Source organism: Microcoleus sp. AT8-A3, from assembly GCF_036705675.1.
Lineage (GTDB): Bacteria > Cyanobacteriota > Cyanobacteriia > Cyanobacteriales > Microcoleaceae > Microcoleus.
On sequence record NZ_JAUBVD010000029.1, the window covers coordinates 1 to 57671 of the forward strand.

General features: G+C 45.1%; 49 protein-coding genes (1 of these 49 running past the window's edge). 21 read left to right on the forward strand and 28 right to left on the reverse strand.

What is annotated here, in order from left to right:
* Positions 1 to 91: 91 nt before the first annotated feature.
* A complete protein-coding gene (locus QUB51_RS17500; protein WP_333058449.1) occupies positions 92 to 1666 on the forward strand; it encodes an outer membrane protein assembly factor BamB family protein in 1575 nt (524 codons plus the stop codon).
* A 363-nt stretch (positions 1667 to 2029) separates the two neighbouring features.
* Here the strand turns inward: QUB51_RS17500 and QUB51_RS17505 are convergent, their stop codons facing one another.
* Positions 2030 to 2293 (reverse strand): DUF255 domain-containing protein, encoded by a 264-nt coding sequence (locus QUB51_RS17505; RefSeq protein ID WP_333058451.1) that lies wholly within the window; start codon positions 2291 to 2293, stop codon positions 2030 to 2032.
* Between the two features lie 1040 nt (positions 2294 to 3333).
* Between QUB51_RS17505 and QUB51_RS17510 the strand changes: the two genes are divergently transcribed.
* From QUB51_RS17510 to QUB51_RS17520, 3 genes are all read left to right on the forward strand, one after another.
* The gene (locus QUB51_RS17510) at positions 3334 to 4059 is read left to right on the forward strand and encodes a PEP-CTERM sorting domain-containing protein (protein ID WP_333058452.1); all 726 of its coding nucleotides are present in this window, start codon (positions 3334 to 3336) and stop codon (positions 4057 to 4059) included.
* 803 nt (positions 4060 to 4862) lie between these two features.
* Complete coding sequence (gene crtA / locus QUB51_RS17515) at positions 4863 to 5699, forward strand: cyanoexosortase A (RefSeq protein WP_333058453.1); 837 nt, start codon at positions 4863 to 4865, stop codon at positions 5697 to 5699.
* Between the two features lie 169 nt (positions 5700 to 5868).
* Positions 5869 to 6366, forward strand: a complete 498-nt coding sequence (locus QUB51_RS17520; RefSeq protein WP_333058454.1) for a 2TM domain-containing protein — start codon at positions 5869 to 5871, stop codon at positions 6364 to 6366.
* A 236-nt stretch (positions 6367 to 6602) separates the two neighbouring features.
* Here QUB51_RS17520 and QUB51_RS17525 read toward each other — a convergent pair whose 3' ends face one another.
* From QUB51_RS17525 to QUB51_RS17565, 9 genes are all read right to left on the reverse strand, one after another.
* Positions 6603 to 7622, reverse strand: coding sequence for a CHAD domain-containing protein (locus QUB51_RS17525; RefSeq protein ID WP_333262551.1), 1020 nt, complete (start codon positions 7620 to 7622; stop codon positions 6603 to 6605).
* Positions 7623 to 8174: 552 nt separating this feature from the next.
* Entirely contained in the window at positions 8175 to 8513 is a 339-nt protein-coding gene (gene petJ, locus QUB51_RS17530) for a cytochrome c6 PetJ (RefSeq protein WP_333058457.1), read from the reverse strand.
* Positions 8514 to 8638: 125 nt separating this feature from the next.
* On the reverse strand, positions 8639 to 9139 hold the full coding sequence (psbV2, locus tag QUB51_RS17535) for a photosystem II cytochrome PsbV2 (RefSeq protein WP_333058458.1): 501 nt from the start codon (positions 9137 to 9139) through the stop codon (positions 8639 to 8641).
* Positions 9140 to 9293: 154 nt separating this feature from the next.
* Entirely contained in the window at positions 9294 to 9782 is a 489-nt protein-coding gene (psbV, locus tag QUB51_RS17540; protein ID WP_333211509.1) for a photosystem II cytochrome c-550, read from the reverse strand.
* 145 nt (positions 9783 to 9927) lie between these two features.
* Positions 9928 to 10119, reverse strand: coding sequence for a translation initiation factor IF-2 (locus QUB51_RS17545; protein ID WP_333058460.1), 192 nt, complete (start codon positions 10117 to 10119; stop codon positions 9928 to 9930).
* A 384-nt stretch (positions 10120 to 10503) separates the two neighbouring features.
* Positions 10504 to 11454, reverse strand: a complete 951-nt coding sequence (gene accD, locus QUB51_RS17550) for an acetyl-CoA carboxylase, carboxyltransferase subunit beta (RefSeq protein ID WP_333058463.1) — start codon at positions 11452 to 11454, stop codon at positions 10504 to 10506.
* A gap of 129 nt (positions 11455 to 11583) precedes the next feature.
* The gene (locus QUB51_RS17555) at positions 11584 to 11805 is read right to left on the reverse strand and encodes a hypothetical protein (RefSeq protein WP_333058464.1); all 222 of its coding nucleotides are present in this window, start codon (positions 11803 to 11805) and stop codon (positions 11584 to 11586) included.
* 61 nt (positions 11806 to 11866) lie between these two features.
* A complete protein-coding gene (locus QUB51_RS17560; protein ID WP_333058465.1) occupies positions 11867 to 12697 on the reverse strand; it encodes a prepilin peptidase in 831 nt (276 codons plus the stop codon).
* Between the two features lie 286 nt (positions 12698 to 12983).
* Entirely contained in the window at positions 12984 to 13244 is a 261-nt protein-coding gene (locus QUB51_RS17565) for a hypothetical protein (RefSeq protein WP_333058467.1), read from the reverse strand.
* A gap of 89 nt (positions 13245 to 13333) precedes the next feature.
* On the opposite strand from QUB51_RS17565, the gene QUB51_RS17570 reads away from it, so the two are divergent.
* The gene (locus QUB51_RS17570) at positions 13334 to 14911 is read left to right on the forward strand and encodes an adenylate/guanylate cyclase domain-containing protein (protein ID WP_333211510.1); all 1578 of its coding nucleotides are present in this window, start codon (positions 13334 to 13336) and stop codon (positions 14909 to 14911) included.
* Positions 14912 to 15154: 243 nt separating this feature from the next.
* Here the strand turns inward: QUB51_RS17570 and QUB51_RS17575 are convergent, their stop codons facing one another.
* The 6 genes from QUB51_RS17575 to QUB51_RS17600 form a co-directional block, all read right to left on the reverse strand.
* Positions 15155 to 15664: an N-acetyltransferase gene (locus QUB51_RS17575; protein WP_333056914.1), complete on the reverse strand. Its 510-nt coding sequence runs from the start codon at positions 15662 to 15664 to the stop codon at positions 15155 to 15157.
* Between the two features lie 423 nt (positions 15665 to 16087).
* Entirely contained in the window at positions 16088 to 16330 is a 243-nt protein-coding gene (locus tag QUB51_RS17580; protein ID WP_333056915.1) for a YgiT-type zinc finger protein, read from the reverse strand.
* A 4-nt stretch (positions 16331 to 16334) separates the two neighbouring features.
* Positions 16335 to 16631 carry a DUF4258 domain-containing protein gene (locus QUB51_RS17585; RefSeq protein ID WP_333056916.1) on the reverse strand — a complete coding sequence of 99 codons (297 nt, stop codon included), beginning with the start codon at positions 16629 to 16631 and terminating at the stop codon, positions 16335 to 16337.
* A gap of 115 nt (positions 16632 to 16746) precedes the next feature.
* Positions 16747 to 17811, reverse strand: coding sequence for a tetratricopeptide repeat protein (locus QUB51_RS17590; RefSeq protein ID WP_333056917.1), 1065 nt, complete (start codon positions 17809 to 17811; stop codon positions 16747 to 16749).
* Between the two features lie 191 nt (positions 17812 to 18002).
* Complete coding sequence (locus QUB51_RS17595) at positions 18003 to 18269, reverse strand: hypothetical protein (protein ID WP_333056918.1); 267 nt, start codon at positions 18267 to 18269, stop codon at positions 18003 to 18005.
* Between the two features lie 119 nt (positions 18270 to 18388).
* Positions 18389 to 18682, reverse strand: coding sequence for a hypothetical protein (locus QUB51_RS17600; protein WP_333056919.1), 294 nt, complete (start codon positions 18680 to 18682; stop codon positions 18389 to 18391).
* Positions 18683 to 18882: 200 nt separating this feature from the next.
* Between QUB51_RS17600 and QUB51_RS17605 the strand changes: the two genes are divergently transcribed.
* A complete protein-coding gene (locus QUB51_RS17605) occupies positions 18883 to 19854 on the forward strand; it encodes a LysR family transcriptional regulator (RefSeq protein WP_333262546.1) in 972 nt (323 codons plus the stop codon).
* Between the two features lie 142 nt (positions 19855 to 19996).
* Here QUB51_RS17605 and QUB51_RS17610 read toward each other — a convergent pair whose 3' ends face one another.
* Together QUB51_RS17610 and QUB51_RS17615 are read right to left on the reverse strand one after the other, a co-directional pair.
* Positions 19997 to 20329: a hypothetical protein gene (locus QUB51_RS17610; RefSeq protein WP_333262543.1), complete on the reverse strand. Its 333-nt coding sequence runs from the start codon at positions 20327 to 20329 to the stop codon at positions 19997 to 19999.
* 50 nt (positions 20330 to 20379) lie between these two features.
* Entirely contained in the window at positions 20380 to 21315 is a 936-nt protein-coding gene (locus QUB51_RS17615) for an AraC family transcriptional regulator (RefSeq protein ID WP_333056922.1), read from the reverse strand.
* Between the two features lie 176 nt (positions 21316 to 21491).
* Between QUB51_RS17615 and QUB51_RS17620 the strand changes: the two genes are divergently transcribed.
* Genes QUB51_RS17620 through QUB51_RS17630 form a run of 3 tightly spaced genes read left to right on the forward strand, consistent with a single transcriptional unit; the run spans position 21492 to position 22986 of the window.
* Positions 21492 to 21734, forward strand: a complete 243-nt coding sequence (locus QUB51_RS17620) for an SDR family NAD(P)-dependent oxidoreductase (protein WP_333056924.1) — start codon at positions 21492 to 21494, stop codon at positions 21732 to 21734.
* Between the two features lie 13 nt (positions 21735 to 21747).
* Complete coding sequence (locus QUB51_RS17625) at positions 21748 to 22239, forward strand: carboxymuconolactone decarboxylase family protein (protein ID WP_333056926.1); 492 nt, start codon at positions 21748 to 21750, stop codon at positions 22237 to 22239.
* A gap of 9 nt (positions 22240 to 22248) precedes the next feature.
* On the forward strand, positions 22249 to 22986 hold the full coding sequence (locus tag QUB51_RS17630) for an SDR family oxidoreductase (protein WP_333056927.1): 738 nt from the start codon (positions 22249 to 22251) through the stop codon (positions 22984 to 22986).
* A gap of 155 nt (positions 22987 to 23141) precedes the next feature.
* Here the strand turns inward: QUB51_RS17630 and ispD are convergent, their stop codons facing one another.
* Positions 23142 to 23828 carry a 2-C-methyl-D-erythritol 4-phosphate cytidylyltransferase gene (gene ispD / locus QUB51_RS17635; protein ID WP_333211517.1) on the reverse strand — a complete coding sequence of 229 codons (687 nt, stop codon included), beginning with the start codon at positions 23826 to 23828 and terminating at the stop codon, positions 23142 to 23144.
* 172 nt (positions 23829 to 24000) lie between these two features.
* Between ispD and QUB51_RS17640 the strand changes: the two genes are divergently transcribed.
* On the forward strand, positions 24001 to 24963 hold the full coding sequence (locus QUB51_RS17640; protein ID WP_333056982.1) for a glycosyltransferase family 9 protein: 963 nt from the start codon (positions 24001 to 24003) through the stop codon (positions 24961 to 24963).
* Between the two features lie 106 nt (positions 24964 to 25069).
* Here the strand turns inward: QUB51_RS17640 and QUB51_RS17645 are convergent, their stop codons facing one another.
* On the reverse strand, positions 25070 to 25363 hold the full coding sequence (locus QUB51_RS17645) for a TRADD-N-associated membrane domain-containing protein (RefSeq protein ID WP_333142214.1): 294 nt from the start codon (positions 25361 to 25363) through the stop codon (positions 25070 to 25072).
* 581 nt (positions 25364 to 25944) lie between these two features.
* On the opposite strand from QUB51_RS17645, the gene QUB51_RS17650 reads away from it, so the two are divergent.
* From QUB51_RS17650 to QUB51_RS17665, 4 genes are all read left to right on the forward strand, one after another.
* Positions 25945 to 27324 carry an AAA family ATPase gene (locus QUB51_RS17650; protein WP_333262538.1) on the forward strand — a complete coding sequence of 460 codons (1380 nt, stop codon included), beginning with the start codon at positions 25945 to 25947 and terminating at the stop codon, positions 27322 to 27324.
* Position 27325: 1 nt separating this feature from the next.
* On the forward strand, positions 27326 to 29590 hold the full coding sequence (locus QUB51_RS17655; protein WP_333262536.1) for a WD40 repeat domain-containing protein: 2265 nt from the start codon (positions 27326 to 27328) through the stop codon (positions 29588 to 29590).
* The gene (locus tag QUB51_RS17660; RefSeq protein WP_333233400.1) at positions 29587 to 30711 is read left to right on the forward strand and encodes an ATP-binding protein; all 1125 of its coding nucleotides are present in this window, start codon (positions 29587 to 29589) and stop codon (positions 30709 to 30711) included. Before QUB51_RS17655 ends, QUB51_RS17660 begins: the two co-directional genes overlap by 4 nt.
* A gap of 270 nt (positions 30712 to 30981) precedes the next feature.
* Positions 30982 to 31563, forward strand: a complete 582-nt coding sequence (locus QUB51_RS17665; protein ID WP_333056940.1) for an HAD family hydrolase — start codon at positions 30982 to 30984, stop codon at positions 31561 to 31563.
* 15 nt (positions 31564 to 31578) lie between these two features.
* Here QUB51_RS17665 and QUB51_RS17670 read toward each other — a convergent pair whose 3' ends face one another.
* The 5 genes from QUB51_RS17670 to ftsH2 form a co-directional block, all read right to left on the reverse strand.
* Positions 31579 to 32802 (reverse strand): ATP-binding protein, encoded by a 1224-nt coding sequence (locus tag QUB51_RS17670; protein ID WP_333056942.1) that lies wholly within the window; start codon positions 32800 to 32802, stop codon positions 31579 to 31581.
* 6 nt (positions 32803 to 32808) lie between these two features.
* Positions 32809 to 35736 (reverse strand): PAS domain S-box protein, encoded by a 2928-nt coding sequence (locus QUB51_RS17675; RefSeq protein WP_333211527.1) that lies wholly within the window; start codon positions 35734 to 35736, stop codon positions 32809 to 32811.
* A gap of 259 nt (positions 35737 to 35995) precedes the next feature.
* Positions 35996 to 37285, reverse strand: coding sequence for an aminopeptidase P N-terminal domain-containing protein (locus tag QUB51_RS17680; RefSeq protein ID WP_333211529.1), 1290 nt, complete (start codon positions 37283 to 37285; stop codon positions 35996 to 35998).
* 117 nt (positions 37286 to 37402) lie between these two features.
* Entirely contained in the window at positions 37403 to 37798 is a 396-nt protein-coding gene (locus tag QUB51_RS17685) for a hypothetical protein (protein WP_333211531.1), read from the reverse strand.
* A gap of 133 nt (positions 37799 to 37931) precedes the next feature.
* Positions 37932 to 39818 (reverse strand): ATP-dependent zinc metalloprotease FtsH2, encoded by a 1887-nt coding sequence (ftsH2, locus tag QUB51_RS17690; RefSeq protein ID WP_333056949.1) that lies wholly within the window; start codon positions 39816 to 39818, stop codon positions 37932 to 37934.
* A gap of 404 nt (positions 39819 to 40222) precedes the next feature.
* Between ftsH2 and QUB51_RS17695 the strand changes: the two genes are divergently transcribed.
* Positions 40223 to 41305 carry a ParM/StbA family protein gene (locus QUB51_RS17695; protein ID WP_333041971.1) on the forward strand — a complete coding sequence of 361 codons (1083 nt, stop codon included), beginning with the start codon at positions 40223 to 40225 and terminating at the stop codon, positions 41303 to 41305.
* A gap of 20 nt (positions 41306 to 41325) precedes the next feature.
* A complete protein-coding gene (locus tag QUB51_RS17700) occupies positions 41326 to 41844 on the forward strand; it encodes a hypothetical protein (protein WP_333056950.1) in 519 nt (172 codons plus the stop codon).
* Positions 41845 to 42025: 181 nt separating this feature from the next.
* Here the strand turns inward: QUB51_RS17700 and QUB51_RS17705 are convergent, their stop codons facing one another.
* The 3 genes from QUB51_RS17705 to QUB51_RS17715 form a co-directional block, all read right to left on the reverse strand.
* Entirely contained in the window at positions 42026 to 42949 is a 924-nt protein-coding gene (locus QUB51_RS17705; RefSeq protein ID WP_333262532.1) for a hypothetical protein, read from the reverse strand.
* A 246-nt stretch (positions 42950 to 43195) separates the two neighbouring features.
* The gene (gene mgtE / locus QUB51_RS17710) at positions 43196 to 44593 is read right to left on the reverse strand and encodes a magnesium transporter (RefSeq protein WP_333211535.1); all 1398 of its coding nucleotides are present in this window, start codon (positions 44591 to 44593) and stop codon (positions 43196 to 43198) included.
* Positions 44594 to 44855: 262 nt separating this feature from the next.
* A complete protein-coding gene (locus tag QUB51_RS17715; protein WP_333262529.1) occupies positions 44856 to 45221 on the reverse strand; it encodes a hypothetical protein in 366 nt (121 codons plus the stop codon).
* A gap of 674 nt (positions 45222 to 45895) precedes the next feature.
* On the opposite strand from QUB51_RS17715, the gene QUB51_RS17720 reads away from it, so the two are divergent.
* The 5 genes from QUB51_RS17720 to QUB51_RS17740 form a co-directional block, all read left to right on the forward strand.
* Positions 45896 to 51385: a PAS domain S-box protein gene (locus QUB51_RS17720; protein WP_333211539.1), complete on the forward strand. Its 5490-nt coding sequence runs from the start codon at positions 45896 to 45898 to the stop codon at positions 51383 to 51385.
* Between the two features lie 252 nt (positions 51386 to 51637).
* A complete protein-coding gene (locus tag QUB51_RS17725; RefSeq protein ID WP_333262525.1) occupies positions 51638 to 54733 on the forward strand; it encodes a response regulator in 3096 nt (1031 codons plus the stop codon).
* Positions 54734 to 54743: 10 nt separating this feature from the next.
* Positions 54744 to 55718 carry a diguanylate cyclase gene (locus QUB51_RS17730; protein WP_333262522.1) on the forward strand — a complete coding sequence of 325 codons (975 nt, stop codon included), beginning with the start codon at positions 54744 to 54746 and terminating at the stop codon, positions 55716 to 55718.
* Positions 55719 to 56067: 349 nt separating this feature from the next.
* Complete coding sequence (locus QUB51_RS17735) at positions 56068 to 56697, forward strand: macro domain-containing protein (protein ID WP_333056959.1); 630 nt, start codon at positions 56068 to 56070, stop codon at positions 56695 to 56697.
* Positions 56698 to 57210: 513 nt separating this feature from the next.
* Positions 57211 to 57671 carry the 5' portion of a hypothetical protein gene (locus QUB51_RS17740; protein WP_333056960.1) on the forward strand. The gene runs 127 nt beyond the window's last position, so the window shows 461 of its 588 coding nt (coding positions 1-461); the start codon lies at positions 57211 to 57213; the stop codon falls past the right edge of the window.

Consider the following 57671-nt stretch of genomic DNA (forward strand, 5'->3'; position numbering starts at 1 on the left):
AGCCGTGTGCGGTGAAAGTCGCAAGCACGGTTTTGTAGGAGAGATGGTAGGGGACACTCTGCCATCGACTCTCTAACTATCTCGATATAATATGAGCTTATCATCTCGGAGAACATTCAATCAACAGCTAGGACAATTTTTGCTGAGTGCTGCTGTTCCTCCTGCTGTTATCAAACTGTACCAAACTGAAGATTCGGAGCCAGCTTTATTAGAAACTAATCTTAACAATTTCCTGGCGAAAGCAGACCCAGAAATAGAATTATTAGTCCCGACCTTTTTAGGTAACGACAAGCGTCGGTTCTACGGCAGAGGTGTTCCGAAAAGTTTGAAGTTAATCGACAAATTCCAACTAGGCGGCGGCCGGACTTTTCTGGGAAGGCGGTCTGTAGTTTGGAGCGGTGCCGGTTGGACAGGACAGCCGACAATTACCAGAGACGGGGGAAAAACTTATTTAATTATAGGTGCTTATGACCACAATTTGCGAAAAATAGATATTGCTACCAATAAAGAAGTTTGGCGCTATAAATTTGATGATGTAATCAAAGGTTCATCAACGATTTATATCGATCAAAAAGCTAGCGCCGAAAACAGAATTGTAATTTTGCAGGGAAGCCGCAGTGGCGGTGGTGGCAAAAAAGTAGTGCCGAGTTTTAGGGCAATATCTTTTAGAACTGGCAAGGAACTTTGGAAATTAGACATCAGGAAAACGCCCAGCTACAGCCGGGATAATGACAGCAGCGCTTTGTACATCGGCGGTGGCGTTTTGTTCAATGCGGGGGAAAATGCGATCGGCTATTTTCTCGATAGTTCCACAAGCAGTGCAAAAATCAAAGAAGGCATCAAGCAGCCAAATATCTTGTCGGAGGTACAGCTTTATGCAGCAGGAGATATCAGAAAGCACGGCGGCAACTTGGTAGCGGAATCATCGCCATCAAGGCTCAAAGATAGAATATTTATAGCTGCTGGTTCCGGTCACATTTACGGTATTAGCATTGCAACTAAAAAGATTGTTTGGGATTTTTATACTGGTTCAGATTTGGATGGAAGTGCTGTAATTTCTAAATCAGGGAAACTATTTTGTGCCATTGAAAAACAATACATTCAGGGCAACGGCGGAGTGCTGAAGCTGAATCCAAATAAAGAACCGAATGCCAGCGTCGAATGGTTTTTGCCGACGGGGAATCGCCGAGTTTCTAGCTGGGAAGGCGGGATAATTGGCTCGGTGGCTTTGAATGATGAGTACAATCCAGGGGAGTTTCCGGCGCTGTTTGCCACAAATGCGCTCGACGGCAATTTGTACATCGGTTCCCAAGATATGATTACAGGTAAAAAAACTTTTGTGCCTTGGCGAAACCAGTCTTACGATACTCCGGTAATAGTATTTAAAAAAGCGATTGGTTCTTCAATTTCAACTCCGATTTTTACCGATGGCAATAAACTGATCAGTGCGGGATACAACGGTGTTTATTTGTTCAATTTGAATTGGGAACGAGCGAAGTCGGGGGATCAGAATGCTTTGAGAAATGCTAAAGGGGAGTTTTACCGTTTGAAAGTAATAGAATCGGGGAGATTTAAGCCGGGTTTGTCTTTTGAGGCGACGCCTGTAGTTTGGGACGGAATTGTGAGGATTTGCGCGAGGGATGGCTGGATGTATACTTTGGGTTAGTTATGGGTGTTTTGTACCTCTATCGGGAACAGGCTTTCTGGCCTGTTCTTAAAAGGGTGTTGAAATCCGCCAATGCCACTACCTGCCGTTTAACTTCGCTTATATCTTTCATATAAAGGATGTCAGGAATTATCCGAAACCTGTTATAGCAATCCTCGCATCATTTGTGAATTTCTTACTCCCTCCCCTTACTAAGGGGAGGGTTGGGGTGGGGTAAAAAATTTACGACTTATTTAGGATTAATCTAGCAGCAGTACACGGGCTTGATTGGTCGCTGTTGATTTTACTAAGGTGGGGCTTGGGATTGTCGCTGAATGCTGGGAATGTCGATCGAACTGAAGGGAAAGAGTACGAAAAAACGTTTCAACTGTGGCGGTAGAAGAAACAGGCGGGACAGTGAAAAGCGCTTTTTATCGGTATCAAGTGCGAATTCAGGTATTGGACGATCGCCCGATCGCAAAATCCTTCACATTCCATCACCCTAAACCAGTGGCAGCTAGAGTAGCGAATTGACAGAAGAAATCGGTTGATTTTCCCTCCGGGCCCTTTCTCAGGCTTCGTCGCACCAGGCCGAAAAGTCGATCGAATTTTCGGCGTGTTTTCGCTTTTGCTGGCTAAGCTTGTCATATTATGTCCGATCGATAACCCCTAATATGGTAGGGGATCCCCTCACCAACAATACCGGCCAATAATTGACAATCCCAAAAACCCGCCCCTTGTATCTTAAAAGAGTCAGACGGTAGACGCAGGGCAGTTTCATTCTCTTGTAGGGGCAATCCCCCCGTGGTTGCCCCAATCCCGTGGTTGCCCCAATCCCGTGGTTGCCCCAATCCCACCAAAGGCCTAACAAATCCTGGATGGGTAGGCATTCTTGGCACGAACCCTACAAAAAGCTGGTTTTCCCTAGGGGCAATCCGACCCCTACTCCCCGTGGTTGCCCCGAAACAGCCCCGACGGTAAAGGTGTTCCCAAAACTATGTCCCAGAAAGTCCAGTCGTCCCTTTAGTCGGCCAAAGTTCCAGCCTCACAGATAATAACGAGCACCGAAACCATTGGTCTCTAAATTGAGATGTTGCACGATGATCGATAAGCCTGTTTTGGGCGGCCTCTCCTGCCCACCCCCTACTCCCCACAAGAAAACTCATTCTTTGTGGAACGGGCCCCAAAGCCGGTTCTTGGTAATGGTGCAATATCTAAGTCTAAATGGCGCTGGTTGCTGAATCCGAAAGCGAGAATCCACGCACCGAATACGATCCAAGATTTTGTCCTGAGTTATAGCCCACATTCCGCAGATTCCACTGTCATCATCGGTTTTTACCTGTTTTTACCCACCAATCAACCTATCACTTAAACTTTTCTACCGTACATTCACGGATAAAAAACTTTTTAAGGGCATACTTTAGAGATTAAAAACTTTTTTATCAGTAATTATGCTGTGTAACACCGCTGTTTAGGAAGGTGAGTTATAGCTTTTTAAAAGAGAGAGAAGTCAGGACTAAAATCCGGATGGCAGCACCCCTATTTTTTGAGGCACGCCATAGGAAATAGCTAGCTAGAAGCCATCAATTTAGGCATTTTGCCTAAATCCAATCAGCTTATTCCCAATCTTCATCGAATCTTTATCAAACCTACTTGCATTAACTTGTGCTTTGCTTTAGATTGAATATGTGAAGGAAAAAAACCTGCTTCCAGTCAACATAAAAATAAAGGTGTCAGCCATGAAAATCCAATTAAACTTAGTCAAATCTATTTTAGCTGTTGCCGGTGTCGCTACTCTTAGTGCAGTATCCGCAGCACCTGCCTCTGCCTTCAGCTTTAGTAATATTGCTAGCGATAATACATCGGGAGATGCCTATGTAAATAGCTTTAGGTTTGATGTCCTAGATAATGGCTCCAATAACGTTTTATTCAACATTTTCAATGACAATAAAGACGAATCCGCCGCCGATATCTTTATTGCTGCTGTTCACTTGGACACAGGTTCTAATACCAATTTATTGAGCAACTTTGGCATTATAAATGGTCGTGGTGTTAACTTTACAGAGGGAGCTACTCCTCTGCCACAAACTAATAACCTTGCTACTCCTTGGTCTACGGATTTTGCAGCTGGGATAACTGGTACGCGGAACGGTGTCCAAACTGGTGAGGTTTTGGGATTGAGCTTTACTGGAAATTATAATAACGTAGTTTCCGCGTTGAATAATGGTACTTTGAGACTAGGGATGCACGTCCGGGGTATTGGTAGCAAGGGCGATAGCGATGTTTTTGTCAGCACCGGCACTAGCAACACTGAAGCTACTCCTGAACCTTTAACAATGCTTGCTGCTGGAGCCGCTGTTGGGTTTGGTGCTATGTTCAAAAAGCAACGTGCTCAGGCTCAAAAAGCTGAATAGGCGATCGTTTGAACTCGTTTTCGATTCTGGCTTGATGCCAAACTGATTACTTTATGTTCGAGCTAAAAACCTGGTTTCTTGGTGAAACCAGGTTTCTTAGTATCTGATAGCGCGGCACTCTGAAAACCCCGGACTTTTAAGGCGATATGAAACGCAGTTGTAGCGTTACCGCTGTTATTAAGAGTTACAGCATATTCCATGTAGATGTGGTACACACAATCTTCTAGCCCGTGTAAGGTGCGGATACACCCGTCAATCTGTAAGTTTTATCGACCAATATTTCGCAGATCCGCACCCGGAGGATTAACACCAAACAATATAGCTTTATAGTGTACTTCATGAACATGGAAGAGGCTGTATTTTTAATTTTGATTGATTTACTCGCTTTTTAGTCTTTGCTTACAGGGGCCCAGTAAACAAGTGCTAGGCATCCAAGCAATCATTTCGAGTAACAGTCTTTTCACTAGGTGTCCTAATGCTGAGCTATGCGTTGCATCTGAGTTTCACCATTCATCAAATTCCAGAGTGTCTACTAACCTCATCTCAAAGATTAACGGCGATTAAAATCCTCCACGTCCTTTCCGTAGAAGGGGTTCAAGCTACTGAGTTGTCCACATCCCCTACTATTTTTATGATATCATCTAAGAATAGTCTGGACTGTTTTTTAGTTCGGAGTCTAAAACCATCGATTTTCCGTTGGTACTTCGATTGCCGAATCGGCTGGAAACCCTTATTCTAGGGTTGGCAATCAAAAACAGTCCGCAGTATGGCTCTCATCGATCAACTAATAACTAATATCTAAAATGTTCAAGAGAAAAATTTTTTGGCTCATCATTATCGCCACAGCCTTAGTAACTCTGAATATGACACTCCTGTGGAAGCTGGACGATGTTGCTCATTTTTGGATGAGTATAGTTTTTTGGTTCGCTGTGGGTTCCCTGCTTTGGGACAACCAGGATATTCTCAAACAGCGTGAGATAAAAAGTGACCTATTATCGACAATAGCAGGGACGCTATTAATAGCTTTTATTTTATTTCAAAGTGCTGTGGTTTCCAGTAAATCCGAGCCTTTTTTAAGACTGGCACCTTTTTTGTCTGGTTTAGGTGTGAGCCTACTTGCGGTAGGTTTTCAGAACTTAAAACTATATTGGCGTGAATTGGTAATACTATTTTTTCATGGCACCCCCAGTGTCATTACGTTACCTTTAGTGGATTTTGTTACCTCGCTTACTGCTAAATTTGCTTATTATTCTTTGTGGTATGTCGGTTTTGATGTAACACGCGATGGTAATTATGTTGCTTTGCCGACAGGAAGGGTGTTGGTAAATGGGGGTTGTTCGGGTATAGAGGCAATGAATTACTTATTAGGTTTAGCTGTAATTTGTTTGGTGATGTTTCCTACTAAACAAAATAAGGCTTTGGTAATATGTGTCGCTGTCATTTTGGGTTTTATTATTAATGTTTTGCGAGTGGCGGGAATGGCATTGTTAGTTGCATCTTATCGCCTAGATTTGTTTAAATATTGGCATGAGGGTGAAGGTTCTTTAGTGGTGGGAATGATTGCGGTGATTTTGTTTGGGATATTTTATCAATTTATGTTGAAACGAGATAGCCAACTTAGTCACAGTTCGGGAAATTAATTAGTTGCCATTTGGGGAAATATATCGGTTCTTCGATTTCCCCTCCCATAGTCAGGAGTCTTGCTCACTCAAATGTCCGGGTGTTGAAATCCGCCAATGTCACTACCTATCGTTTAACTGCGTCTATATCTATGATAGAAATGATGTCAGGAATTATCGGAAACCTGTTATGGCAACCAATGAAAGTCAAATAAGTCAAGTTTACGGTTCAGAGGATGCTCAGGGTATTTTACAGCTTGCGATCGCGCGGCGACAGGATGAAGGGGAATTATCCAGAGTGCAGCTTTTCGAGATTGCAGCGGAATTGGGCATTTCCGAACAGGATATTGTAGCGGCGGAACAGCAATGGTTAGCAACTAGAGGAGAAGTTCAAGAAAAGCTGGTTTTTAACTCTTACCGTCGTCGCAAATTGCAGAAAAATGTGACCAAGTACGGCATTATCAATACTTTTTTAGTTTTGTTTAATCTAGCAGGTTCGCACGAGCTTTCTTGGTCACTTTTCATTTTACTAACGTGGGGATTGGGGTTGTCACTAAATGCTTGGAATGTTTATCAAACTGAAGGGGAAGATTACGAACAAGCATTTCAGCGGTGGCGGTTGAAGAAACAGGTGGGAGAGTCGATTGGTACTGCGACGAATAAGTTTATGAAGTGGTTGCAGTCCTGATTTTCTATGGTAAAAAACGCGATCGCCCTTTCTTTTACTTCACACTCGTGAAGTAATTCGGGTTTTAACTCGTTACTGGAAAGAATAATTGTTAAGGTTTTTTCTTGAACCTCTCCCCAAGAGCGATCGCCCTTGATTGAGTTATACAATGAAGGACTCTGCAATGCCGTGTCCCTACAAATATCCTTCTTTTAGTCCCTCCCGGCAGTCGATCGCATTCTCAGGGCCCAAAAACCCTAACTTTCCTGGGGCAACTTTCCATTAGCAGCATCTTTAACCACAGGATGAATTAAAGCAGATCGAAAACCTTGCCGCATTTCCGAACTCAAATACCTGCGTTGCAAAACCTGCCATTTTTGCCAAGCTGCATAGCGATTTTCGACCAACAAACCAGCCAATTTCGGCAACTCTTTTTCCAGATCGCGATCGACAAAATCTGTCAGAAACTCGCCTAAAACTTCACTGTCTTGAATATCGCCCAAACATTCCTGAATAGCTTTCACATCTTCGACATAAACTTCGTAAGTCTCGCTGTAAAAATCGCCAAACAGATTCATCAAATAGCGAACCCGCTTAGCTTGCTTCCGCAAATCGTGCAGAATAGTTCCCTCGGCTGCTAACTTCTCTTCGACAGCCTCAGCATTTAAATCCTTAGCAATTTTAACTTTGCCATCTTCATATTCTGTACCCAACAGCCAAGCCGGATGGAGAAAAAACTCGCTGACTTGAGGTAACAGTAAATCTGGCAAAACCTCAGCAATTGGCAAATGTTCGATCGCCTGAAACTGCGGTTTTTCCAGCCAATCCTCGATCGACTGCTTCAGCGATTCGTAGGTTTTGTGCTCTAAAATCGCCCTCACCCCTTTCAAAGCCCGGTGGCGCTGTTTGAGCAAATTCGACAAAGCCTTATCCAAAACTTCCTGTTCCTCAGTCGGCAAATTCGGGTAATAGCGATTTTGGAGACTTTCGAGCATCACATCCAAATCCCTGAGAGTTCCCAGAATCCGCCCCACCTTACCAATTTTACGTTCAGAAGCCTCTTTTGGCCAATCTAAAACCGGAGCAAAACCAGTCACAGCCGATCGCAAACGTCTCAATCCCACGCGCATTTGATGAAGTTCTTCCGCGTCTTTGTCTTTGATAACTTCAGCCTCGTGCGCTACACTTTTGCGGAAATATTTCTCAATCGCCCCAGATGCAGCGTCTCCGAGAGTTTTAACTGGAGTTTTAACTTTTGCTGATGTTTTTACGTTCATGGCAGGTGTAGATTCCAGATCCCCGATCGACTTTAATTTGGATTTCAAGGCTTTGCTAGTAAAGGGTTTACATCCTAGCACACCACCCCAATTTATGACGGGCTTCAATACATGAATCTTAATACAGCGGATTCCAGGTTTATAAAGTACACCCCAGAAACCGGGTTTCTTCTGGATTTCTCGCCAGAAACCGGTTTTATTCAAGAAACCCGGTTTCTCTGTACTTCACTTACCTGGAAAGTGCTGTATAAGGTGCTTGACAGTTTATACAAAGTCAGCATTTAGCAATCTCAAATCTTTAAATCTTCAAATCTTCAATTCTTCAATTCTTCAATTCTTCAATCCAAAATCTAAAATCTAAAATCTAAAATAAAATGTCCCTCCCTCGCCATTGAGCTAATAAAAATTGGATTTCTGGCGCGCTTTCCCAAATAGGTTAAGATCGCTGCAAACCGATGTTTATTCGCCAAAGGGTGAGAGAGGGTGCGATCGGGAGGACAAGTTTTAAATTAAATCAAACCCGCCCAGGTTGCCCGACTTCCAAGAGGCAGTTTAGCCTTTCCAGTCTTTCTCAGATTGCTCGAGCACGTAGGTTGCTACATCGTCGATTTGTTCTGGCTTCAAGCGGCCGGCGAAAGCAGGCATAGCATTTTTGCCCTTAGTTACCTGAGTGGTAATAGCTTCCAGAGAATTCATGCCGTACTTCTCAAGAGCTTCCTTTTTCAAGGTTTTCTGGGCCATAACCACGTTGCCGCCACCGATGTGACAAGCAGCACAGTTGGAGCTAAAGATTTTAGCTCCTTTAACAGCATCACCTGCCAAAGCAGGGCGACCAAAGCCGACGGTAAAAATTGCGAACGCTAATAGGGCGATCGATAAGAGTCTTTTCAACGCAGTTCTCCTCTAATGGACACGCAAAGGGTGATTCTTTAGATATTTTACCTGTTTTAACAGGCGCGATCGCGCAGTCGTATCGCCTTCTTCCGAGTAATTTACCACTTTTTGGCAGTAGCAATTCAACTCTCAAAATTCTCCACGCCCCAGCCCGGAGCTTTCTGAGCCGCCCGGATCACAAAAGCCGCTAAATTTTCAATCTCAGCCTGTGGCATCCAGCTTTCCGGCACTTGGCGGCACCAAAAAGTCTCCTCAGTACCGTCATAAGTCATCGGTTCTCTCAGATACGCCACCAGACTATTGATGTTGTTGCGGGGAGGCGTTGCCCCCTTGAGGTCAGCCAAAGACAGAGATATCGTCGGATCGGGCAAATTAGCTCCTCCGACGTGACAATTCAGGCAATTTTGCTCGAACAATACCTTGCCCGCAGACAAATCAAACGCCGAAAACAAGCGAGTATGTCCCTCAGAGTCCAACTCCAGAGCCACAGGTTCGCTGGCTTGTAAATACCTATTCACGTAAGAATCGGCAGCAGCCAAAACAGGTTGAGGAGCCAACAGCACGAGTGGCAAAATAATTAACATCCCCAACAGAAAGCAGACAAAAGCACCACGACGCAGCATGAGGGACTACAACCTTTTGCGATAATCAATGAGCAGGAGGTAAATTTTAGATTTCAGATTTTAGAGCGAAAAACGACCAGCCAGCAATCCTTGCCGAACTTCAGCCATCTCCCAATCCAAAATCCAAAATCCAAAATCTAAAATCTAAAATCGATTAGCGAGCGCCTTTGCCACCAGCCCACTGCTTGGAGACAATTTTCGGCTGCAACAGAATGTGACCGGCAATCGCGTACAAATCTTCATCCGAGAGATTTCTCATCTCAGCGAAAATATCCGCACTCTTCATACTCGGATGCAGTTCCGAAATTTCCTCAAACCCGTCGTAAGTGGTGGGATTTTTCATAAAGTCCACCAGCGACTCAATATTATTCCGGGGCGGGTTGGCCAAAGCCAGAGTTTCCGGGCTCAAATTCACGTTCGGGTCAGTTTTGGTCATGCCCGCAGCGTGACATTGAGCGCAAGCCGAATTGAACAGGCGTTTGCCTTGCTCAACTTGTTTGAGGCTCAGCACCACTGGAGTACCCTTGTCATTCAAAGGCAGAGTGCGAAGTTCAGGACTCAGTTCGATAGCCATCGCACTGCTGACAAATAACTGAAAGCTCAAGAATACAGCGGTCAGAGCAATGAAATATCTTTTAAGCATGGTTCTCCTTAAAAAAATCCGGCAAATTATTGAACGCTAAGAGAGTATAGCTGGCAAACAGATTTGTGTTCAAAATTCCCTCTTTCTGCAACAACTGGCGAAAGTTTGTGCAGCTATACCTTTAAAGGTAGAGGAATTTTGCGATCTAATCTGCAAGAAGTTTTGAGTCGCGCCTTTTTTCGAGAGTGGACATAATTGCCTTAACATCCTCCAAAGCCAAACGGGTTTGAGGGTGCTTGTAGGCAATTTCCAACTCATCGCACAAGCGGATCACCTCTTCAACAGGGACGTTGAAGTCCTCTGCTATTTCTGCGATGGACAGGTCTGCAAAACCCATAATTTTTAGGTCGCTGACAGGTAAAAATTGAGTTGACGGCTATTAACTGAAAGCCGGACAATTTTAGAAAGCGCTGTGAGCTTGTTCTGTTAGTTTGTTCTGAGATTTTGTTCGATCTATCGCAAGCTAACTCACCGCTAACTGCGACTAGGCATTTTTGCCCAGCCTAACTTCAGGGCCAATCAACTTCCGATCAATATCATCCCACTGCTGGGTCGTTATTACCAATAGGAGTTGGGCGGGCGGGGATCAAAACCCGGTGTCTGCGTGAACGTCTCGTTAACAAACTCAATATTTTTGGTAGAAGCCCGGTTTTGAGGAATTCCTCAGAAATTTCCCTCGGTGCCCCGGACTCACCAACAGACAATCCTCCGGCGCGACAGCTTAGGGAGAAAGTTTGAAAGCGTGAGTCTGCGGGGGCAAAGCGTGGCTATCGCTGCCATTGAGGGCGGGAAATTCCGAGTCTGCCAAGAAAGGCTGGGGCTGGTGGAGGCTGATGAGCTGAGCAAGAGTTTTCTTTAATTGAGTCCGGGGTACAATCAAGTCTACAAAACCGTGGGCGAAGGAGTATTCGGAAGTTTGATAATTTTCCGGTAGCTTTTCCCGCAGAGTTTGTTCGATTACCCGGCCGCCCGTAAAGGCCACAGTAGCTTTTGGCTCTGCAATTATAATGTCTCCCAGCATGGCAAAACTGGCGGTGACGCCGCCGGTGGTCGGGTGGGTCAAAATCGGGATGTAAAGCAGTCTCGCTTCCCGGTGGCGTTCCAGAGCCCCGGAGATTTTAGCCATTTGCATCAAGCTGAGCATTCCTTCTTGCATTCTTGCACCACCGGAAGCGCAGACAATGATTACGGACAAGCGTTCCCGCGTGGCGTGTTCGATGAGGCGAGTCAGCTTTTCTCCGACTACTGAGCCCATGCTGCCGCCGATGAACTGAAATTCCATGACTCCGAGGGCGACTGGCAAATTTTCCAGTTTGCCGATGCCTGTTTCTACGGCGTCTAGGTGGCCTGTTTTTTCTTGAAATTCTCGGAGTCGATCGCTATATTTTTTGCGATCGCGAAATTTCAGAGGATCTGTGGCGTGCAGTCCTTCGTTAAGGGGCACCCAGGTGTTGGGATCGATCAACTGCTCGATGCGATCGTCACTGTAAACTCTGATATGATGCCCGCATTCCAAGCAAACCATTTGATTTGCTCGCAGGTCTTTGGTATAACTGAGGGCACCGCAAGCTTCGCATTTATTCCAAAGTCCGTCCGCAATTTCTCGTTCCGGCCGTTCTTGGGAGTTCGGTACTGATTTTCGTCGATTTGCAAACCAATCAAATAGAGACATTAAAACTTGGTAATTGGTAATTGGTAATTGGTAATTGGGAATTGGTAATTGGTAATTAGTAATTGTTAGTTGTTAGTTGCTAGTTGTCAATTGCTAGTTGTTCAGTGACTAATGACTAATGACTAATGACTAATCACCCGCTTCTGGCTCATCTTCAACGGGACTGATGAGGAGCGATGCTGTTCGCTGGTGTTCTGGAAGAACTTGCAGGGCTGTAGCACTTCCAGCCCCCAAATAAGATGCTATGCCCAAGTCTACAATCCGGGCCGGGATTTCATGGGCAGCTAGGAGCTGCTGCATTAATTCCGCTTCCCAACGAAAGCTAGTTGTTGTAAGTGTAATCCAAGACACGGAACAATTTTACCAATTTTTGAGACAATGTTATGTTCGATCGCGCCTGACTGCCTGCCGATCAGAAACTAAAATTCGGAAAAAACAACTGCAAGTAAGTAGATAAGATCGCTTCGCCCCACAGAGCAGTAATTGCTGCACCGAGAGCCAGAAACGGGCCGAAAGGCATGGGTTGACGCCGATCGAGCCAGCCGAGGGCGATCGCCCCGCCACCGACAAAAGCCCCGGCGACACAGGCAATAAATCCCGCTAGCAGCAAGTATTTCCACCCCAGCCAAGCTCCCATCAAGGCTGCCAATTTGGTATCTCCGGCGCCCATAGCATTCTGCCCCAGCCCGATCGTCCCGGCGAGTCCGATCGCGTCAAACAGCCACAACCCGACAACTGCTCCGGCGATCCCATCGAGTACCAGATAGTTTACCGAGTCGATCGAACTAAATGTCGGCCACCAACCTTTCGCCACCTGGAAAACCAATCCGAGCACCAAACCCGATCGAGTTAATGAATTAGGCAAAGTCATTGTATCGCAATCAATCAAAGACAAAGCCAACAGCCAGCTAAACAAAGCCCAAAAACCAAGAGTTTGCACTGTTACGCCAAACCGCCAAAAGATTAGCAAAAACAGCAAACCCGTAGCTGCTTCCACCAGTGGATAGCGGACAGAAATCCGACTGCGGCAGTGATTGCAGCGGCCTCGGAGCCACAGCCAACCGAAAACGGGTATATTTTCGTAAGTTCTGAGTTGATTTAAACATTTGGGACAGCGAGAAGGAGGGTTGATCACCGACAAACCCGCAGGCAACCGATAGACTACCACATTTAGAAAGCTGCCAATAGCCGATCCGACAATAAAGACGATCGCCATGACAAGGCAATTAAAGATTATTTCCATTAAGTTGACTGTTGACTGTTCACTGTTGACTGGGGTTATGTATCACTTGTTACTTCTCAATAGTTAGTTCTCAGTTGTTAGAGCTTGTACGGTCAATTACCCATCATAAAAGGTATTAATAGTCAAGAATGCAAGTTTTCATAAAATCCTGAAAACATGGCTCTTCACTAGAAACCTATTTTAGTGCGAGCGTTCGAGGGGACATAATATTAGTGACTAATTACCAATTCCCCATGCCCTATGCTTAATTATCAATTACCAATTACCACCAATGACCAATTAGCAATTAATACATTTGAGATTCAATTTCCTCAAAAGTAACAAAACGTTCACCGGGCAATAAAATCGGCTGCGAAGCAAAAATTACCTGACCTCGATCGCTTCCTTGACTGACAACTACACCCGCCGGACGCTGCATCTGCTCGGAATGCACTTTCAGATACATACCATAGGCCGATCGAGCAGCTCGGATCAAATCGGGAGCTAGCAAGCTGTGACGTTCGGAAGTTTCTCTAGTGGGTTGTGGGTTTGGCTGGTATGGAGTCACTGGAAACTTATCATAATGGTATAAAGTCGAGCTATTGGTGTTGCCTCTACATTGATAGAACTTACCCTATTTTTTAAGAATAAACTTAGGTGGAAATTATTAATAGATTAACCTACAATCCTCCCTTGGCTGCGATCGAACTGCGGCTGCGATCGCTCCTTTCCGCTCAACTGTACGCTGCTGCGTGGGTAGATCCGTCCCCCGCAACGCTAATGGGGGTTTTCGATCACCTGCGAACTCTGCGCTACATCCTCCATGACTACGTGCCCCGGCCCGTGTCCGAATCTCCGCCCAACCCAGGGGAGGTGCGCTACCAGTGGCAAACAGGCACCTTGCTGTTTACCGATTTGGCAGGGTTTACCTCGCTGTTGGAAGCGAACGCTACCCAGGGGCGCAAGGGAGCTGAAACCCTGCTGGGCGTGATTAACGACTATTTTGCCTCAATGATTGAAATTGTCAGCAAATCGGGCGGGGATTTGCTGGAGTTTACCGGAGATGCGATGCTGGTGCAGTTTCCGTCAGGGGTTTACCAAGAGGATACAGCGAGGGCGGTGCGGGCGGGTTTGCGGATGCAGCGGGCGATGGCTGAATTTGCCAATATTGAAACGGCGCGGGGTGTTTTGTCTTTGAGGATGCGGGTGGGCATCCACTGCGGGCGCTATATTAGTGCTGACATCGGTACGCCGCTGCGGATGGCTCACGTACTGCTGGGGCATTCAGTCCAGCAAGCTAAGCAAGCTGAGGGTTCTGGGACTGTGGGGCGGGTGTGTGTGACTGAAACTGCTAGAGAGTCTTTGGGAGAGCAATTTCGTTTTGAACCTGGGAAGCAGGGTTATTTTTTGGTGGCGGACGATTTCACGGACGATAGACTCGGAGAGTATGATATCACTTTGACTGGGCGGCGGATGCCGAGTTCGGTATTGCTCGATCGCAGCGTGGCGGGCTTGGTAAAAGAAATCGGGGAAGCTGTGAATCGGCTTGAACCCCTTGCTAGTTATATTCCCAAAACTATCCTGAGACTGCTGGTGGAAAATGCAGACAGGCGGAAAATTCCGCCGGATTTTCCTGAACCGACGGTGATGTTTGTCAACTTGATTGGTTTACCAGAGTCTGTAGACAAAGCTTCGCTGGAGGAAGAAGTCAATCTGATAGTTGCTTTTTCTAGGGTGTTTGCGTCGATCGATGCTGTAGTCTCAGCTAAAGGGGGCGTGTTGCAAAAAGTAACGGCGCACTTAGACGGTTCGGATATGCTGATTTATTTTGGCGTGCCCGACGCTAACAGGGATGACGCCAGCCGCGCGGCTAGTGCGGCGATTGCGATCCGAGATATGATTGCAGGTTTGCCTCTGGTAATTATCGCGGGTGAAGAAGTAAAAGTAAGCTGTCAAATTGGGCTATCCCTGGGGCCGGTGTTTGCTGCTGAGGTTGGGGAACCGCGAGGGCGCAGGGAGTTTAATATTCTCGGCGATACGGTGAATACGGCGGCTCGGTTGATGAGCAAGGCGGGGGAAAACCAAATTTTGATTGGTGAAAGGGTGTGTGAGTCGATCGAGCTAAACTTTATTTGCGAGGCTTTGGGATCTGTTGCTCTGAAGGGGAAATCTGCTCAAACTCCGATTTTTGCTTTGCAAGGTGCAAAAGGGGAGAAGGGGAAAGGGGGCGTTTAAATAACTTTGCTGGGTAATAGTTGTACAGGTTTTATGGTTCACAAAGGCAAGTACAGCACAACTATTTTCCACTGTGACTACTAAATGTTATTTTTATAATTTTTTACGATACTTCACAATAAAAACCGCCAGTTCGTCAGATCAGTTCCGGTTGCATCGGAATGATTTAACCGCAGAGAACGCAGAGAACGCAGAGGGAGAGCGGAGAGAGATGAATAATTCGGATGAAGGGCCCAATTAATATCACTCGCATAAACTAAACTCCGATCGATACTTCACCGTTCCGCTGCAATCCTGCAAGGCTCCACGTTCTAACTCCAACACCATAAACGCTTCATCGGGCACATCATATTCACATTTTAAGCTCTTTCTACTAGCAGGAATGAATCCAAAACGCGGATAAAAATCTGGATGACCGAGCACAACCACTGCCTGAAATCCCGATCGCCCGCACTCTTTTAAACCTTCCCGAATCAGCAGCGTTCCTATACCTTGCCGCTGATAGTTGGGTAGAACTGCGACTGGCGCCAACCCCTGAATCGACAAATTGCTAGAACATTTGCCCTCCACGACAACCGGACTGAAGAAAATGTGTCCGACAATGCGATCGGATTGTACCGCAACGAAGGAAAATGTAGATGCAATTCCCCGCAATCGATCGACTAGATTAGCCTCATTTTCTCGCCCGAATGCCGCAATGTTAATGTTGCGAACAGCTTCTACATCTTCTGGCTTTTCGGTACGGATATCCATAGCTTAGATTAATGGTTGTGCGGCCGCTCTGGCAGACGAATTACTACAGAAACTGTTTCTATCTTGCGATCGCGATATTAATCAAATTATAGTGCTCCTGAAGCCTTTTTCCGGTTTTTGAGTTATATATTTTCGGCAACCAATTATACAACGAGTTGCAGATGAATGTCAAATCGTCGCAAAAGTCGGTCGATCGCTTCGGGAGCATCTCATATTTGTAAAAACACTTATAATGGCTCCTTCCTTCTTCCTCCTTCCTTCTTCCTCCTTCTTCTTTCCTCCTGACTCCTGACTCCTGACTCCTGGCTCCAATTTCTAGCGGAGGGCTGCATAAGTGAGATGCTCCCATCGCTTCCAATCTTCACGCCCGGACAGTCTTCTTTATCGTCACAGCGTTTTAATGAAATTAAAGCGCTCCACTGGTTATGCTGATTCTAAATGAGTAACCGGAATTTGTTCGGTTCTTTCAGGCAATCTCGCTCCAGTTGCAACGGCATGAACCGCATGAAGAATATCGGCTGAATAGTATCGATTGCCGCAGTTATCGCAAACACCGATGGTCACATCTTCAAGAATGACAAATCCATTTTTATGTTTGAATGCCTCGCGCTTGACAGTGCGGGGTTGAACGGTTCCTTCGCAATACTCACATCTGTATTTATACATACAATTAGCCATTAAGTTGAGTGACTTCATAAACCGTGATGATTAGATAACGTCCGTTACTAGCGAAACGTCCAACCACTCCAACAGGTGTTTGTCGATCCAGTGCAGTCCCCACTACTACATATTTTGTACCTCTGGGGTCGTCTTTTTCAACCCGGATAATCTGACCGCTCAGAACCGCCTCTTCTACATCCAGGATAGTCAGCAAGTCCTCAGCCATTTCTTCCATTGCGTGGGCTGACATATCGTACTGGCGGAGGCGAATTTTCTCTCTGATACGGTCAATATCGTTGCGAGGCACTGGCTGATTAATGTTACATCCAGGCAATCATAGCAAGTTATTGTTCAAAAATCTATCATTTTCAATTCCTTAAATATCTGGTTTTACTTCCTTCGACCCGACTTACTAACTACTCTTATTGCGGTACAAGCTGACTGGAAGACAATCGCTTAATGCCCTCCCTCGCTGTAGTTTCTCCGGCTTTGTCACCGCCCTCACGAGCAATTTTTAAAGCTTCCTCGTAGGATTCGAGAGCTTGAGCATTTTGACCGAGACTTTCATGAATTGCGCCCATATTGTTGAGCAAGCGTCCGATACTTGTCTTGTCGCCGATTGCTTCTAACATCGGTATTGCTTGCTGAAAATATATCAGCGCTTGAGTATCTTTGCCGAGTTTGCGGGAGGTAAGTGCCATGTTGTTGAGGAGGCGGCCGACGCCAGCCCTGTCTCCGATTTCCCGGCGAATTGCTAAAGCTTGGTGGTAAAATTCCATCGCTCTATTAAAGTCGCCGATGTTGTAGTAGACGCCGCCCATATTATTGAGGGTACGGCCTAAATCGCGTTTATCGCCGGCGGCCGTGCGAATCGTTCGCGCTTGCTGGTAAAATTCGATCGCCTTGGCGTAATTGACCTGTTCTGCGTACACGGCCGCGATGTTGTGGAGGGATTCTCCAATTTCAATTTGGTCGTCGGTAGTTTTGGCAAGTTCCAAAGCTTCTTGGTGCAGTTTCATCGCTTCGGAAAAATTGTCCCCAATCCGGTTGACGAAACCGATGAGATTGAGAGTGCGCGCGATACGACGCCCTCCGCTGATTTCTCGGTGAATGACTAAAGCTTGCTGCAGAACTTCCAAAGCTTTGGGCCTCAAACCCATTTCGCCATAAACTTCCCCCATATTGTTGAGGGTTTCTCCGATTCCCGCTTGGTCGCCTAGTTGCTTGCGGATTGCCAAAACTTGCTCAAAAGTCTCGATTGCTTCTCGAAACAAACCCTCGCGGTGCTGTTTTACTCCTGTTTCAAAGAGTTCGTCTGCTTGCGTTTTGGGGTCAGTTGCTTGAGCCTGGTCGCTCGCTTGGGCGCGCCTCGCATTTATAATTGGGGCATAAGCGCGGGCGTCTGAAATTGCCAGCAAGCTGAGTGCGGGCGATAACACAATACTTATAGCTGCGAGATAGCTGAAGTGGTAAGAGCGGCGGTGCACCGATCGAGTCCTCCAATAGCTAAGTGATAACTATTAAGATAGAGCTTTTTGGGGTGTTCCTGCCAATTTTTTTCTCCATCTCTAGGTTCTGATACCAGTTTCAAAAAAGAAGGCAACTGTAGACCCGTGCTTCAAACCCATACAAAATCAGTCATTCCCAATTCTTCAATCCAAAATCTAAAATCTAAAATCTAAAATCCCATGACTGGGTTTTTGTCTTGCCAGACGGCCATAATCAGCGGCTTATTGTTGAGAGCGGATATGACAGCAAAGTTTTTGCTGGGTGGAAGCGATACTTTTTCAGAACTTTGCAAGATGATGTCCTGTTGGTCAAGCGTGATCCAAGCAATTCCTGACAAAACTTGAATTTCTCGATGAGTTTGAGGCAATCTGTATACCTCGTTTTCCATCAGAATAATGCGATCTGGCGCTGCACATTCGGAAGATATTTGAAGCATAGCATCTCCTACTTGGTAATTGGTAATTGCTACTTGGTAATTGCTACTTGGTAATTGCTAATGGGTAATTGCTAATCGAGGGCTGTATTTCACTTCATTTCCACGCAACCCACACACTACTATTGGCAATAACGCCGATCGATCCAAGCGCGCATTTCATCATCCGTCGCCACGCAGGTAGAGCGACCTGTAGCCCGATCGCAACCGTGCCACCAAGTGTTACCATAGCGATCGCACGTCTGCCAAATTCTCAGTTCGTCCTCACTCGAAATGAGGTAGAGCAAAAACTGCCCAATTTTTTTTATTGCTAAAAAGAGAGATAGCCCTTTATGTTTTTCGGATGGGTTAGCTCGATCGGTCATCGAAAAAATTTGGATACTTGGGGTATCGATTGGATTTTTGCAAGTAGACATATCCCACACCTTCAACTTATATTTTCCACAAGATTTGCACTAATTAAAATTACAATAAATGCTTAAATTTGTAATATTCTCAGCGCAATTACAGCCCACTATTGTTGGCGTGAAATTCCTGTGAAAGTCAATCTCTTATCTAATAAATTCACCTTAACTCTTTGGTTATTGACAATCAAATCATTGCTTGCATAGATTGTATGAATAAAATAGATAGATTGACGATCGGGCAAAAGGCTATGAATGAAATCAATACGCGGCGGATGAAACTCTCTCAAATTCAGGCTTTGATAGCTGTAGCAGAGTGTGAAAATTTTAGCGAGGCGGCTTTGCAATTGGAACTGTCCCAGTCAGCAGTCAGCCACGCCATCGCCTTTTTAGAAACAGAATTGGGAGTGCAGCTATTTCACAGGGGGCGACACGGTGCTCAACTGACGCCGGTGGGGCAAAGGGTAGTGAGTCACGGGCGTCAAATCGTGCGATCGTTAGAAATGATGGTCAAAGAAGCGGATTTAGAAAAAGGTTTGCAGGGAGGCCAGGTACGGATAGTTACTTTTCGGAGTGTCGCCACTCATATCCTACCGGGTATTATTGCTAAATTTCGCAGTTGCTTTCCCAAAATTACGGTCAGCATTACCGAAGTTTATTATACTCAAGCTGTGGAAGAAGCTTTGCGATCGGGCAAAGCAGACATCGGCTTTGTTTCCCTTCCCATCTCCGATGAATTTGAAACTAGAGAAATTTTGCGGGACAAATATCTGGTTTTGCTGCCGCCGAAGGCGCAATGTAAAAGTGATAAGATTACGTGGGAAGAATTAGCGAATTATCCGCTGATTTTGCAGCCGATAGAAAATGCTTGTTCGATACCGCTTCGCAAGTATTTGACGACTGCGGATTTTCCCATAAATATCGGTTACGAACTCAGCGAAGATTCAACGATTGTCAGTATGGTGATGCAAGGTTTGGGTGCAGCTATTCTGCCCCGTTTGGCTGCGGAACCGATACCGTCTTCGGTGAAAGTTTGCAGTTTACCGGCGGATTTTGAGAGGGTAATCGGGGTGGCTGTTTTGAGGGATGGGCTGTTAATTCCGGCCGTGTTTGCGTTTTTGGATTTAGTTAAAAGTGCCGCAGACGTTGATAGTGAGGGCGATTTTCCGATTAATCCTTCATGAAAAACCTGAGTCAGTTGTTATTGGTTATTGGTTAGATTGGGATTTTGTTACCGCAGATATCAGCAGATGAACGCGGATGGGATTTTATCTGAGTTCATCTGCGGTTAAAAAAATGGCATAAAATAGTACGATCGCTGATTGCCTATTTCATGCGTTTTGCAACAAGACTAGAACTGTCGCCTTGGTGGAATTTGATTCGACCATCTACCGAGTTTTTATCCTGTAATTTGAGCCAACCGCTACCAAATGCAGGATCGTTCTCGTCATTACCGTCCCATGTAAACTCAAATCGCTGATCCTTTCCATCTTTTACGACTTCGCCGTCAATTTCACCTGATACTAAACCGAATTGAAATTCTCCTGAACCTGCTTCATCAATCTCGATATAGGCTTCAACTTCCATGTCCAAATAATCACTATCCCACATTGCCATCTCTGCGATCCGCCATGTACCGCTATATTCCATTGCTTTCATCCTCCACTTGTATTAACGGAACAAAACCAATATAGTCGAAACAGTGACGCTCAAGCAGTACGCAAACGCTCAATATCCCTGATCGGCGGCGCACCAAACATACGAGAATATTCGCGGCTGAACTGTGAGGGGCTTTCATAACCCACCTGATAGGCAGCATTTGCCGCATCGGAGTTTTCGGCAAGCATCAGGCGACGTGCTTCTAATAGTCTTAATTGCTTTTGATATTGAAGTGGACTCATCGATGTCACTTCCTTGAAATGGTAATGGAAAGATGAAGGAGACATATTGGCTTGTCCTGCCAAATCCTCAACCCGCATCGGTTTTGCAAAATCAGTTTTAATCAGTTTGAGCACCTCAGCGATGCGCTGCATATTGCTGCCAGATGTTGCGATTTGGCGCACAGCTTCGCCTTGCTCACCCATTAAAAGACGATAATAGATTTCGCGGATAATCATCGGTGCCAGCATCGGGATATCCTGCGGCGTATCCAAAAGTCGTGTCAGTCTGAGGGCGCAATCGAGCAACGGCGCATCGGCAGTGCTGACGAATAAGCCTCTGACAGAGTTTTCTTTCTTGCTTGCGCTTGGCTTGGTTTGGGCAGTGATAATATCGCAGAGTTGGCGTGGGTCTAAATTCAGCTTGAATCCTAAATACGGCTTGTCTGGAGTGGCCTCTACAACAAATCCACTCAGAGGTAAATCAACTGAGATCGCAAGATATTGAGCCTCGCCATAACGATAAGTTTCCTCACCCAGCAAGGCTTCTTTTTTGCCCTGAATGACGATGCCGAGAATAGGTTGATAGACAGCGTGCTGTGCGGCGGAAACAGAAGATTCTCGCATAAATTCCAGTTTGTCTATGTCTGTTTTATGAAAACCGTTTCCTTTGCCGTCGGTGTGCCGAGTTAGCAAGGCCGCCAGTTCTTGACACTGATTGCCGATCGCATCTTGATTTATTACTTGGTTGATTATTTCAATCGCCATGTGGTTTTCTCGACTAATTTAATCATTATCTTTTAAGCATTATAGAACATCTTTATCCATTCATAAAATCTTGCTTTGGAGGATTAGGCAATAAATTGCGAGGTCTGTGTATTCAAAACCCATGCTTTTACTCATAGGATGAACACATCTGAATGAAACAGTAAAAGGATAAGGCAATGACGAAAGACAAGACAAAAATCGCATTGGTAACAGGGGCGAGCCGAGGACTTGGCAAAAATACCGCTTTGACCCTTGCCACAAAAGGAGTCGATGTCATCGTGACATATCACAACAGCGAGGAGGATGCCCAAAATGTCGTATCTGCGATCGAAGCGATCGGGGCTAAAGCTGTTGCACTGCAATATGTTTCTTTAATTAAAATCAACCTCACTTCAAGGAAAATATTAGCAAATCTATAAGCGAGGCAAAATCATGAACAAGCAATTTTTAACTTTCACCGTAGCGGGAGCAATATTTATGGTTTCACCTACCCGATCGCCAGAAACAGTTCTACAACCTTCTGAAACAATGACACGCCAAGAGCGGGGCGAAAAAGTTCTGAATAGTTTGTCAGGTGGAAAAGGTTTGCCACCGCATTTTGTTCAGCTTCAAAAAGATTTCCCAGAACTTGCTGACATGACGCTCAAATACTCCCTAGGCGATATCTGGGCTCGTGAGGTGCTAGATAATAAAACCCGCCAGCTTATATCACTTGCAGGGTTTGCGGCACAAGGCACAATGCCGCAATTCAAAGTTCACGCTCAATATGCCTTGAATTACGGTGCTACGCCGGAAGAACTGATGGAAGTTATTTATATTACCACAGTGACTTCCGGCTTTCCCCGCGCCTTGATTGCAGCAGGAACTCTCAAAGAGTTGTTTCAGGAAAATAATATCAAGTTCCCAGTAACATCACAAAAATAGGAGATATCAATGTCAAACTTAAATGGAAAGGTTATTATCATCACTGGAGCGAGTAGCGGAATTGGTGAAGCCACTGCTAAATTGCTTGCTAAAAACGGCGCGCGAGTGGTTTTGGGTGCACGTCGCACCGATCGCCTAGAAGCGATCGCCAAGGACATTCGTGCGGAGGGTGGAACAGTCGAATACCAGGCTCTCGATGTCACGCAACGCAGTCAAATGGAGGATCTCGTTCAATTTGCCCAGAGCAAGTTCGATCGGGTAGATGTCCTGATTAACAATGCTGGCATCATGCCTCTATCCGCACTCGAACAACTGAAAGTTGAGGAATGGGATAAAATGATTGATGTCAATATCAAAGGTGTTTTGTACGGCATCGCGGCAGCACTTCCTGTCATGAAAGCACAAAAATCTGGTCAGATTATTAATCTTTCCTCGATCGGCGGACACGCGGTTTCTCCTACTGCTGCTGTTTACTGTGCTACTAAATTCGCCGTTAGAGCCATCTCAGAAGGCTTGAGACAAGAAATTGGAGGCGACATTCGGGTGACGGTGATTTCTCCTGGAGTAACGGAGTCTGAGTTAGCCGAGAGCATCACTGATGAAACTGCAAGATCGGGAATGCAAGAATTCCGCAAAATAGCTATTCCTGCTGCTGCGATCGCGCGATCGATTGTATTTGCGATCGAACAACCTGACGATGTTGATGTTAGCGAAATTATTGTCCGACCAACAGCCAGCCCTTACTAAGTAGGTCAATTTAATTAAATCTAAAAGGCGAGGGTTATTAGATACCCAACTTCTTTTAAAAGTCGGGTATCTGGGTATTCTGAGTTTTTATGAGGACTTAGTTAGCTTACCAATTCCCCTTGCCAATTCCCAATTTCGCCTTACACACTTCAAAACTATTTCCCGTATCTTTGCCGTAAAATAAATTCCGCTAGTGCTAAATCAACGGGCGTTGTGACTTTCAAATTCGTCTCTTCTCCCTCCACAATTTGCACTGGTAAACCGCATTTTTCAAACAAAGCCGCATCGTCGGTAACTTCCCAACCTTTGTGTCGCCCTTCTTCGTGACACTGCTTTAACAATTTCACTTCAAATCCTTGGGGAGTCTGGGCTGCCCACAAATTGCTTCTGTCTGGGGTGTCTCGCACGATCCGACGCTTATCTACGACCTTAATCGTATCCTTGACCGGGACGGCGACAATCAAGCCCGGACAGGTCAAGAGGGCCTCTGCAGATCGATCGAACAATTCAGCAGTTGCCAAACACCTCGCGCCGTCGTGAATCAACACTCGATCGGCATTGGGGGGCAAAGCCTGCAAACCGTTGTAAACTGACTCTTGCCTGGTGGCGCCTCCTTGAATCAGTTCCACGGGCTTAACCAAAGATAAATCGCTCAGAATTGCTTTAAAATCAGGAAAATCGTCTGGCTGGCCCATGATGCCAATCCAGCTAATGTGCTGCGAAGCTTCAGCCGCAGCCAAAGTCCAACTCAGCAAAGGTTTAGAGAGCAAAGTCAGCAGCAGTTTGTTCCGCTGACTGCCCATCCGTCGCCCCGAACCCGCTGCAGGAATTAATAAGTGCATTTACTAACCGTTTTTAACCCAACTAGATATATATAATAAGAGCGTCCTGTACTTTTGAGTCAGTTGTTTAGCTGTCAGCCAGTAGCTTTTAAGGTCTAGAAATACTATAAGCTGATAGTTGAGAGCCGATCTCTGAGAGCTACCTCGATCAATAATAGCCCGATCGTTTATGATGCGAATACTAGCACTTGTCCCTGGCGGGATTGGCGACCAAATTTTATTTTTCCCCACTCTTGATGACCTCAAGCAGTCCTATCCCGACGCGCAAATTGATGTCATCGTGGAACCGAGGGCAAAGGGTGCTTACCGAGTCTGCAAATCCGTCAAAGAAGTCTTGACGTACAATTTCAAAGACCGCAACGCTATGGCAGATTTGGGCAATTTACTGGGCGTAATTCGCGATCGCGAATACGAAGCAGTTATTTCCCTAGGCCAGCGGTGGACTGTAGGGCTGCTGCTGTGGCTGACCGGCATTCCGCAGAGAGTTGGCTATTCGGGAACCAACGGTGCTCGATTTCTCACCGCTGCAGTACCGCTGAAAACTGAACAGTACGCCGCTTCAATGTACCATGATTTGCTGCAAGGATTTAACATTACAAATCCTTGTCCGGCGATCGCAATTAATGTACCAAAACAGGACATTCAGTGGGCGGAAGCCGAACAGCAGCGGTTGGGCGTAAAAGAAAGCGGCTACATTTTGATTCACGGCGGTTCCAGTCAATTAGCTGTGTCTAAAGGTATTGACAAAATTTACCCTACAGACAACTGGAAGCAAATAATTGAAGATTGTCAGCAGCGGCAGCCGAATTTGCCCGTTGTTGTTGTGAAAGGCCCAGAAGATGCAGACTTCGTGACAAAGTTAGTCGAGTTATGTCCGAATGTAAAAGTTATCTCGCCGGATGATGTCGGCAAGTTGGCGGCGACAATTGCTGCTGCTAATTTGATGATATGTACTGACAGTGCGCCGATGCACTTAGCTGTGGCGGTTCAAACTTATACAATAGCTTTGTTTGGCCCGACTGAACCGGCGAAATTGTTGCCAAAGAGCGATCGATTTTTGGGCATTAAATCTCCTACTGGCAAAATGGCAGACATCTCTCCTCAAGATGTTTTGAAGAAGGTTTGGGGCGGCTAATAACTAGGATATCTAAGTCAGGACACGGCACTGCCGTGTCCCTACAATTTAGCTGCTTTCCAGGCCCGGGGGACGAGGAAAGAAGTGGGGGATTTAAAACTCGATGTTAGTCTTCCAAATCATCCATCATCTGCTGCAATTCCTTCTTCTTTTGCTTGGCAAACTCAATGCTGCCCAAACTTGTCAACAATCCGCCCGAAGCAGTGAGAGTAGCCTCTGAGATTTTCTCACAAAATAGAAGTCCGATCCCTCCGAAAGTAACCATTGCCGATGCGGCGGTAACAAAAAGGGCCAGATTGTAGCTTTGGCGAACTTGCCGCAATGATTCTCGCAGCATTTCTTTCTTAATTTCGCTATAATCTTCATCAGGTTGCGAGTTGCCGAATAAGTTAAAATTCATAACTGTTTTCTCTCCAAAATAGTGATAATTTTTTGTTTCTACAATTACTCTACCGAAGCAAACAGCGAGACTCAAGGGCAGATAGGGCGAGTTTTAATTTGCGATATGCCCTCATTTTTGGGGCAGATAGGGCAGGAGATTACAAACTATCTGCCCTAGACAGAGAGAAGTATTTAAATATAGAATGTGAGTGCGATCAGAGTTACGGATGAATAATCATGAAATCTCGCTCCCGCTAGCCCCCATGCTATTTCATTTCCCCGAAATCCGCCAGGGAATGAATTCCCTGGCTAATAGCAGAAGTCGCTTAAAACCGACTAAAATACTAATTTTCAGTCCTCTTAAGAGGACTTTCGCTATGAGACAGGGAATTCATTCCCCGTCGGACTGTCGGACTCTCCCAAAATCCGCCAGGGAATGAATTCCCTGGCTAATAGCAGAAGTCGGTTAAAACCGACTAAAATACTAATTTTCAGTCCTCTTAAGAGGACTTTCGCTATGAGACAGGGAATTCATTCCCTGTCGGACTGTCGGATGATGGAATTAACTGAAAAACCAATAACAATAGCTAACAAATTACTATGCGCGACTCCGATAAAGTTCAATCGAGTGCAAAGGGAAAAGAGTATCTCCGAGAACAAATTAAAGAAAAAGATTTTACTCAAGAAAAATTTGCCCAACTCGCCAAAGTTTCCACCGACACGATTAAGCGCTTACTCGGTACAAAAGACTGCCCCAATGGCGTAGAAAGATGGTCAGTTACCAACATCGCTAAAGCATTAGGAATAGAACCCACAGATATTGTTGACCCAAAAGATTGGAATGCCGACAATTCGCTGCCACCAGAGTTTCAATCACTTATAGCAGAAAAAATTAAAACCTTTTGCGGCCGCCGATTTGTTTTTGATAATTTTCAGCAATTTGTCAGCGAAAATCCTCACGGTTATTTTACAATCATCGGGGATGCGGGAATGGGCAAAAGTTCGATCGTTGCCAAATACGTCTCCGAACATAAATCTCCCTGCTATTTCAATATTCTCGTCGAACGCCGCAACAGACCAGAATTGTTTTTGAAGAGCATTCGCCAGCAATTAATTGACCGCTATCAATTGCCAAATTCAGAAAATGCCGATTTACCAACTTTACTGGCAAAGGTGGCGGGAAAACTCACTTTGGGCGAACGTTTGGTAATTGCGATAGATGCACTGGATGAAGTCGAACAAGAAGCGGGAGAAAATCTTTTACATTTACCGACTACTCTGCCAGATCGGGTTTATTTCTTGCTGACGAGGCGACCCTATAACCTCGGAAAAAAGCGGCTTTCCGTATCTCCTGGAGTTTTGGTAACCGAGTTAGATTTAAGAGATGAAAAGTATGCTAATTATAATCAAGATGATATCAAAGAATATATTAGATTTGTTATAAATACCGATTCTGAGTATAATAATGGGCTGAGGAACTGGATTCAAAGTCGCAGCATTGCCGATACAGCTTTTGTCGAACAATTGGCAGACAAGAGCGAAAACAATTTTATGTATTTGCGCTATGTTTTGCCAGCAATTGTTAAGGGCGATTACAATGACTTAAGTTTAAAGCAATTGCCAGACGGGCTGCAAGAGTATTATCAAAACCACTGGGTGCGGATGGGGCTGGAAGCTAATCCCGGGCAATTGATGGAGATTGTCTTGTATATTTTGTTAGAGATTGGCATACCGATTCCCTTCTATATAATTACTGAAATTATCAAGGTCGAAGATGAATGCGAGCTGAAAAAATTTTTAGAAGATGAGTGGGTTGAGTATTTGAAAAAGCAGAATGTAGACGGAAAAATCTGCTACAGCATCTATCATGCGAGTTTCCTTGACTTTCTGAAAGCCCAACGAGAGATGGATTCAAAGCGTAAAATTTTTCAGGAAGTATATCAACGGATTGCTGAGAATTTAGAAAAAGGGATGGCGTGAGATGGGAGAATTTGCTGAGAAGTTAGAGGCCAAACCACTTTTCTTTCAACGTGCTTATCTGGGCAGCTTACTGCCAAATTATATCAAGTCTGGAAAATTAGGAAAATATTATGAAAAGCTGACAGATTTTAACTTCCTGATGGCAAAAATTCAGCATCCTGAGTTTGGAGTGCAGGCACTGATTGATGATTTCCATTTAGTTGACGATTCAGAAGCATTAAGTAACCCAGAGTACAACCCAGAAAAAGCAAAAGCTCTGAACTTGATTCGATCGGTATTGTGGAGATCATCGGATATTTTAGAGCGAGACAAAACGCAACTAGCAGAGCAATTGTGGGGGCGATTGGTACACTTTAAAAAACCACAAATTTATACAATACTGGAGAAAGTAAAGCAACAGAAAATAGGATTTTGGTTGCGTCCTTTGACACCTTGTTTAACTCCCCCTAGCAGGGAAGTAATCCGTACCCTCAAAGGTCACAGACACTGGGTAAATGCAGTAGCCGTCACTGGTGATGGCAAGCAGGCGATTTCTGGTTCCAGAGACAACACCATTAAAATCTGGGATTTAACAACTGGAGAGGAACTGCTTACTCTTACTGGTCACAGAAAAGTGGTAAATGCAGTAGCCGTCATTACTGATGCTAAGCGGGCGATTTCTGGTTCAAGAGACAACACTATTAAAGTCTGGGATTTAACAACTGGAAAGGAACAGTTTACTCTTACTGGTCACAGCAAATCGGTAAATGCAGTAGCCGTCACCGCTGATGGCAAGCGAGCGATTTCTGGTTCCGATGATAAAACTCTCAAAGTCTGGGATTTACAAACAGGAGAAGGATTTTTTACTCTTACTGGTCACAGCAAATTGATAAATGCAATAGCCGTTACTGCGGATGGTAAGCAGGTGGTTTCTGGTTCGAGAGACAAAACCCTCAAAGTTTGGGATTTAACAACTGGAGAGGAACTGCTTACTCTTACTGGTCACAGTGACTGGATAAATGCAGTAGCAGTCACTGCTGATGGTAAGTGGGCGATTTCTGGTTCGAGAGACAAAACCCTCAAAGTCTGGGATTTAACAACTCGAAAGGAACTGTTTACTCTTACTGGTCACAGCAAATCGGTAACAGCAGTAGCCGTTACTGCTGATGGCAAGTGGGCGATTTCTGGTTCGAGAGACAACACCCTCAAAGTCTGGGATTTAACAACTCGAAAGGAACTGTTTACTCTTACTGGTCACAGGCAATCGGTAAAATCAATAGCCGTCACTACTGATGGCAAGCGGGCGATTTCTGGTTCAGATGACAAAACCCTCAAGGTATGGGATTTAACAACAGGAGAGGAACAGTTTACTCTTACGGATCACAGCTACTCGGTAACAGCAGTAGCCGTTACTGCTGATGGCAAGCGGGCGGTTTCTGGTTCGAGAGACAAAACCCTCAAAGTCTGGGATATAACCACTGGAAAGGAACAGTTTACTCTTACGGGTCACAGATACCCGGTAACAGCAGTAGCCGTCACTGCTGATGGCAAGCGGGCGATTTCTGATTCGTCGCGCAACCCCTGTGTTGGTGAAAAGCTGAATCTTTCTGATATAAACAGCACCATTAAAGTATGGGATTTAACAACTAAAAAGGAAATGTTTACTCGCGAAGATAGCCGATTCTTGGAAAATGCACTAGCATTTACTGCTGATGGCAAGCGGGTGCTTTCTCGTTATTTCAAAAGCATCAGAGTCTGGGATTTAACAACTGGAGAGAACCTGTTGATTCTTGCTAATGAGAGTTCCTTGGTAACACCAGTAGCTGTCACTGCTGATGGAAAGTGGGCGATTTCTGGTTCGTGGAACTACATCACAGTCTGGGATTTAAAAACTGGAGAGAAACTGTTTATTCTTGCTGGTCACAGCGACTGTGTAAACGCAGTCGCTGTCACTGCTGATGGCAAGCACGCAATTTCTGCTTCGAGAGACAACACCCTTAAAATCTGGGATTTAACGACTCGAAAGGAACTGTTTACTCTTACCGAACACAGCAAATCGGTAAATGTAGTAGCCGTCACTACTGATGGCAAGCGAGCGATTTCTGGTTCAGATGACAACACCATCAAACTATGGGATTTATCGACTGGAAATCTCATTGCTAGTTTCACCCTTGAAAATCCGATCGCCTCTTGCGCGATCGCCCCCGATGGAGTCACAATTGTCGCAGGCGACGAATCCGGCCGCGTATATTTCCTGCGCCTAGAAGGGATGGAGGAACTAACATGAATTCCTCACCTCTGTCAACTCCCATCTATACCGCTGCTTACCCAAAAGAATTTCAGCAACTCCTGCGAGAAAAAACTGAGAATTTTGCAGGCCGCAAGTTTGTTTTTTCTGCGATATCCGACTTTCTGAACTCCCACAGCCGCGGTTATTTCACAATTGTCGGCACTCCCGGCTGCGGCAAAAGTTCCATCCTCGCCCAATATGTCAGGGCCCATCCTCGCAGTATCTATTACAACGCTGCAGTTGAAGGCAAAAATCGAGCTGAAGATTTTCTCGCTTCTGTCTGCACTCAACTGATTGACAAATACCTTGCCGCCAATGGGGAAACATCGGAAATTCTCAAGCTCAAATCTCAACTTCAAAATCTCGAATCCCATGATGGGAGTTGGTTTCTGTCTTTGTTGCTTCAGCAAATTAGCGATAAATTAAACGATCGACAAAAGTTGATAATAGTCATTGATTCCGTAGACGCGATCGCCCGCACCAGTCAGCCTCCCAGCACAAATCTGTTTTATCTGCCGAGATATTTGGGCGATCGTACTTATTTTATCCTCGCCCGCCGCCCGTTTTTGAGAGAGAAATCCGGTTTGTTAATTGAAACTCCCTCCCAAACTCTCGATTTAAGAGATTATCCCGCCCAAAATCGCGAAGATGCCCTGAACTACATTCAGCAATACCTATCAACCGCACCGGATTTAACTCAACCCGAATTCTGCCAACAACTCGCCACTGTCAGCGAAAACAATTTCATGTATCTGAGTCAGATGTTAAGGGCGATCGCCGAGAATTCACGCCCCGATGCTAATCTGGGAGAGTCCTCACTTCTCTCTGAACTTCCTCCCGGTTTAGCAGCGTATTATCAAAACCACTGGCTGCGGATGACAGGTGATGGCTTATCGGCGATCGACTTGTCTGCGATCAATGTTTTGGTAAAATCCCCAACAGGTTTGTCTGTAAGTGCGATCGCCAATATAATTGATCGGGATGAATACGATGTTGAAAAAGTGTTAGACAATTGGATCGAGTTCTTAAATAAACAAGAAATTGGAGGAGAAATTTGCTATAGTTTGTATCATAATAGTTTCCGCGAATGGCTAGGCAAACAATCTATTTTAGAATGATGATGAGGACACGGCGCCGTGTCCATTGGAGTCAACAAACACGTTAAACCGATAGTCCGACAGGGGTTGAAACCCCTGCCTCAAAGCTGAACTCCTCTAAAAGAGGACTAATGAATGAGTCAGTCCTCTTTTAGAGGACTTTCGCTATTAGACAGGGAATTCATTCCCTGGCGGACTGGCGGGTAGGCGGGAGGACTAGCCGACGAAAAGCTTAAGTAATATCAATTCCGATGCCACCGAGTTTTATATTATATCAAAAACAATACAACAATGAAACGAGCAGTATTTCTTGACAGAGATGGCGTCCTCAATATCGAAGCTGGTTACATTCACAAAGTAGAAGATTTGCATTTAATCCCCGGAGTCGCCCAAGCTGTACGCCGTTTAAATGACCAACAAATATTTTGCTGTCTGGTTTCCAATCAATCCGGCCCAGCGAGGAATTATTATCCGGTTAGCCACGTAGAAGCTTTGCACAAACGCCTTTGTCAGCTATTAGAAAATGAAGCAGGAGCCAAGTTAAATGCTCTTTATTACTGTCCTTATTTAAGCGCAGCAGAAGGCGGAACCAACCCAGAATTTACGCGCTATACAACCTGGCGAAAACCCAATACGGGGATGTTGGTAGCGGCCGCTTGGGAACAGGATTTAGATTTGCGAAATAGTTTTATGGTGGGGGATAAAGCGACTGATGTTGATATGGCTCACAATGCCGGCTGTACTGGTATTTTGGTGCAGACTGGTTACGGGGAAAGCGTGTTGAGTGGGGAGTATCAGCACCATACTAAACCGGATTTTATTGCAGCAAATTTAGCGGTGGCGGTGGAGTGGATTTTGCAACAGTTTGATTAGTGTTTGTAGGGGCATTTAAGTTTTTTGCCGTTGAGTCGAACAGGAAAGTGCTACGTAAGGAAGGGCGACGGTGAAGGTTGTACCAACGCCGATTTTGCTTTCGCAGGCGATCGCCCCTCCTTGCAATTCCACAGCTTTTTTAACAATTGTTAATCCCAAACCATTACCTTTAATTTTCCCACTATTCTTGCAGCGGTAGAACATTTCAAATATTTTCCCTACTTCGGTTTCTGGGATGCCGATACCTTGGTCTCGGATACGTATAATTAGTGAGGGAGAGTTAATTTTTGTAAATTGGGAATTGGGAAACAAACACTGAGGAGACAAGCAGAAAATAGCTTCTTTGTCTCCTTCGCTTGCTGGACGGCATTCCAATTCCAAGGTGACTTGCCCGCCGTTGGGAGAATATTTGATGGCATTGACGATTAAGTTAGAAATAATGCCGTGCAGCAATTGTTGATCTAATATTGCACTGGTAACATCTGACGGGATTAATGTTAGTTTGTGCTTGGCTTCATTTCCTAACTGCAATTGAGCGAGCAAGTCTTGACAAAATTCGACTAAATTTATCGGTAATGGATTGCATTTGAGTTGGCCTGCTTCTGCTCGACCCATAAACAGCATATCATCGATTAGCTGGTTCATCTTTTGGGTAGCTGAGTGCACCAGCCGCAGGGTTCTAACTTGGGATTCGTCACTGCTGCGAGTTCGATCGAGAAGTTCCGCAGAGATTAAAATCGCGTTGAGGGGATTCCGCAATTCGTGAGCGGCCATTGAAATATACTGGTTTTGGCGGTGCGATTTTTCTTCCACCGACTCTCTGACTGCTTCCGCGGCTTTGAGAGATTCTCGCATCTTGGTTTCGATTTCGTGTCTGTGCAGGGCAATCTCGATCGCCACCCGCAAATCATTTTGTTGAAATGGTTTGATAATATAACCGAATGGATCTGTAAGTTTCGCTCTTTGCAGCGTTTGATCGTCGGCATAAGCTGTTAAAAATATTGTCGGCACATTCCTATTAGTTCGGATTTTCTCGGCTGCTGTTACCCCGTCCATGTCACCTTTAAGCACGATATCCATCAACACTAAGTCGGGCGGGTTTTCGATCGCTTTTTTAATTGCTTCTTCTCCTGAAGAAACTGTAGCTGTTACTACATATCCCAGTTTTTTTAATCGACCTGCTATGTCTTGGGCTACAATAACTTCGTCTTCTACAACCAAAATTTGTATAGGGTTCATTTTTCGTTAAATACGCTGCCGATAATTTAACTCTTGGAAAATCAGACTGTAGCAGGTTCCACGCTGACTGTCAATGGCAATACTCGCCTCTAATTGGTAAGCCAACATTTTTACTAATCGCAATCCTAATGTTTCAGTATTTTCCAAGTCAAAATTCGCCGAAAATCCGCGACCGTTATCTTGAATAGTTAAATGAAATTGGGAATTATTTATTTCATGAAAATTGATATATATTTCACCAGCAAGACTTGAGATAAAGGCATATTTTAAAGAGTTAGAAACCAGTTCGTTAATAATTAAACCGCACGGAATTGCTGTTTCTATGTTTAAATAAATGGGGTCAACTTTGAGATTAAATTTGATTGAAGTGTTGCCGCAACCAAAAGATTGATACAAATTAGCAACCAAGTTTTCGACGTAGGGGGAGAGGGCGATCCGATCGAGATGTTCGGATTGATAAAGTTGCTCGTGAATCAGAGCCATTGAATGGATGCGGGTCTGGCTTTCTTCAAATAAAGTTAGCGTCGCTTCGTCTTCAATGTATTGAGCTTGAAGTTGCAGCAAGCTGGAAATTACCTGCATATTATTTTTGACTCGGTGGTGAATTTCTTTGAGCAATACTTCTTTTTCGCGGAGTGCTGCTTGGATGCGGGCATCGGTCAATTTGCGATCGCTGATATCTTCGCAAATACCGGCGATGCGGTAAATTTTACCCGATTCGTCGTAAATGGGAAAAGCTCGATCGCACACCCAGCGAATTGTGCCCTCTGGCAAAAAAATCCGATATTCGGTATTGGTGGACTCGCCCTGCAACACTCGCCCCATTGCCTCTTCCAACAGGATTTTATCTTCTGGATGCACCCACTCCATCATTTTTAATGGATCAGCATACAATTCTTCGCGACTGCGCCCCCAGATTTGTTCGTAAGCTGGACTCAGATACAATAAATCGGTGAATTCTGCAGACATTAGCCAGACGGAATCTTGGATATTTTCTGCTAGCTGGCGGAAGCGTTCTTCACTTTCACGAATGGTTTTTTCTGCCTGTTTGCTTTCACTTATATCTTCTGCAATGCCAACGATGCGGTAAACTTGACCAGCTTGATTTCTAATCGGAAAAGCCCGAGCGCGAATCCAGCGAATTTGGCCGTCAGGTCTGAAAATTCGATATTCGATATCCTTTTCAGACTCCATTTGTTTCGTGAAGGTAGCAATAACGCGGTCGCGATCTTCTGGATGGAAAGACTCTGTAAAAAAGCGCCCGTAAGCATACAAATCAGCACAGCTTCTGCCCCATATTTTTGCATAAGCCGGACTAATATAAATAATTTCCTGGGGTTGAACGTTTACCATCCAAAACACGCTTTCAATGTTTTCTGCTAGCTGTCGGAACCTTTCTTCGCTCTCTTTCAGTGCTGCTTCGGTTTTTTTGCGATCGCTAATATCTTCTGTCACTACTACATTGTAAATTGCCCCACTCAGCGGTTCTTTGATTAGCGATACTGTAATATTTACCCAAACTACAGTGCCGTCTTTGTGCAGCAAGCGTTTTTCCATTTTAAAACTGTCAATTTTTCCGGCAAATAATTTCTTGTTTTGTTCTAAATCTGCATCTATATCTTCTGGGTAAGTAACGTCCATCCAAGTTCGCGACAGCAGTTCGCTCGCACTATATCCCACTATCTCGCAGAATTTTTGATTGACTCGCAAATAGCGGCCTGTTGCGTCAGGGTGCGTAATACCGACTGCCGCTTGTTCGACGGTGGCCCGAAAGCGTTCTTCGCTATCTCTGAGGGTTGCTTCTGCTTTTTTGCGATCGCTAATATCGCGCTGCACGCCAAAATAGCCCACGATTCTGCCGTGGGAATCGTAAATGCAAATATAGTCGCCTTCCACCCAAATTAGAGCCCCGTCAAACTTGCGATTGTCATTTTCGATGTGGATTCTGCCCGCATCAAAAAATTCCCTGATTATCTCTCTGCCACCAGTCAAGTTGTGCGATAACAAAGAGTAAAGCGTGCGACCAATAAACTCTTCCCTAGTACCCCCGTATTGAGCTATCAAAGCATCATTTGCCTTCGTTACCCGCCCGTTAGTAAATACATAATCCAAAACTTTTTCTTTGTCAACTGTATCGTCCCAGTGCACTGGTTCGTCCAGCATCATAAATAAAAAACCATCTAAAGATTGAGAGAAAAACAATTCTAGCTGTTCCTGGCTTTCTCGCAAAGCTTCTTCTGCCTGCCAGCGATAGATAATTTCTTCCCGCAATTGAGTGTTAGCTGTTTTTAAGTCTTCTGTGCGCTTTTGATATTTAATTTTTAGCTGATTTTTGATTTCTTGCAGCGCTATTTCTGCCTGTTTTTTTTCGGTGATATCATGAGTAACTACCATGCCGGCAAAAATTTCTTCTCGGTCGTTTTTGACGGGAACAGTTGTTGTTAAATAAACGCGATCGCCGTATTTATATTCAAAAGTATTCTCTTTTCCTGCCAAAGCAGCGCGATATGTAGTCTCAAAAAGTTGCCAATCTTCAGGTGGCGATGCTTCCCACAATGTTTTGCCTTCCAACAGTTCTTTGGACAAACCAACTACTGCCAAACCTTGGCCGTCAACCAGAGTATAGCGCAAATCGCGATCGAACAAAAACACCGACCCATTGGGATAATGTTTGATGAGAGTTCGGTACATTTCCTGGCTTTTTTCCAGAGATGTGATTAACCCAATGCGATCGTCCTCGATGATATCAAATTCTGTTGCCGAACCCGAAAAGCCAGCATTCTCGACTGCTTTGAGTTGTGCTTCTAATTTCTGGCACAATTCTCTCTGCTGCTGCAAATCCTCTTCTAGTTGTAGAATTTTTGCTTTTTGCTCTGCTACTAATGCTTCGCAGGTTTCCAGAGGTCGATCGATCTTGGTAGGATCAATACACATAATTGCTCTAGGTTTAGCAGTTGCGGACTTGAGCTTTTTCAAGTTAATACTAACTCACATTTTGCACCATTGTCAGCAACAGGCTTTCCGGCCTGTTTCACAAGAAAATTTATCTTTTGTGGAACAGGCCGGAAAGCCTGTTCATAAAAGGCTAATTGAGAAGGGTGCAATATCTCAATACTAACAAAGCTCAAGCCTTTACTGCCAACTTAATTAATCAATCTTTCTTGACTTATCCCCAAAGCCTTCTACTTTTCCTTTATTTAGGAACTCCCGCCGTCAAGACTTCATGACTTTCCAATGTCACCAAAACATCATCTTCAATTCTCACGCCAATACCGCGCCATTTTTCAGGAACCTCCGGCTGTCCTTCAACCGGTTTAATATAAGGAGAAATATAAATCCCCGGTTCCACCGTCAGCACTTGTCCTGCCTGCAAAACTTGCGGATTTTCGCCGTACTGATAAACGCCGACATCATGTACATCCAATCCCAGCCAATGACCAGTGCGGTGCATATAAAATGGCTTGTATTTCTCTTCTTTAATTATCTCTTCAATGTCCCCCACCAAAAGTTTTAAATCCATTAAACCTTCCACCAAAACGCGCACCGCTGTTTCATGAATTTTGCTGTAAGGATTTCCGGGATATACTTGACTAATTGCCTGCAATTGTGATTGCAAAACTAAGTCATAAATTATCTGTTGTTCAGTTGTAAATTTGCCACTAACAGGAAAGGTACGAGTAATATCAGCGTTGTAGTAGTCGCAAGCACAACCGGCATCTATTAGCAACAAATCGTTTTCCTGCATTTGGCGGTTGTTTTCGATGTAGTGGAGGACGCAGGAATTGTAGCCGGATGCAACAATTGAAGGGTAAGCGGGAGTGCAGCCATTTAAGCCGAAAGTATGTTCTATTTCAGCTTGAATTTCATATTCGTATCTGCCCGGTTTAGCGAATTCTTGGGCGCGGTTGTGCGCTGCAACTGAGATATTAGCGGCTTTTCGCATTAATGCTAATTCAGTTTCGCTTTTCACCAGCCGCATTGGGTGTAAAATGATGTTGGAATCTTCGATTGCTGTCGGGCCTGTGCCACGTTTGGGATAGGTTGCCATCAAGCGCTGCCAGTGATTGAGGACTGTTTGGTCGAAACTACGATCGCGCCCGAAGTGATAATATATGCGATCGGCTTTTTCTAAATATTTCGGCAATTTTTCCGCAAGTTCGGCGATGGGGAAAGCTTCATCCGCGCCGTACAATTCCTTAGCGCCTTCTACTCCGGCGCGATAACCGTGCCAAGTTTCTTTTTCCAAGTCTTTTGGCTGCACAAACAAGACAAATTTGTGTTCTTCGTGGTGCGGCGCGAGCACCGCTACCGCCGCAGCTTCGTTGAAACCGGTTAAATAGAAAAAATCGCTATCTTGTCGGTAGGCATATTCTACATCGTTGTGCATGACGGCAGCGGGGGCGCTGCGAAATATCGCCGTCCCGCTGCCAATTTTGGCCATTAATTGTTCGCGTCTTTGCCGATATTCGGTGGGGTTTGTCATCCGATTTTAGATTTTAGATTTTAGATTTTAGATTTTAGCCTAAGTCGCGATCGACATTTTAAGTTATTCGATTGGGGATTTTGGATTGCAGCCTAAGTCTCGATCGGCATTTTATGCTTATTCGATCGCCAATTTACAAGTATAGTCAACCAGCCGAGACAAAGATGAGTGGCCATCGACTAAAGTCCATTTCGGAGAGAAATTCGACCAATTTTCGCCATCTTGGCTAACTCTGACAGTTCTCAACTGTCGTTGCTGGCAGTCAACTTCCATTTGCGCCAACAATTTATCGTTACTAAACTCTTGAGTTACTAAAATAGTTCTGACTGGATAAGAGGGAGCACCGGGAATATCGGATTTGCTTAATTCAACGCTGCTGGAGTCGATGCAAATATCTACAAAACATCTTGATTTTTCGGCGCGGACGCTCAAAGTATTGACACCAACACAAATAAAAGCTGCTATAAAAAAAAATGACAAATTCTTAGTATGTAGGGCCAATGTAGTATTCATCTGCGTTAATTGGCGTTTAGGGGCGGTTTAATATTATTGACAGTTTAATAAAAAAGTAGGGACGTGGCAATAGTCTTGCGTCCCTACTTTTTAAAGACACGGCAATGCCGTGTCCCTAATGTTCAAACAAGTATTAAAGCTGAGGAACGTATTGTTCTTTTTCAGGAACAAAAGTGTATTCAGAGACGATTAGGCGCAACTCTTCGCCGTCGATGGTTTCTTTTTCGATCAACAAATCGACTAAGCGATCGATCACGGTGCGATTTTCGCGAATAATTCGGCGGGCGTCGTCGTAGCAGTGATCGACAATTGCTCGAACTTGTCCGTCAATCCGAGAGGCTATTTCTTCGGAATATTCCGATCGCGCTGTGTAGTCGCGGCCGAGGAAAATTTCGCTTTGCTGGGCTTCCAGGGCGATCGGGCCCAAGGTAGACATCCCGTAGCGAGTTACCATTTGGCGCGCCATACCGCTGACTTGCTGCAAGTCGTTGCCGGCACCGGTGGTTACTTCGGCATCGCCGAAAACTACTTCTTCGGCTGCGCGGCCACCTAAAGCACCGCTAATCCGGGCTAAAATTTGCGATCTTGAAATCAAACCTTGGTCTTCGCTGGGCATGAACCAAGTCAAGCCCCGGGCCTGTCCGCGAGGAACTAAGGTAACTTTTTGAACGGGATCGTGGGCTTGAATGATTGTACCGACGATCGCGTGGCCGATTTCGTGGTATGCAATCAAGCGCTTGCTCTTGCTGTCCACCAAAGGAGTGCCTTCCATACCTGCTACCACGCGATCGACTGCATCGTCAATTTCGAGCATCGTAATCGCTTCTTTGCGGCGGCGTGCGGTTAAAATCGCAGCTTCGTTGAGCAAGTTAGCCAAATCAGCGCCGGTAAAACCCGGAGTGCGGCGGGCGATGGCGTCCAGAGAAATCTCTGGAGACAGCTTCTTGTTGCGCGCGTGAACTTCCAAAATTTCCAAGCGGCCTTTGATATCCGGCGTATCTACGGTAACTTGGCGGTCAAAACGTCCCGGACGCAGCAGCGCTGAGTCGAGCACGTCGGGGCGGTTCGTAGCAGCAATGATGATAATGCCAGTATTGCCCTCAAAACCGTCCATTTCGGTCAGCAACTGGTTCAGGGTTTGTTCCCGTTCGTCGTTACCGCCACCGATACCGGCGCCGCGCTGGCGGCCGACTGCATCGATTTCATCGATAAATATGATGCAAGGAGCATTTTCTTTAGCTTTCTTGAACAAGTCCCGAACGCGGGAAGCGCCGACACCGACGAACATTTCGACAAATTCTGAACCGGAGATGCTGAAGAAAGGCACGCCGGCTTCGCCTGCGATCGCTTTTGCCAAGAGGGTTTTACCGGTTCCGGGAGGGCCCACTAGCAGCACGCCTTTGGGAATCTTCGCCCCGACTGCGGTGAAGCGTTCGGGTTTTTTGAGGAATGTCACTACTTCTTGTAGTTCTTCTTTGGCTTCCTCAACGCCTGCTACGTCGTCGAACAGTACGCCTGTTTTAGCTTCCATTTGAAAGCGAGCTTTGGACTTGCCAAAGTTCATGGCTTGGCCAGGGCCCCCTGGCACGTTGCCACCGCGGCGGAAGAGGAAAAACAGCCCTCCTACTAACAAGAGGGGAAATACTAGATTGCCTAAAAGTCCCCAGACAGCGCCGTCGTTGCGTAGTGGGTGAGTGTCGAAGCTGATTTTGGAGTCTCTGAGCCTAGAAACCAGTTCCGGGGCATTTGATGGCAAGTCTACCCGCCACCGCTGCTCGTGATTGTCCAGTTCGGGATCGACTGCTAGGACAATAGCCGTCCGACCTCCGTCGTAAAGGTCAACGCTGGTCACTCGACCGGCGTTTAAGTAATCTAAGAATCGACCGTAGCTCAGGCGGGTGCTGGCGGTGTTCTTGCTCATTTCTGCCGGGGATGGCGCAAAGGCCCCCTGCCACAAGAAAAAGCCGATGACTAAGGCGGGTAAAGTCCAAAGTAGTATAGTTCGCCAAGAAATTTTCATAAACGCGGATGCCTTGAATTGGGGACAGATCGGGTAAGATCGCGGTGTGGGAGAAGTGCGACAAAAGTTTACACTCAGAATCTTAACTAAATTTAACTTAACAATGCACTCTCAGGCAACAGGCCGTATTGCCGCGATCGATCGAGAATACTCCTCGACCGAAACCATCCAGGGTACAAGCCCCCGGACCGCGGCCCCTGTTGTCGCCTCTAAAATCTAAAATCTAAAATCTAAAATCTAAAATCTATTAAGGGCGATCGTCCCGAATATAATGTTTGGTGCTGATTTCGATACCGATCTAGGTAGAGTTAGAAGAATCGCCGCAAAACCCACTGTCTTTAAGCGTGGCAGTGTCAAGGGATAAGGCATGATAATGGTGAGGCTCAGTGAGGTAACACATTTCAATGACAACTAGACAGCTTGTTCCTAATTCGGCTATGCTGACCCAGCAGACTAAAGTCGCTTCTAACAAATCGATTATTAGTGCTGATTTGGGTCGGACGGCAACTAAAGCTTGCGTGAGTCGCAACCCGAGTAGCGTTGTTTTCATCCCTGCCAACGTGGCTACTATGCCCGTAGAAAAGGTGCGGGGCGGCAGCTTTGAGTCCAAAGCAACAGACCCTCTGTTGGATATGTGGCTGGAGTACCAGGGCAAGGGCTACGCGATCGGTCAATTGGCAGCAGATTTTGGCGCTAATCTCGGTGGCGCTGACCAATCGAAAGTAGTAGATGCTTTGGTTAAGGTCTTTTCCTGTGCTGGATATTTCCAGATGAAAGGCGAAATAGCAGTTGTGCTGGGTTTGCCGTTTTATTCGCAGGATCAGTTTGAGAAGGAAAAGGAAGAGATTATCAGCCAACTGCGCTCTCCCCACGTTGTGGTGTACCGGGGCGAGCGGGTGGATATTAACATCAGTCACGTTTGGGTGATGCCGGAAGGGTTCGGCAGCCTGATTTGGTGCGAGGCTCAAGATAACAAGGAGTTTACGCCGGAGTTGCCGGAACTGTCGGTGGCTGTGGTTGATATCGGACACCAAACTACCGATTTGTTAATGGTCGATCGTTTCCGTTTCGCCCGGGCGGCTTCAAAGAGCGATTCCTTCGCAATGAACAAGTTCTACGAACAAGTTGCCTCAAAGATTCCGGGGGCAGACCCTCAATCTCTGTCTTTACTGGAAGCGGTGAATAAACCCGAAGGCCAGCGTTTCTACCGTCCCAGAGGAGCGACTAAGCCGACTAATTTAGATCCGATTATTAAGGACTTGCGGGAGGCTTTCGCTAACGAACTGTCCGAACGTTTGGTGCAGTGGCTGCCGGAACGTGTGACGGATGTGGTTCTGACTGGCGGTGGCGGCGAGTTTTTCTGGGAGGTTTTGCAACCTTTGCTTAAAGACGCCAATCTTAAGGCTCACTTGGCTCAGCCTTCCCGGAAAGCTAATGCTTTGGGACAGTTTATTTATGCTGAGGCTCAGCTAGCCACGATAAAGTAACGCATTAAGGCTTGAACCCTATGGCACTGTGGGCAAAAAATAAGGCGAATTTCTCGGTGGCGTTTACGGAAGATGCTGCGGATCAAACTTTGCTGGCCGCTATTGAAAAAGAGTTGGCTTTCACGAAGTATCAGACTTTCAGCAATCTCTGCAAGCAAGCTTTGTGGCAGTTTTTGTCTGTATCTGAGTCTGCTAGCTCTACACAGAACTTTCAGCGGTTGGAACAGCGTATTGCTGAACTTGTGGTGAAATTTGCTGAGTTTGAGCACAATGTTTCGGCAGAGGAATTAAGCCGTTTGGAGGGACTGGAACATCAACTGAGTCAACTCAGCGCGCAGTTGGATCAGTTGCAGGGGAGTGTTAACAGTAAGTTTGCTCAAGTTTCTTTTGCCCCAGTTTCAAAAGTAGTAGAGCCTGGCCCGATTGAGTCTGACTCTGTGGCGGATGATAATGTAGTGCCTGATGCTGAAGTTGCTCCTCCTCGGAATTCCGATCCTTTGTTGGAGCGTTTAAGTTCTTTGTTACCCCAAGATTTCTAAAATGAGGTAGACCCAGGCTAAAAAGCCTTGAGATGTAATGTTAGTGGCCCGCTGTTAGCAGCCGGTACTGAATACAGAAACAAAGCGATCGCTCTTTTGAAAAAAAAGGGCGATCGTTTTGTTATTGCCGATTTTAGATTTTAGATTTTAGATTTACTCATTTTTGTCTATACCATTCCCATTATTCGATTAATCCTAATTTTTGTAAGCGCGAACGAATGGCACTAGGCTGTCGCTGAAATCTCTGAGCTAATTCGTCAATTTGTTGACCGCTAGCATATTCTTTCTTCAAATTTTCGTCTTCATCCTGACTCCACTTGACATAAGCTCTGGGATATTTCTGGCGAATTTTCTCATTCTGGGTTTTAGGTCGATAACCATTCTTTTGCTCGCCATTCAAACCAGAACCCAACTGTGGGTTAATTTCCCCACCGCGATGGGCTAGCGCCTCTTGCACGCGGTTGGGAATCACAGCAATTTCTTCTGAGAGTTCCGCTAAAGCATTGTCTACTTTTTGCTGAAGTTCTGTTAGCTGCCGCTGCTGCAAATTGCCCCACTGTGGCAGTTCGTTGATAAACTGCTGCAAGTCCAGAATTATTGTGGTCAAAGTTTCGACTTGTTGCAATTCCGGTCGCTGTTTGAATTGGCGGCTGGTGAGTTCGATCTCGCTTTGAATCATTTTAATAGTTTTTTCTAAAATTATTAGTCGCTGGCGCAGGTTCTCAATTGCTGAAATTAGAGAGTGTACGTTTTCTCCAGGCCCAACATTGAGATTTTCGCGAGATGTTTGAGAAAGAGCTTCGTCTAAAGCATTTACAGCAAGTTGCAATTGCTCGATCGCGCGATCGGTAGTAGCTGCTTGTTGATTTACGCGATCGAACGTGGCCGCCGTACTTGCTTTAACTTGCTTGTGCAGCTTCTGTCGGTTCACAAAATTCAACACCAACGCAATCACGATCGCGCCTTGAGCATAAACGCTCTGTTCCCAAACCAAACTAGCAGCCAATCCCACAGCAGAGGCAGCAATAAAAACCACTTCAGCAGTTTCTAACAAATTGCTGGACGTGGGATTTTGGATTTTCGTTGGTGAATTGGATGATGACATAGGCTAATACCATTTTAGATTTTAGATTTTAGATTGTAGATTTTAGATTGGGAATGACTGAGGAAGCTCGGAGTTTGGAGCACGGGCCTATAGTTGCATTCTTTTTTTCAACTGGTGCAAGTATGCGGATAAAAATAAAGTACGCGCGACGGCAGATATCCGGTATGTAATCGCACGTAAACCCCGAATTTAGCAGTGGTGAAAAACAGATTAAGTTTTTTATTCACAGCCATGTAATTAAATATATTAAAGCTGCAAAATTTGTCGAGCTAAAGTGAAATAAATCAAGACCCCGAGGACATCAACTGCGGTGGTAATAAAAGGAGCAGACATTAAAGCCGGGTCTAAACCCAAAGAACGAAATAGAAACGGCAGAGCTGAACCGGCAAGAGAAGCTAAAATTGCGATCGCAAACAAACTCACTCCCACCGCGAGTGCCACTGCTAAACTCCCTTGCAAAGTATAAGCCCAGCCCGTCGCTACAGTCCCCAATATAGCTCCTAGCAGCGCTCCCGCCATCCCCTCGCGAACAATTACTTGAAACGGCCCCATTGCTGTAATTTCATCAGTGTTCAAACCGCGAATTACAACTGTTGAGGACTGAGCTCCGACATTGCCTCCAGTGCCAGTCAGCAGGGGAATAAAAGCTGCTAAGGCGACTACTTGGTTCAAAATATCTTCTTGAGCTCTAATAATTGCGCCGGTGACAGTATTAGTTAAAAGCAGAACAAACAGCCACACGACCCTTTTCCGGGCAACAGTGATTAAATCGGTCTGAAAATAATTGTCGCCGCCGGACTGGACGCCGCCCAAGGTATAAATATCTTTGGCTGCTTCTTGTTCTAAAATGTCGATCGCATCGTCAACTGTAATGATGCCGACCAAACGCTGTTCGCGGTCTACAACGGGCACAGCTAAAAAATCGTAACGCTGGATCAGCCTAGCTACTTCTTCTTGATCCGTTCCTGTTTGAACAGAAACTACGTCGCGGGTCATAATTTCGCCGACGGTTTTGTCGAGGGGCGAAGTGACTAAATCCCGCAGGGATAAAATACCTGTCAAGCTGCGTCCGGCGTCAGTGACGTAAAGAGAATAAATTGTTTCGGTAGTTTTAGCCAAAGAGCGAATTCGGTCTAAAGCTTGGGCGACGGTAAAGCTTTCTTTGAGAGAAATGTATTCCGGGGTCATGATCCGACCGGCGGTACTGGCTTCGTAACCCAAAAGTTGAGCCGTAGCTTCCCGTTCCGTTGGGCTCAATTCACCCAACAGGCGACGGACTAATATTGCCGGCAGTTCGTCAAACAGTTTAGCTCGATCGTCCGGGGACATTTTGTCTACAATGTCAATGACTTCTTGGCGTTTGAATTTTTCGCAGAGGGACTGCTGAACGCTGGAGTCGAGATATTCGTAGACTGCGATTGCTTCGTCTTTGGAAAGCAAGCGGAAAGCTATTACTTGCATGGTTTCTGGCAGGCCTTCGATAGCTTCAGCTATGTCTGCTTCCTGCACCGGGTGCAAAATCGCTTTTGCTCCTTTAAAGTCTCCTTCTTCCAACAGGGCCCTTAACTGCGATCGAACTAATTCCCGCAGTTCTTTTCGCGCGTAGGTTGGTAGAGAAGACGATTGATAACTTTTTTCTGTCACTGATGACCCTCCTAAACCTGTGCTGCGCGCCTTCCTGAATCCAGTTTAGAGCCTATTGACGCCACTGGTTACAGCGATCGGACTTGCCCTGACAAGATCCGCACCTGACCACGAATTTCTTCATGTGGTACCCGCCACGTGATTTATCCGTGGAATCAATCCCAAATCGAAAATCGAAAATCACTTATTGCCCCCGCATTGATCCGTGGGGTCGCCTCTAAAATCTAAAATCTAAAATCTAAAATCTAAAATCGATTGACCCCTATTCTTCTGGTGCGCGCCCAGCATCTTGCCCGATTTGGGTTCCAATACATTTATCTTGAGCGGCAACACTCATCGGTAGGAAAGGAGAATTGCGCCCCAGCACTTTTTCCAACAGGTTTGTCGAACTTTGATTGCGAATATAATTATTGACTGTTTCTTGCCATTCAGTGTCACTTGCTGGCAATATCATGCCGTAAGAAATGCAGGTTAAAGGCTGCTCCGGTCTCACAGAATATTGGCTTGGAGTTAAACCCTGTCTCAGCGCTTCTCCTACTAACAGCATTCCGTCGCTAGCCAAGGCATCGATTGTTCCTGATACCGCATCTTTTACACCAGACTGTCGGCCCGCGATACCTTCATACAAAGGTGTAGGGCTAGGATTTAGACTCTCATATCAAATCAAGGAACAGGGAACAGGAAAATTCTTTGATGTAGGAATGAGTCTCAAAAGCTGCATCTGAATAGTATATAATTATCACACAACAGATGTGATATTACAAGGTGCGTATGGTGGGATAAAAATTCTCTGCGGTCTTAATTTTATTACGGAATGTTTAAACTTGTATCTTTTCCTTAACCCTTTTATATTCTTTACCAAATCTTTATTTTTTTTGTATAGGGTCTTGTTATCGTTGCTTCAAGCGAGCTTACAGCATTTTGCAACAACAGTGAAATAGCCTTTAGTTAAAAAAGAGGTCTTTATGACACAGTGCCCCTGCTGCTCGAATCAAATGCTCCGTCACGTTCGCCAGCATCAAATCTACTGGTTTTGTCGCCAATGTTGGCAAACAACACCTATTTACAATCTGAACAGATGTTGCTCATCGCCCTCTATAAATCTAGTTAAAGGGCTAGGGATTAAGGAACAACATTCTTTACCGGTGGAATCTAATAGCTCATTTGAGGGGGTATAAAGTTTAGATATTGCCTTATAACTAACGGGTTTTCCGGCTCAATACTTAGCTCTCTTGCCTCAGTAAATTACCCAATTATAGCCCAATCAATCGAAAACCGCTCTATTCATCTATCGCTTAATTTATGGTGATACATCGACGCAAAGTCATTATAAGTTTAGACCAAACACCAATTAAACGATTGCTACCTCTTTTGCTTGGTGTGGTGGCTTCTTTTGCTGTTTTATTTACGTGGCAACAGCTAACCATCAATGCACAAATTCACATTGAGCAGTTAATTCAGCAGGAAGCCAATGCGATTCAGTCACAACTAACCGAAGGATTATCCATTCGAGTGTTGACGCTTCGGCAAATGGCGAGTCGCTGGCAAGCCAATGGCGGTACACCAAAGGCTCTTTGGGAAGCCGATGCTGAGGCTTATGTAAAGGATTTTTACGGTTATCAGGCGATCGCATTAGTCGATCCATCATTTAAAGTGCGATGGGTTGCACCACTGGCAGGGAATGAGGCAGCGCAAAACCTAGATTTGAATGGGGAACTACGTCGGAAAATTACTTTGCAAGTAGCTCGTGATTTGCGTCAACCTATCTTAAGTGGCAATATTTCACTTGTTCAAGGGGGTAAAGGATTTTTAGCAAGTTTTCCTTTGTTTGTAGGTGAACGGTTTGATGGGTTTATTGTCGGAGTTTTTCAATTTAAAACTCTATTTGAGAGTATTTTAAAAGTGTCATCTGGGTACAATGTGGCTATATATGATGGCCCAAATTTGATCTACGGTCAAAAGTATTTGCCTCAAAAACCCGAGGATAAAACAGTTGTAGTGAAAGCCTATGGTGTAGACTGGAGGATAGAGGTTTTTCCAACTTCATATCTACTAAATAATGTCAAATTTTATTGGCCAAGAGTTGTATTAATTGGTGGTTTAGTTTTAGTTTTGATCCTGATGTGGGTCGTGTATCTCGCACAAATTAGTTATGGCAAAGTCGATAAATTCAAAAAAGCTAATCGCCAGTTGCAATGGGAAATTCACCAGCGAGAACAGGCAGAAATTGCGATCGCCCGACTAGCTGCGATCGTTGAATCTTCGGAAGATGCCATTCTTAGTAAAGATTTAGAGGGTGTAGTTACAAGTTGGAATGTAGGAGCCGAAACAATTTTTGGTTATACAGCGGCCGAAATAGTAGGGCAATCAGGGAGAAAGCTGATTCCCGAAGAATATCGAGAGGAGGAAAACGAAATTCTCGCCAAAATCCAGCGAGGAGAACGCATCAAACACTACGATACCAAGAGGCGGAGGAAAGATGGAACATTAATCGATGTCTCGATGAGTGTCTCCCCCATTAAAGACCAAGCAGGGAATATAATTGGAGCCTCAAAGATTGGCAGGAATATTGCCGATCGCAAACAAGCAGAAGCAGCACTACGTGAAAGTGAAGAACGCTGGGAACTTTCTGTACGCGGGAATAATGACGGCATTTGGGATTGGAATGTTCAAACCAACGAGGTCTTCTTTTCTAGTCGTTGGAAGGAAATGCTGGGCTATGAAGACCATGAAATCCAAAACATTCTAGACGAATGGGCTAATCTGGTACATCCCGATGATTTGGGATGGGTGATGCAAGCCGTTCAAGATCATTTTGCCAAGAAAACTCCTTTCTATATCACAGAACATCGCATTCGCTGCAAAGATGGTTCCTACAAATGGATTTTGGATCGTGGTCAAGCACTTTGGGATGATGCAGGTAACGTAATTCGGATGGCTGGCTCTCACACCGACATTACGGAGCGCAAGCAAGCTGAAGTTGCTTTACAGGTAAGCGAAGCCAGATATCGGCAATTGATCGATAACTTAAATGCGGGTTTTGTGATTCATGGGACAGATACCTGCCTCCAATTATGTAATGAAACAGCCGCTGAATTACTAGGGTTTTCAATTGACCAAATGCTGGGAAAAACAGTGAGCGAGTCGGCATTGCAGTTGGTGCGGGAAGATGGCAGCGTTATCCCCCTAGAACAATATCCCGTGAATCAGGTTTTATCCACTGGAAATTCCATCAAAAATTATGTTTTAGGAATTAAAAAAAGAAGTGATTGTTGTATTTGGGTATTAGTTAATGCCTACCCTGAGTTAAATCAAACTGGTCAAATCCAACGAGTTGTAGTTACGTTTATTGATATTAGCCAGCGCAAAAAAGTAGAACTGGAAATCCAAAAAACGCGCAATTTCTTACAAGCACTGCTGGATAATTTACCGATCGCAATTTTTGTTAAGGACGCACAGCCTAAACGATTTGGGGTATTTCAGTTTTGGAATAAAACCAGCGAACGGTTATTTGGCATTTCAGCGGAACAAGCGATCGGCAAAAGTGGCTATGATTTTTTCCCAACAGAACAGGCTATCTTTTTTGACCAGAAGGATAGAGAAGCCTTTGAGAAAGGTAAGAGTGAGGATATTGCTGAAGAAATCATTGACAGTCATAGTCTCGGAAAACGTTGGCTGCATACGGTGAAGATTCCCATTTACGACGAGCAGCATCAGCCCCAGTACCTACTTTGTTTTTCAGAAGATATCACCGATCGCAAACACGCAGAAGCAGAGCTTAGAGAACTGAGTGAGGTGATGAAAAATGCGCTGTCCGGCATTTCCAAACTGGATGTACAAGGGCGTTACATCTATGTCAATAAAGCATATTCTGACGTGACAGGCTATCAGCCAGAAGAAATGATCGGGATGTCCTGGGAAAAAACCGTAGATCCCGATGAGTTGAAAAAACTCGTTGCAGCCTATGAGCTGATGGTGCAAGAGGGCAGAGTTGAAGTAGAAACCAGAGGGGTTCGTAAAGACGGTTCGGTTTTTTATAAGCAATTGGTGATGATTTCAACTTACGACGAACAGCATCAATTTTTGGGGCATTACTGCTTCATGAAAGATATTAGCGATCGCAAAAAAGCCGAACTTGCACTAGAACAGGAACTCCTGCGGAGTAAAGCCTTCTTCAACACTTCAATGGACGGTGTTGTTGTCATGGATTGGGTCGGAAAAGTTGTCGAAGCTAGTCCCAGTTTTGCTCAAATGCTGGGCTACACCCTAGAAGAAACCCTGAATCTGAGTGTGTTTGATTGGGATGCTGAATGGACGAAGGAAGAACTACAACTTATGCTCCAGAGAGAGGAGGTTATTCCGCTGTTTGAAACGCGACATCGCCGCCCGGATGGTTCTGTATATGACGTGGAAATTAGCTGGAACCGGGTGGAATTACAAGATGAGATGATGAACTTCTGTATCTGCCGGGATATTAGCGATCGCAAACGCAACGAAGCGGAACGCCAACAAGCAGAACAGGCACTCCGAGAGAGTGAAACTCGCTTCCAAGCCTTCATGAATCACAGCCCTGCCCTTGCCTGGATTACCGATGAAAATGGTGTAATGCTCTATGCCAGCCAGACTTATCTCAATACCTTGGAGTTACCCAGTGAGGATGTGATTGGAAAATCCATTTTTGAACTTTACCCTGCCGCCTTCGCCCAACAATATCTAGACAATATCCAAACGGTTGTTGAAACCAACGAGCTAATTGAAACGATTGAGATGGCGTCCCGTCGAGATGGGACTCTGGGTGAGTTTTTGGTTTACAAATTTCTCATCCCCGACTTACCTGGGCAAATGCTAGTAGGTGGTGTGGCGATCGATGTGACACGACAACATCAAGCGGAAACCGCTTTACAACTGAGTGAAGAACGCTTAATGCTGGCACTAGAAGCTTCGGGAGATGGATTATGGGATTGGAAAATTGCAACTGGAGAAGTTTACATTAATTCCTACTACCAGGAGATGCTGGGCTACAAGCCCGGTGAGTTGGTGATGGATGTGAAAGTCTGGGAACAGATGATTCACCCTGATGATAAATGCTGGGTTTTTGAGACTCTCAATAGTAACTTGCAAGATAGCTCTCTCAAATATGCCTTTGACTATCGTGTGCGTTGCAAGTCAGGTGAGTGGAAGTGGATCGCTAACTACGGGAAAATCGTTGCCTACGATGAAGAGGGTAAGCCTTTACGGATGATTGGAACGCATAAAGATATCAGCGATCGCAAACAAAAAGAACTGGCACTGCTGCACGCCATGGAAGCAGCAGAAGCAGCGAATTTGGCAAAAAGTACCTTCCTAGCCAATATGAGCCACGAATTACGCACTCCTCTCAACGTAATTCTAGGATTTGCTCAGGTAATGACCCATGACATCTCTTTAACTCCCAACCAAAAACAAGACCTGCAAACAATTCGACGGAGTGGGGATCACCTCTTGAGTTTGATTAACGATGTGCTGGATCTCTCGAAAATTGAATCGGGACACTGCACAGTTGAACAAAGCGGATTGGACTTAATTGCGCTGCTGCATTCCCTCCGAAATATGTTGGCGGAACGAGCAAGTTCTAAAGGACTTGACTTTTGTTTCGAGATTGCGCCAGAAGTTCCCCAATTTATGATTGTCGATGCTCAAAAACTGCGCCAGGTTTTGCTCAATTTGCTGAGTAATGCCATCAAATTTACCGAGAGGGGAAGCATTACTTTGCAAGTCAGCATTGAGGCGGACGGTACAGGGGCATTAACCACAACTCGGCAGATTCTCCAGTGTGTAGTCGCTGACACAGGTGTAGGGATTGCATCGGTCGAACTCGATACTATCTTCGATGCGTTTGTGCAAGCCCAAGCTGGGAAGCGATCGATCGCCGGTACTGGTCTAGGTCTCACCATTAGCCGCAAATTGTTGGAACTCATGGGCGGAAAAATTTCTGTCAGCAGCACTCTGGGAGAGGGGAGTACCTTCACCTTTACCCTTCCCGTCAGCCCCATCAGTGGAGTTAATGTTACACCGGAAGAGAATAATCGCCTCGTGATTGGGCTGGCTCCCAGTGAACGGGATCGTCGCATTTTGGTGGTTGACGATCAAGCAGAAAATCGCTTGCTAATGGTCAGATTACTGACACAATTAGGATTAGAGGTAAAAGAAGCTACCAACGGACAGCAAGCTGTGCAGATTTGGCAACAATGGCAACCCGACCTAACCTGGATGGACATTCGGATGCCCGTGTTAGATGGATACGAGGCTACGAAGCAAATTCGGGCAATGGAAGACGGACAGAACAGTATCATTATTGCACTTACGGCCCAAGCTTCCCAGAGCGATCGCGCCCTAGCCTTGGCTGCTGGCTGCAACGACTACATCAGCAAGCCCTTCCGGGAACAGACCCTATTTCTCAAGATGGCCGAATACCTGGGGTTAGAGTATGTATATGAGGAAGAGGAAACAGAAAAGGGGGAACGGGGAACAGATTGTTTTCCTTCTAACCTCTGTTCTGTTGCCTCTTCCGTTTCAGATTCCTTCGATCCAATGCTTCTGGCGACATTACCAAAAGAATGGGTGGTTGAGCTGGAAGATGCTGCTTTATGTGGGGATGATTTTGCGATCGTTGAACTGGTAGCTGAACTTTCATCAGACCTGGCTCAATTCGGTACTCATCTGACGGAACTCGCCCACCAGTATCAATTTGAGAAAATCCTTAATCTAATTCAAGGTAATTTCCCAAGTGGAATTCCTCCATTGGATTTATAAGCTGTTGTGCAGTTAAACGTTTGATTAGGACTAAGCTGTGGAGCATTTAACCAGTAACGAGGCTAGTAGGGTGCGTCATTCGCGAACCCTTACGCTGAAACGGAAAACCTTAGATGCTGACGCACCTTACGCAAGTCCTTTAAATGCCGAACAGCTTAGGAAATTAGGCACAGCCAACAATAATTCAATTTGATTGTTGGTAAAGTTTTCCAAAAAACATCCTTGATTTTTATTGATAACTACTGCTCTAAAATGCCTCATAAAGTACCAAAGATTTCGGAAATTACTCCTTTAGATTTAACAAATTTAGAGGACTGCAGTGAAGAATCAGTATATGCTCCCGGTCATATTCAGCCCCACGGAATACTTTTATTGTTGCAAGAAAAAACGCTCAATATTTTACAAGTAAGTGACAATGTAGAAGTGTTTTTTGGCATTGCTGTCGCAGAATTGCTAGGTCAGCCATTGCCATGGCTATTTGGTCACGAGCAAGTACAAGAAATGGTCAGGTATCTCAATCAAGAAAAGCTCAAGATTCATAATAGTTTTAATCTGAAAATACCTCTAAAAGACGGAAAAATTCAAAGTTTTAGAAGCACAGTGCATCAGCGACCCGATGAGTTGATTCTGGAACTAGAGCCCCAATTGACTATTGAAAATAATCATGCAATGGATTTTTATCAGCGTCTGCAAACAGTTATCCTCAACTTTCGCACTGCGCTCGGTCTTTCTGATTTAGCTCAAACCATTGCTAGAGAAGTAAAAGCCATGACAGGGTTCGATCGCGTTATGATTTATCGGTTTGAAGCCGATGAGCATGGGGTGGTGATTGCTGAAGAGAAAGAAAGCTATCTAGAAAGCTACTTGGGATTGCATTACCCGGCGATCGATATTCCCGTACCCGCCCGCAAATTGTTTTACAGCAATTGGGTGCGCCAAATTCCCAATATCAATTACACCCCGGCCCACCTAATTCCCACCAACCATCCCCTAACCAATACACCCCAGGATCTAAGTGCTTGTGTGTTAAGGGGAGTATCTCCCTACCACATTGAATATTTGCAGAATATGGGAGTGGCTGGGACACTGACGATTTCGTTAATTGACGATCGGCGTCTCTGGGGATTAATTGCCTGTCACCATTACAGCCCGCGATTGGTAGATTACGAAACTCGCAAAAGCTGTGAATTTTTAGGACAATTTGCCTCGATCGAACTGGTGCATCAGCAAGAGCGAGAATTGAACGTTTACCGATCGCAGGCGAAAACTATTCAGGATAAACTTCAGCAGGCATTCCGGCGGGATTCTAATTTTATCGAACAGGTATTGACCGAAAATGCTTCTCAATTGCTAGATTTAGTTCATGCTCAGGGAGCTGCAATTCTGCTCGATGGTCGTCTGACATTGGTGGGTGAAACACCATCGGAAGCTGAGGTAGACGAACTCGTGCAGTGGTTGCTGCAACAGAACAAAGAACGAGTGTTTGCAACAGCTTCTTTGTCTCAGTTGTATCCCCAAGCCAAGCAATTCAAAGAGCGAGCTAGCGGTGTTTTAGCAATCTCAATCTTCCTATGCTATGCCAAACAAAAGTCATATCATATCCTTTGGTTCCGACCCGAACAAATTCAAACCATAAACTGGGCAGGTAATCCACAGGATGCTGTGTCGATCGACGAAATTGGAAAAATGCACCTGTGTCCCCGCAGATCCTTTGAACGGTGGCAAGAGACAGTGCGCCAGATGTCTTATCCGTGGCAGATTGCAGAGTTAGAAGCTGCTGCCGAAATGAGACATATCCTCATGCTGGCGGTGTTAGAATTTTCGCAAGCAGCCCTAGAACACGCTGCTGAAAGGGCCGCTATAGCCAACCGTGCCAAAAGCCAGTTCCTTGCCAACATGAGCCACGAGCTCAGAACGCCACTCAACGCGATTCTGGGATTTACCCAGCTTATGAACCGCAGCCCCTATATCCCAGAAGAATTTCAAGAGCATTTAGGGATCATTACCCGTAGTGGAGAACACTTGCTGACATTGATCGACGATGTTTTGCAAATGTCTAGGATTGAAGCAGGGCAATTGGTACTGAGTAAAAGCTGTTTTAATCTGCATCGACTGCTAGGTTCTATTAACGAGATGTTTACCATCAAAGCGCCTGAGAAAGGGTTACATCTGAGCAGCGAGTGGGATGCTACTGTCCCCCGTTATGTGTGTGGCGATCAAGCAAAACTTCGCCAAATCTTGATTAATCTGCTGGGGAACGCGCTCAAATTTACAACAACAGGAAGCATAGCCCTACGTGGACGAGCTTTTTCATTAGATGATATGCCATCCGGTACAAATTGCGATCGCGCCACTAATCCACCCGATATTAAACCAACTATTACCTTGTGTCTCGAAGTTGAGGATACCGGGCCTGGCATTTCTCCCTCAGATTTAGAATCAATTTTTGAGGCTTTCATGCAAACCAATCGCGGTTGCCACGATCGAGGAACAGGTTTAGGACTGTCTATCAGTCGTGAGTTTGCGCGTCTGATGGGAGGGGATATCACCGTGCGAAGCACCCTGAATCGAGGCTCGACTTTTACCTGCCAAGTCGTTTTGGAACTACCAGAGTCGGTTGATTTAGATGAACCTGAAATTAGCGATCGGATTATCGGGATCGAACCTGGGCAACCTATCTACCGAATTCTAGTAGTAGAAGATGTTCTAGAAAATCGGCAACTGCTGGTGACGCTGCTGGAGTCAGTTGGGTTTGATGTGTGTGCGGTGGAAAATGGGGTAGAGGCGATCGATCGTTGGCAAACATGGCACCCTGACTTGATTTTGATGGACATTCAAATGCCTGTCATGGATGGTTATGAAGCGACGAGACAGATTCGAGCACAACAGTCATTAGTCATGAGTCATGAGTCATCAGCAGATAACTCAGGGCAAATGTCACAGGACAGAAGACAAATTACACGCATAATTGCCCTCACTGCCTATGCTTTTGAGGATGATCGCACCGCCAGCCTGGAAGTCGGTTGCGATGACTACATTGCCAAGCCGTTTACTGAAGACACACTTTTCGACAAGATAGCTCATCACTTGGGCGTCCGCTACTGCTACGCCGAAAAAGTTCAGTCAGACTCATCAGCTTCGCCACCAAAGATATTGACTCCAGACTTGAAAACCATGCCCCCCAAGTGGATTGCAGAAGTTCATGAAGCAGCACTCGATCTTAGTGATAATAAGCTTTATGAACTTATCGCTCAAATTCCCAAGGAGAAACAAGATTTCATCGCGGCGATGACATCTCTGGTAGATAACTTTCAGCTTGAAGCGATCGCAACTCTCACCCAGATTTAGGAAGAAGAACATGACAGCTTTATTCAAACTTGTAGCCCAAATGAATATTCTCATCGTGGATGATACCCCAGACAATCTACGCTTGTTAGCCAAAATTCTAGAGTCACAGGGCTATATTGTCCGTAAAGCCCTCAACGGCAGAATGGCACTCCAAGGTGTTCATCGCGACCCACCGAGTCTAATTTTACTTGACATCAATATGCCGGAGATGAATGGGTACGAAGTCTGCCAAAAGTTAAAAGCATCGGAAGCGAGTGCTCAGATACCGGTTATTTTTATCAGTGCCCTCGAACGACTAGAAAACAAGGTACGAGCCTTTGAACTCGGTGGCGTAGACTATATTACCAAACCCTTTCAAGAACAGGAAGTGCTGATGCGAGTAAAAAATCAATTACTCATCCAACAGCAACGCCAACAACTGCTAGAACAAAATCAACGTTTAGAACATGAAATCCAAGAACGTCTGAGGGCAGAAGCAGAAGTAAGACAGCTATCCGTGACCGATGAATTAACGGGATTATATAACCGACGGGGCTTTTTTTTACTAGCAGAGCAACAACTAAAAATTGCGAGGCGCACGCAAACATCTTATTTTATTTTGTTCGCTGACTTAGATGGTTTGAAAAAAATTAACGACACTTTAGGACACGAAATGGGAGACCGAGTAATCGTGGACGCAGCTCAAATATTGAAACAAACCTTTCGTGAGGCGGATATTGTTGCTCGACTGGGAGGAGATGAATTTGCTTTATTTATTCCTAACTTTTCTGGTGATTCATCTACTAATTTTCATGCTCGGCTGCAAGACAATATAGATCGCTTTAATCAACAGTCAGAGCGAGCTTATATATCAATAAGTCTTGGTGTGCAGTTTGGGGATTTAAATAATGAAGTTTTATTAGAACAATTGCTGGCAAAGGCTGATAAACTGATGTACGAGCATAAACGCACCAAACGCTGTTTCAATCCTCAACCTTTCTTTTGAGAACACCGATATCGGAGCGTCATAAGCAGTATTTATTAAACGTGAGTTCAACCGAGAAAGAGTAAACTGAAAACAAGATCGGGAAACAGCTTGCAGACTTTAGCCCCTGGGCCAGAAAACACGATGCAGTACAGCTCATCACACCTAAAACTGAGAGGGTGACAACCGCGTTAAAAGCTCTCTCTGTATTAGGTTAAGGGTGTGTGCGAGCAAAAAATTTCGTAGCTATTGAACATTTGCTAGTTGAAATTGAGATGAATTTTAGATTCAGCGGACTTATGTAAAGTATTGTAGGATTAAATTGGCGATCGTTCTGGCTGTTCGCCATTAAAATTAAGAGAGAGTATTTATGCAAATTGTGCTGGCTGCCTTAGACGATAGTTTAGTTAGAGCCTGGGAAAGCACTTGCGGCAGTATGGAAAATGTAAAGATACATCACGGTTCAATATTTGATGTGAAATGCGATGCTATTGTTAGTCCGGGGAATAGTTTTGGTTTCATGGACGACGGCTTAGAGTTAGAAATTTCGGAATATTTTGGAGGGCAGGTTCTTGAACGCTTGCAAAAAATAATTCAATCTCGACATCACGGCGAACTCTTAGTAGGCATGGCAGAAATTGTAGACACGGATCATGCAGAAATTCCCTATTTAATAGCTGCCCCAATTATGCGCGTTCCCACAGTTTTAAGAGAAACAGTAAATGTTTATCTAGCAACCCGCGCTATTTTGACTCTCGTAAAATTTGGCTCAGTCGCAGATGGAACTCCTGTCAAACATATAATTGAAACTATCGCTATTCCCGGCATGGGTACGGGAATGGGCAAAATGCCACCACATATCTGTGCCAATCAAATGAAAGTTGCGCTGGAAGATATCCTCTTATCTCAGTACGAATTTCCTCAATCTTTACTGCACGCTCAAAGATGTCACCATTTGTTATATACCGACGATCGCGAAGATTTGCAGTTGGCAAATTGAAATTATAAAATTTGCCCGTTTTATTGGGTTGAGAAACCAAGTTGATTGGTGTGTGTTGTTTTAGGTAGAGAGACTTATCATAAATTTAAGGAATGAGAATTAAATAACTTCCACTCTTGAAAGTGGGATGGGCTCTTATAGCCCGTCATGAGTGGACGGGCTATAAGAGGCCATCCCACAATAACAATTAAAATTGTAAGTTATTTAATTCGCGATCCTAAGTGCGCTAAACCGTACCTGCAAGTTGGCGGTATCCTACAGACAAGAGAAACTTTGGTAGATATAATGTAATAGAACTGAGGTCATTCCAACTAGGTAAGCGCGGATACAAAAGTTGAGCGAGCTGGAACAAGAATTGCCTAGTTCTTATTAAATGCCAGAATTACTTCTGGCGCTAAACGTACAAAGTCTGTATAAAAAACCACAATTCAATCGGGCGCTACACATACAAAGTCTGCGTCCGGGGACTGTTAGTTTTGTGCAAAATGTTTGCTACCAAAGGAGAAGATTGATATGACAGATCCAAAAGTAACTGAGGAACCAGTTTTAGAGGCAACTCTCGAAACGACGGAGCTCGTCAAAAAAGAGATGCCCGACGCGACTGATGAGGCGATCGCAGAAACTGCGGCGCTGTTTGAAGCAATTAAAAAACGCGCCACCGCCGAAGTGCAAGCAGCGGGCGAACTCACCCGCGAAGCTTATTTAAAAGCTGTGAATAAGGCCTCCGGGGCGATCGAAGAAAATAAGGATCTCGCCCACGAGAGATTCACAGAAGCAGTCAAGCTGATTAAACAAGAAACTGAGAAAAATTGGCTGGTGGTAGATGCGATTAAAACGCGGGCGCAAGCGCAGGTGCAAGATGCAGGTGTTGTCAGTCGCGAAGCTTATTTGAAAGCAGTGCGACAAGCGCGAGAAGCGGTGGAACAAAATAAATTGATCGAACGCGATCGCATCGAACAAGCTGTTGACCACAT

What these genes read in the sequence shown, in the direction of transcription:
- QUB51_RS17500 (WP_333058449.1), top strand. Translation starts at nt 92, where the DNA reads ATGAGCTTATCATCTCGGAGAACATTCAATCAACAGCTAGGACAATTT.
- QUB51_RS17505 (WP_333058451.1), bottom strand. Translation starts at nt 2,293, where the DNA reads ATGACAAGCTTAGCCAGCAAAAGCGAAAACACGCCGAAAATTCGATCG.
- crtA (WP_333058453.1), top strand. Translation starts at nt 4,863, where the DNA reads ATGTTCAAGAGAAAAATTTTTTGGCTCATCATTATCGCCACAGCCTTA.
- QUB51_RS17520 (WP_333058454.1), top strand. Translation starts at nt 5,869, where the DNA reads ATGGCAACCAATGAAAGTCAAATAAGTCAAGTTTACGGTTCAGAGGAT.
- QUB51_RS17525 (WP_333262551.1), bottom strand. Translation starts at nt 7,622, where the DNA reads ATGAACGTAAAAACATCAGCAAAAGTTAAAACTCCAGTTAAAACTCTC.
- psbV2 (WP_333058458.1), bottom strand. Translation starts at nt 9,139, where the DNA reads ATGCTGCGTCGTGGTGCTTTTGTCTGCTTTCTGTTGGGGATGTTAATT.
- psbV (WP_333211509.1), bottom strand. Translation starts at nt 9,782, where the DNA reads ATGCTTAAAAGATATTTCATTGCTCTGACCGCTGTATTCTTGAGCTTT.
- QUB51_RS17545 (WP_333058460.1), bottom strand. Translation starts at nt 10,119, where the DNA reads ATGGGTTTTGCAGACCTGTCCATCGCAGAAATAGCAGAGGACTTCAAC.
- accD (WP_333058463.1), bottom strand. Translation starts at nt 11,454, where the DNA reads ATGTCTCTATTTGATTGGTTTGCAAATCGACGAAAATCAGTACCGAAC.
- QUB51_RS17560 (WP_333058465.1), bottom strand. Translation starts at nt 12,697, where the DNA reads ATGGAAATAATCTTTAATTGCCTTGTCATGGCGATCGTCTTTATTGTC.
- QUB51_RS17575 (WP_333056914.1), bottom strand. Translation starts at nt 15,664, where the DNA reads ATGGATATCCGTACCGAAAAGCCAGAAGATGTAGAAGCTGTTCGCAAC.
- QUB51_RS17580 (WP_333056915.1), bottom strand. Translation starts at nt 16,330, where the DNA reads ATGTATAAATACAGATGTGAGTATTGCGAAGGAACCGTTCAACCCCGC.
- QUB51_RS17595 (WP_333056918.1), bottom strand. Translation starts at nt 18,269, where the DNA reads ATGCTTCAAATATCTTCCGAATGTGCAGCGCCAGATCGCATTATTCTG.
- QUB51_RS17600 (WP_333056919.1), bottom strand. Translation starts at nt 18,682, where the DNA reads ATGTCTACTTGCAAAAATCCAATCGATACCCCAAGTATCCAAATTTTT.
- QUB51_RS17605 (WP_333262546.1), top strand. Translation starts at nt 18,883, where the DNA reads ATGAATAAAATAGATAGATTGACGATCGGGCAAAAGGCTATGAATGAA.
- QUB51_RS17610 (WP_333262543.1), bottom strand. Translation starts at nt 20,329, where the DNA reads ATGAAAGCAATGGAATATAGCGGTACATGGCGGATCGCAGAGATGGCA.
- QUB51_RS17615 (WP_333056922.1), bottom strand. Translation starts at nt 21,315, where the DNA reads ATGGCGATTGAAATAATCAACCAAGTAATAAATCAAGATGCGATCGGC.
- QUB51_RS17620 (WP_333056924.1), top strand. Translation starts at nt 21,492, where the DNA reads ATGACGAAAGACAAGACAAAAATCGCATTGGTAACAGGGGCGAGCCGA.
- QUB51_RS17625 (WP_333056926.1), top strand. Translation starts at nt 21,748, where the DNA reads ATGAACAAGCAATTTTTAACTTTCACCGTAGCGGGAGCAATATTTATG.
- QUB51_RS17630 (WP_333056927.1), top strand. Translation starts at nt 22,249, where the DNA reads ATGTCAAACTTAAATGGAAAGGTTATTATCATCACTGGAGCGAGTAGC.
- ispD (WP_333211517.1), bottom strand. Translation starts at nt 23,828, where the DNA reads ATGCACTTATTAATTCCTGCAGCGGGTTCGGGGCGACGGATGGGCAGT.
- QUB51_RS17640 (WP_333056982.1), top strand. Translation starts at nt 24,001, where the DNA reads ATGCGAATACTAGCACTTGTCCCTGGCGGGATTGGCGACCAAATTTTA.
- QUB51_RS17645 (WP_333142214.1), bottom strand. Translation starts at nt 25,363, where the DNA reads ATGAATTTTAACTTATTCGGCAACTCGCAACCTGATGAAGATTATAGC.
- QUB51_RS17650 (WP_333262538.1), top strand. Translation starts at nt 25,945, where the DNA reads ATGCGCGACTCCGATAAAGTTCAATCGAGTGCAAAGGGAAAAGAGTAT.
- QUB51_RS17655 (WP_333262536.1), top strand. Translation starts at nt 27,326, where the DNA reads ATGGGAGAATTTGCTGAGAAGTTAGAGGCCAAACCACTTTTCTTTCAA.
- QUB51_RS17660 (WP_333233400.1), top strand. Translation starts at nt 29,587, where the DNA reads ATGAATTCCTCACCTCTGTCAACTCCCATCTATACCGCTGCTTACCCA.
- QUB51_RS17665 (WP_333056940.1), top strand. Translation starts at nt 30,982, where the DNA reads ATGAAACGAGCAGTATTTCTTGACAGAGATGGCGTCCTCAATATCGAA.
- QUB51_RS17670 (WP_333056942.1), bottom strand. Translation starts at nt 32,802, where the DNA reads ATGAACCCTATACAAATTTTGGTTGTAGAAGACGAAGTTATTGTAGCC.
- QUB51_RS17675 (WP_333211527.1), bottom strand. Translation starts at nt 35,736, where the DNA reads ATGTGTATTGATCCTACCAAGATCGATCGACCTCTGGAAACCTGCGAA.
- QUB51_RS17680 (WP_333211529.1), bottom strand. Translation starts at nt 37,285, where the DNA reads ATGACAAACCCCACCGAATATCGGCAAAGACGCGAACAATTAATGGCC.
- QUB51_RS17685 (WP_333211531.1), bottom strand. Translation starts at nt 37,798, where the DNA reads ATGAATACTACATTGGCCCTACATACTAAGAATTTGTCATTTTTTTTT.
- ftsH2 (WP_333056949.1), bottom strand. Translation starts at nt 39,818, where the DNA reads ATGAAAATTTCTTGGCGAACTATACTACTTTGGACTTTACCCGCCTTA.
- QUB51_RS17695 (WP_333041971.1), top strand. Translation starts at nt 40,223, where the DNA reads ATGACAACTAGACAGCTTGTTCCTAATTCGGCTATGCTGACCCAGCAG.
- QUB51_RS17700 (WP_333056950.1), top strand. Translation starts at nt 41,326, where the DNA reads ATGGCACTGTGGGCAAAAAATAAGGCGAATTTCTCGGTGGCGTTTACG.
- QUB51_RS17705 (WP_333262532.1), bottom strand. Translation starts at nt 42,949, where the DNA reads ATGTCATCATCCAATTCACCAACGAAAATCCAAAATCCCACGTCCAGC.
- QUB51_RS17720 (WP_333211539.1), top strand. Translation starts at nt 45,896, where the DNA reads ATGGTGATACATCGACGCAAAGTCATTATAAGTTTAGACCAAACACCA.
- QUB51_RS17725 (WP_333262525.1), top strand. Translation starts at nt 51,638, where the DNA reads ATGCCTCATAAAGTACCAAAGATTTCGGAAATTACTCCTTTAGATTTA.
- QUB51_RS17730 (WP_333262522.1), top strand. Translation starts at nt 54,744, where the DNA reads ATGACAGCTTTATTCAAACTTGTAGCCCAAATGAATATTCTCATCGTG.
- QUB51_RS17735 (WP_333056959.1), top strand. Translation starts at nt 56,068, where the DNA reads ATGCAAATTGTGCTGGCTGCCTTAGACGATAGTTTAGTTAGAGCCTGG.